Consider the following 46,429-nt stretch of genomic DNA (forward strand, 5'->3'; position numbering starts at 1 on the left):
GACATCCTTGTCCTCGCCGCCGCGAACTTGGCGGTATGACGATTCGTCAGTCGCTAGGCTCGGAGATGACACCCGCGCCGGCTCCCGGCGCCGGGCCGCTTCGAGGGGACCTTCGTGACCGCTTCCACCCGTACCTGGCCGCACCTGCTCGCCACCCTGCTGCGCGGCGAGGACCTGACGGCGGACGACACCAGGTGGGCGATGCGCACGGTCATGGACGACGACCACGAGCCCGTCGCCCTCGCCGGGTTCCTCGTCGCCCTGCGCGCCAAGGGCGAGAGCCCCGCCGAGCTCAGCGGCCTGCTCGACGCCCTGATGGAACGGGTCGTGCCCCTGCCCGTCGACGGCGCCGGTGTGATCGACATCGTCGGCACCGGCGGCGACGGCGCGCACACCGTCAACATCTCCACCATGGCCGCGATCGTCACCGCCGCCGCCGGCGTGCCGGTGGTCAAGAACGGCGGCCGCTCCGTCTCCAGCAAGAGCGGCTCCGCCGACGTCCTGGAACAGCTCGGCGTGCCCCTTACCCTCGGCCCCGAGCAGGTCGCCCGCTGCGTCACCGAGGTCGGCATCGGCTTCACCTTCGCCCCGGCCTTCCACCGGGGCCTGCGCCACGCCTCCCCCGTGCGCCGCATCCTGGGCGTGCCCACCGCCGTCAACTACATCGCGCCGCTGACGAACCCGGCCCACCCCGGGGCCGCCCTGGTCGGCTGCTCCAACCTCCAGCTCGCCCCCGTCCTGGCCGCCGTGCTCGCCGGCCGCGGCACCCGGGCCCTGGTCGTCCGCGGCCACGACGGCCTGGACGAGATCACCACCGCCGACGTCACCGACGTGTGGAGCGCCGATGAGACCGGCGTGCGCAAGTCCACCTTCGACACCGCCCGCTTCGGCCTGACCCGTCCCGGCCCGGACGCACTGCGCGGCGGGGACGCCGCCTACAACGCCGACGCCGTCCACACCGTGCTCTCCGGCGCTCCGGGGGCCGCCCGCGACGCCGTCCTCGCCAACTCCGCCGGAGCCCTCGCCGCCCACAACACCACCGCCGGACTCGAGGAAGCCTTCGCCGACGGCCTGGACCGGGCCCGCACCGCCATCGACAGCGGAGCCGCCGGCGACCTGCTCTCCCGCTGGACCAAGCTCGCCGCCGAGCTCGCCGCGCCGCACTGACCCCCTCACCGCGGTCACCGCCGGGCCCCGCCGGTCAGCAGCGGGACCAGCCGCGACCAGCGCGAGACCGCCTCCCACCGCGGCCCCATGCCCGCAGCGGCGATGTCGCGCAACAACTCCGCGAACGCCTCCCCCCGCCTGGGCGGCACCCGGCCCCCGCCGGCACCCGGCGCGGCCCGCCCGGGCTCCGGCGGGTAGGACGCCACCACCGCGGCCAGCGCTGCCTCCACGGCCGGGCCCGACCCTTCCGGGCCGGCCACGTGGGCGGACGCCACCAGCGCCGCCCGCTCCCGCCAGGACAGGAACACCGCCAACTCCCGTACGACATCCAGCGGATCGTCGCTGGTGTGCACCATCGTCAGAAGACGGTTGGGGCTGCCCGCCACCTCGCGCAGCGAGTCGGCCTCGCGCCGCCCGGGCGCGTTGCCGCCCTTCAAGCGGGTCAGGCGCCGCGCGGCATCACCGTCCCGGTGCCGGTACAACACCAGCAGCCCCGGCCCCAGCCCCACCACCGCGTCCAGGAGCAGCAGCCGCTCCGCGGTCGCACGCCGCAGCTGCCACCACCACAGCGCCCTCACCCCGGCCCGCTCCAGCTGAACCATGCTCGCGCCCGCCGGCGTGAACCCGGCCGCCTCCACCCTCGCGAGGACGTCCACCGCGGCACCGGCCGCCACGACGTCCGGCCGCAGCCACAGCAGTGCCGTCTCCGTAGCGAACCGCTGCGCCTCCCCGGTTCCGAGGGCCCCGACCAGCGTCGCCCAGCCCTCCCGCACCAGCGGATCGACGGCGTACTGTCGGCGCTTCTCCGCATCCCGCGTCAGCCGCCCAAGGTCGGGGGTGGGCATGTCCGCCCACCCCTGGTCCGTGGCCGCCACCGGCCTCACGGATGTCCCCACCGCGATCCCCTCCCACTTCCACCGGCCGTGTTCCGCGACCAGCACACCGCGGGCGGCGGTCCGGACCCAGTGGGCAAGGGCGTGAAGACCGTGAACGCCCGATCGGTTGCGTGAATCCGCGTGAAACCGGAGCTTGCCCGCCACAGTGCCGGCCCGCTTGGCGCTGCAGACGCTGCCCACGAGGCAGGCACTGCCACCGAACTGACGGTCGCCCGCGCAGGCGTCAAGGCCAAGGGGAAAGGCCGCGGATGGTCGCTGCTGCGCATGACGCCGCAGTCCGCGATCTCATCGTCGGCCCGAGATACTTCGCCAAGGCCGCCGTGAACCTCCACACCGTGCTGCACCACGACCGGATGCCGAGGTCGGCGCTCTAAGCGACCCCCGCGCCGGACTGCCGGACACCGGCGGCCCCGATCGCGCACCTCCCGCCCTCGGCTCGCAGGAAGCCTCTGTAGGCGGTACCCGGCTTCCGGGCGCAGCATCCCGGGTCCGGGGTAACCGGATCTGGTGACACCCGTGCCCGGATGCTTGCACTGCGACCACTGCCAGCGGCACAGTGTGCGGCAGGCCCGGCGGGGGCCCTTCTCCGAGCGCCGGCCGGCCCGCAGGCGCATGCCGGGAACAGAGCTGTCGTCCGCGTCCCGCCGCTCCACTCCTCTTCTCGCACCTCCACGGTGGCGCCCTGGCCGGTTGTCGCCCTCCCGCAGGCCGGCCGGAAGCGGCGACGGATCGGACCTGTCGCATGCCCACCCCTCCCTTCTCCCGCAGGGACGCCCGCCTCTACCGGCACTACACTGGCAACCCCCTGGCCTACCTCAAGAATCTCAGCGAGCGACGGCCGCTGCCGCTGTCCGCAGTCCCCGACGGGGCCAGGAGGTGCTGGAGCACCGGGTGCTGATGGGCCCCTGCGTGGCGGCGATCTGCTCACCGCTCACCCCCTGTCGATCGTCTGGACCCGAGCCCTGCCCGACCGCACCCTGGTACGCCTGGATTCCACCGGCACCGCCGCGGGCGCAGACTTCGACAGCGCCGCCCGGGTCGTGAAGGTCCTGCTGCCCTATGCCCGGCCGCGCGAGAGCCCCGACGAGACGGTTCACAACACCCCCGGCCTGCGCGCCGCTGTTGCCGCCAAGGGCCTGCACGTCACCTTGGTGGAGCATCCGCTCCGTCCACCCTGCAGCCGACCACCTGGCCGTCGAGGTCGAGGCTCTACCCGTCGTCGCCCGGTAGTGGACCGCCCTCCTACCTGCCCATTCCCTTCCCACGGCGGGCGGCCCGATTCCCGGGCTGCGGTACGAACTTCGCCGCGACGGCCTCCATCTCACGCGCACCGACTTCGACGGCAACCCAGGACGCGTCCTGGTCACCGGCCTTTCCGCCGGCGCGTGGCAGCAGGCTCTCGCCGCGCACCCCGGCCCGGCGGCCGCGCCGGACGTCTACTGGAGCGGGCCGGAGGTGAGGCGCTTCTTGGACGCGCCGCCCGGCGGCATCGGCTACTGGACGGGCAGCGGCCCGCTGCGGATGATCCCAGCCACCGCCGGACCCGCAGCCTCCTCCGCCCGGCTGCACCTGAACGCCGCCGACGAGTTCGGCCCCTGGAAGTGGGAACTCGAACTCAGCCACGACCCGGACCACGACACCCTGCTGGACCTGCTCACCGAGACCCACCTCGCCCTCGGCGCCGAGCTCATCGAGCGGACCTGCGCCTGCGCCTCGGGCGCGAGCGGCGACTGCACCATGCTGCTGGGCCGATTCGGCCACACGCTGCGGCTGCGCGACCCTCGTTCAGCAGGGTCGCCTCCCTCAGCGCCTTCGTCTCCGCGTTCGGCATCCACTGCCGATACGCCGCGTCGCCCGCCCGGACGGTGGCTAGCGATAGGGCCGTTACCGCGGCCGCCGCCGCGCCGATCGCCGCCCGCGCCCGGACTGAAAACCGCCCCAGCTCTCCACCGAGCCAGGATAGGGACCCGCCGCCGTAGCCGAGGGAGCGGCCGCCCGTCGGGTGCGGGAGCTGGCCAGGCGGCAGGCCGGGCACCCGCCCGCTGTCGGCGGCACGGCCGGGCGGCGGGCGGGTGCCCGGCGGAGTCCCACTGCGTACCCGTCGGCTACCGCATGAGGTCCCGGACCGGCTCCGCCCTCGCGAACCCGTCACTGCTTCGAGAACGCCGAGGTGGGCGGAGGCACAGAACAGGGTGCCGCAAGCGGGGGCAGCACCACTAGCCTGTCGTGCGAACGGCGGTTCGGGCTCGGGGAAGGCGCGGGGATGCAGGCGCTCTATGTGACGGATTTCGACGTATATGCGACGAGTGCGTCGTCGGACCCGTACGCGCTCTTGCTGGACCACTGCGCCAGATGGCTTGTACCCGGGGACGACCGTGCCCGCGGGAGCCAGTGGCTGCGCAAGTCGGGGGCCATGGAACTGCCGCCGCGCTTCGACGGCTCCGGGGCGAGGTCGGTGATGTGGGAGGTCGAGGGCGACGGCGTCCAGGATGCGGTGCGCATCGAGATGACCCAGCCGCTGAAGGACCAGCCTGCGGCCCGGTTCGTCACCAGGATCACCGTCTCCCGCGGCCCGCTGAAGGCCGGCCTGAGGGTGGCGATGGGCAGGGAGGTGCTGGACGGCTGGCTAACGGGTCCGGCGGAGGTGAAGAGGCTCGCCCAGCCTGGCCTGGTGGGAAGCGTCCTGCGGGATCCAGCGCTGGAGCTGACAGTGCTGGGGCAGAAGGCAGACGGACGGTACGAGCGGATCCAGGACGACGCGGCCGCGCGCGTGCTGGTGGACGCGCTCGCCGAGCGCACCCGACTGCCGATCGCGATCGTGTGGCCGCAGGCCGACCAGGGCTGGCAGGCCGCGTCCCGGCTGGCTGGACATCTCGCGGGCCTGGCCCAGGTCGTCACGGTCAACTCCCTCGTGGCCGGCATCGTCCGGCGCGGCGCGCCGGAGGTCGTCGTGCCCAGCGGTGGCGCGGCGCTGATCTGGCCGAGCTTGGCAGGAGCCCCGCTGTCCTGCTCGCGCGAGGAACTCGAGGAAGGCCGAGGCGAGAAGGTCCGAGCCCAGTGGGTGGAGTTGCTGGGCGACGTGTCCGTCACCGCCCGCGGAACCGATGCGGGTTGGGCCCGCGCTCGCCGGGCCACCCAGCAGGCCGCCGCGCTGCGGGCGGAGGCGGCTTTGATCCGCGCTCGACAAAGCGGGGACAAGCAGCAGGAGATCGAGGCCCTCGCCACCACCATCGAGGGGCTGCGCGAGGAAGTCGCGCTGTGGGTTGGCGAGTTCGAGCAGGTGGAGATCGAACGGGACAAGTACAAGGAGGAGGCAGCCGACGCCGCCCAGGCGCTCCAGGAGGCGCGTTACTGGCGCGAGATGTACGAGAAGGCCAGGTCATCGACGGTCGCCGAGGCCGACCCGTGGGAGCGGGTTCCCCCTCTCCGGGCGCGGGACGCCGCCGCGACCTACCGGGCGCTCGAGGCCGCGGCCGAACAGCGGGTCGTATTCACCGAGGCCGCAGCACGGACCTGGAAGAACTCCCATTACCCCTACCTGCAGGAGATGACCGACTACTTGGTGCGGTTGGCCCGAGCGGCGGTAGACCTCTACAGCGGGGAGCCCGGGCGCTCCCTGCCCCAACTGGACGACTGGTTCGCCGAAGAACACGGGCTCACTGTCGCCATGAGCGACCAGTACCTCAAGACCCGTCGGGCACTGCGCGAATTCAAGTTCGACGGCAAGACCCACGACAGCACCCCCCACGTGAAGGTGCGTGACGCGACCTCGCCCAACGAAGTCGGGCGGATCTACTTCGCGCTGGACGCGAGCGTTGGTCGGCTCATCATCGACCACGTCGGAGCCAAGAAGTACTGAAAGCGACCGTACCGCCGAATTGCCGGTGCCCGAGGACCGGCCGGTGGGCAGTCAGCTGCCCGATCCGCTGCTGCCGTCCGGTCTTCTCGGGGCCGTCCAGGCCACCCGCGACGACCGTGTCCGGGAGACAGGCACCGCCCGCAGCCTGGTCCGGCGCGAGTACGCCGGACCGGCGAGAGCACAGCGCCTGGACTCGTGCGGCTGTGGATTCGAGGCCGCCGGGCATGGGATTCGGCCACGGACAGGGTACCGACCGGCCCGGTGTCTGCGAACCCGCCTCCGTCGTGGAGTCTGCCTGCCATCCTGTCCCGCATGATGAACGGCAACGGCGCGGCGCCACCTCATGGCGGCGATGTGGTCCACCGGCTCCTCCTCACCCTTGTCGGCGCAGCCGCCTCGGCGGGCTACCTCTCCTGCGTGGCTGGGGCGGCCTGGTACGTGGGGCAGCGCTACGACGGCGGCAATCCTCTGTGGTGGCTGCTGCCGCCGGTGCTGGTCGCTGGGAACGTGGCCGCGGCCGCGAGGTTAGGGTCGAGCGCGTTCGCCGGCTGGGGTGTGCGGGTGCTGTTCGCCATGCTGGCGGCAGGGGTGTTCTTCCTCTACCTGCACGCGCATCGCGACGCTCTGGTGCAGCCGGCGCTCCAGTGGGTCGCGCCGCCCTGCGGGGCGTTCGCGGGCCTCTACGGCCTGCAGATCGGCAGGCTGGGCGCAGCTCGCCTGTTCTGGAGACGCACGGGCGGCAAGGGCTGAAGAGTGCCGCGAACCGGTGGCACGGCACCGCCGGTTCGCGGTCAGGGTGTCACCGCGCGCGGCCGGGTCCGGGGCGGTGTGAGGGCGGGTCAGACGCCAGACCTGTTCCTCTCGGCTCTCTGCGGGGCCAGCATTCGGCGGGGCGGCGTTCGTGCGGGACGGAGCCGAGGCGTGCCGCTGCCGCGCCGCTGGGGCGGTTGGCCGGGTCGTGGACGATCTCGACGTGGTCGACGCCGGGCAGGCGGAACGACTCCTGGGCCAGGGCGCACGCGGCCCGGGTCGCGATGACCGGAGGAGCGCCGATGCAGAAGTAGTGGGCCGCGCCGGGGTTTCGGGAGCCGGGCTCCGCAGCGGGCGAGCCCCTGGCCCGCCCCGCTCGATCGGGTGGGCTCCGGCCTTATGTGTTGTCCGGGCGGGCTGCCGCCGGCAGCAGCCCTCGGCACCGGCAGGGTTGTCGGGGCCGCCGGAGGCCGTGTAGGCCTTCGGCTCTCATCGGCCGGTGCGGGCAGGGTGTTCGGTGACGAGGGCGCGCCAGTCGCCGATGTCGATGCCGAGCCGGTGGGCGGGGTCGAGGGACACGCCAGGCCTGGTGGCGGTGATGTGGACGGCGTGGTCGAGGGGGGTTTCGGGGACCGGGGCGCCGGCGAGCAGGAGTCGGGCCCGGTCGGCCGCGGCGTCGACGATCTCCTGAAGGGCGGCCTGGGTCGGGAGTCCTGCGGGGGTCGGGGGCAGGTCCTGCGCGTCGAGCCGGGCTCCGGCGGCAACCTCACTGCTCTGCGCCGCGGTGTCGGGGCGGGTGTTCCAGCGTTGCAGGGCTGCGGTGAACGTCGTCCAGGACGCGGGTTCCTGTGGCGTGGGGGCCGCGGCCGGGCGCGGGCGGGGGACGGAGGCGGCCGGGACGGTCATACCAGGGCTCCCAGGGACACGAGTTCGTGGAGCTCGTCGTTGCTGAGCTGCGCGGGATCGAAGGAGGTCTGCGGGTCGAGCGCGTCGAGCAGCGCGCTCTTGCGGGTGAGGAGAGCTTCGATCTTCTCCTCGATGGTGCCCACGGTCTGCAGGGGGTGGATGTGCACGGTGCGGCGCTGCCCTGGTCGGTGGAGACGGTCGACGGCCTGGGCGGCGAGGGCGGGGTTGAAGGGGCGGTCGACGAGGATCGCGTGGCTGGCCTCGACCAGGTCCAGGCCGGTTCCGCCCGATCCGTAGGTCACGATCAGCAGGCGGTTGCGCCGCCGGCGAAACGCGCTCAAGGCGGCGTCGCGGGCGGATGCGGTCATCGAACCGACGTACAGCAGGGGGCGCAAGCCCCAGACGGCGGTGGCGTGGCGGCGCAGGAGCATCGCCATGGTGGCGAACTCGGTGAAGATGACCGCGGATTCGGGTCCGTCGTCGAGGATGGAGGGCACGAGGTCGTCCAGGGCGGCGAGTTTGCTGGACTGCCGGCTCTCACGGTCGGGATCGTAGCCCGCGAGGAGGGCCTCCAGGCGGCCGGAGTCGGCGGAGCCGATGCGCTGGTGCAGCGGGGAGTTGCAGATCTGCCGTAGTTGGGTGATCAGCCGCAGGACCGCGCCTTTGCGTTCCCGGGGCGCAGTGGAGCGGATCGCCTCCATCGCGATGCGGGTGGTGCGGGTGTACAGGCCGCTCTGGGCGTCGGTCAGGGCGAGTGTCCGCACGGTGGTGATCTTGTCGGGCAGGTCGAGTGCGACCGCCGGGTCGTCCTTGCGGCGGCGCAGCATCACGGCGCCGGTGACGCGGTTCAGGGCTGCTTGCTTATGCGGGTCGGGGGCGCGGTCGAGGGATCCGAAGGCGGTGGTGAACGTCTTCAGGTCGAACAGGTGCTGGTTGGAGAAGTTGAGGAGGGTGCCCAGGTCGCGCAGTCGGTTCTCCACGGGGGTGCCGGTCAGGGCGATTCGGGCGAGGGCCTGGATGGCGGCGATGGCCTTGGTGCGCTGGGTGGTGGCGTTCTTGATGAACTGCGCTTCATCGGCGACCAGCAGCGAGTACCTCTGTGCGGCCATGGCCGTTCGGTCTTCGAGCAGGGTGGCGTAGCTGGTGACGACGACCTCGTCGGCGCCCAGGTGTTCCAGGGTCCGGTCGCTGCCGTGGTAGGCGCGTACCGGCAGCGTGGGGGCGAACTCCTGCACCCGGCGGACCCAGGTGAGCACCATCGACGCCGGGGCGACCACCAGGGTCGGCAGGCCCTGCGAGAGACCGGTCTCCGCGCGGTGCAGGATCAGGGCGATCGTCTGGATGGTCTTGCCCAGCCCCATCTCGTCGCAGAGCAGGGCCCCGAAGTGGCGGGTGACGTTCGCCAGCCAGCTCAGGCCCACGGCCTGGTAGGGCCACAAGGTGCCCGCCAGGCCTTCGGGCTGCGGCACGGGGGTGTGGGCGGTGCCGGTCAGTACCGCGGCGAGGGTGGCGAGGTCGCCGTCGGCGACCAGGTCCGCGCTCTCGCCGTCATCGAGTTCGACCGTGCCGACGAGCACCGCCGACAGGGCCTCGCCCGCCGGCACGCCGCCGCGGACCCGTCCGCCGCGGGCGCGCTCTGCGGTGGCCTGGTCGACCAGCACCCACCGGTTGCGCAGCCACATCAGCGTTCCGGCCGCCTCGGCGATGCGCTCGCACTCCTGCGCGCTCAGCGCGCTGCCGTCCAGGCGCACCTGCCAGCGGTAGTCCACCAACTGCTCCAGCGACAAGCCGCCGCCCGCGGGCGTGGAGGCCACCACCGTCGGGCGCAGCCGCTGCGCCCACTGCTCGGGCCACAGCACCTCCACCCCGGCCCGACGCAGGACCCGTCCCAGGTGCCCGAGCAGCAGCGCCGCCTGCCCCGGTTCGACACGCACCCGATCCTGGTCCTCGGCGCCCGCGAGGACGGGCCACAGCCGTGCGGCCTTGCGCAACGCCCGAAGGGCCCGCAGCACCGCCGGGTGCTCCGCGCCCAGGCGCTCGCGCAGATCCGGCAACGCCACCAGGGCCTTATCCCGGCCGGACGGGCGCAGCCGGACGGTGACCTGCAGGGAGGAGGCGGTGGCCTGGCGGCGCGAAGGCGGCATCACCTGCAGCACCAAGTCGGGGGCCGGCGTGGTGTCGGCGATCTCCTCGACCTCGTCCAGCCATCGCGCCACCGCGCCGCTCACCGGCTGGGCGGTGCGGGCGGTCAGCGGGCTGGCGCCCCACACCGCGGCGGCACCGGGGCCGCGCACCAGGGCGTCGGCGAGTTCGCCCAACACCAGGGCGGCCGCCGCCGGGGCCGTTGGCATCGCCTCGCGCCGGCCGGGCAGGACCTGGCTATGTGCCCAGGGCGGCAACGCGGTGGTGAGCTGCTCGAATCGGGCGTGCTGCTCGTCGCCGAGCGTGCCGAGCCTCCACAGCGCGCGGCCGTCCGCCCGAAGACCAGGCCGCACCTGGCCCTGGGCCACGGTCTGGCATCCGAAGCGCAGCACGGCACGCCACGCGGTGGCGGAGATGTCCCAGCCCTCGTCCGGTTCGGCGGCCAGCAGGTGCCGCGCGGCGTCGGCCACCGCCACCGCCGGGCCCGGCACGGCCAGAGCTCCGCGCTCCGACCACACCCGCCATGCGCCGTCCTCACCGCCACGTTTGGCCTTGCGCGCGGTGCCGGGATCGACCGTCACGAAGCCGGCCTCGCTGCCGTCGTCCGTTCCTACCGCGCACAGGCGCGCCCCGGTGCGGACCGCCGCCAGCAGTACCTCACCGGTGCCCGGCTCTTGAAGGGGAGGCGGCTGCTGCCGGGGCAGCCAGTGCGGCTGGGGCAGCCCGCACTCCGCCGCCCAGGCATCCGTGGGCGATGCGAGGTGACAGCGCGCCGCCGCCAGCAGATTTGCGGCCGCGGTGGTCCGGTCCGGGCCGGCCGCCCACAGATCCCGGTCACCGCAGGCCGCGGACACCACGACGGCCTCCGCGCCGCCGGGGCCGTCCGCGAACACGGGCACGGTGAGGACTCCCTGCTCGTGCAGGGCCGCCAGGGCCTGATGCGGCTCCTGCTCAAGAGCCGCAGCCGGCAACGTGGTGGCGATCTCCTGCGCCAGCAGCCAGTTGGCCGCCAGGTCGGCGAAGGCCTCCTTCTCGGAGACGGTCGCAACCCGCACGCTCCGCTCCGCGATCCGGCATGACAGCTCCACCCGCCGAGAGCGGCTGCTCGTCTTCTCCAGACGCCGCTCGCGGTCGTTCAGCCACGGCTCGTCGAAGAACGCGCCCAGCCGCTCACGAGCGTGCTGCGCGGACCAGTCCAACAGCCCGAATCCGCCCTCCCCCGTCAGGGCGCCGAGCAGGCGCCGGGCGGCCTGCTCGACGGCGTCCTCCTCCGAATGCCCCACGGCCCGCACGCCCACCGGCCCCCGGGTGGAGCCGGCGGCCAACTCCACAACGACCCCGCCGTCCCCGCCAGCCGTCTCCACCGTCTTCGTGAAACCGGGCAGCACTCCCGCCTTCACCAGTTCCGCCACACACGGCCACGCCTGCTGCGGGGCCAGCATGTGCCACACCTGGAGCGAAGCGGAGGCCGTCGTGCACTCCGGCAGGCCCGCCTCGCGCCGGGCGACGACCGCAGCCGCGCACAGGGCAGCGTCCTCGGTCAGTTGCACGGGCCCCTCGACCACCAGGTCTTCGCCGCCGGCCGCCCCGGCCCACCGGATCCTTCCCACCCATAAGGTCTGGCCGTCGGCGGTTGCGACCTGCCGCGCGGTACCGTCGACACCGCTTTCGTCCGACGCGAGCTCCGCCCGCGTGCAAGTCCACTCCCCGGCCCACCGCTCGGCGGGATGGTGCTGCGGGCGACCGGTCCATTTCACGATGTGGGCGTGCAGTTCTTCGTCGCTGGGAGGTGCATTGCCCGCCTCCTCGGCGGCCTTGAACAGATGGTCGGCCTCGGCTGCGATCTGTTTTACCAGGGCGAGTTGCCGATCGTTGTGCTCCTTCTCGGTCTTGGCATCGTCCACCTCCTGCTGGAGTCGGAGGACTTCCCGGTCCATCGCGGCGATCTTCTTTCCGAGCCGACCGCCCGTACGCCGGCTGGAGCCCCGGAGCCCCGAGGCGGCGGCGACACGGACAGCCGGTTCGATGGCCCAGTCCACCAGTCCCGTCGCCTCCGACCAACCCGCCCAGTGCGGCATCGCGCTGCGCGGATCGTCCTTCCCCAGTTCCTCCAGCAGCGTCAGCGCCGCACGGTGGAGGGCAGATCGGGCACTGTCCCCCACCGCCACCGCGCCGACCACGCCCTGCCCGCTCCCGCGAAGCGCCAACTGGCAGACCTCGAGCCCCGGTCCCAGGCGGGCACTGCGGCGCACCAGCGGCATCCCGACGACCCAGGCCACGTCCTCCAGCGCCGTCCACGCCGCCCCCAGATCGGCCCGCAACACCTTCCACACCAGCGCGAGCGACCGCGGCAGCGCCAGGGAGCAGCACGCCACCACCAGCAGATCCACCGGCCTCGGCTTCTCCAGTGACGCCAGCACCCGCGCGTCGAGCCGAGACAGGTCCGTGTGCAGCCCGGCCTCTGCCCCGGTCGCCAGGAGACGGGACATCCCCGAGGTACGGACCCACGGAAGCACGTCATCGGCCACGACCGCCGCCAGCAGACCCTGGCGCCAACTGCCCGGCTCCACCCGTGAGGCCCACGGATCATCAGCCGCACCGTCCCCTGCCGGCAGGAGTGGCGCGTCCGCGATCGGGACGACCCGCGCCGGTCCCTCTCCGGCGGCGACGTGCATCTGAGCGGCAATGTCGGGCGCGAACGCATCCCGCAGGGCAGGCAGGATGTCCTGCGGGAACAGCAGGACCAAGTCCCCGGAAGCGTCCAGGTCGTTGAACACCGCGCGGTCCTCGGCCAGGTACACGGTGTCGGCCGGCAACTCGTCCGTGGCCTGCACCACGACCGTGCGCCCGGTGGCGGTGGCGCCGACAGCACTCAGCGCCTTCCTCGCCACGGCTGTGCAGCGCCCGGGAGCGAACAGGGAGACGAGACTCGCATCGGAGTGCCGGGCGACCGCGATCAGCAGCCGATCGTCGCGAAGGCGGACCGTCAGATGATGATCCGGGGCGTCGTCCACGCCCGTGTGCGAGGCGACCTCGACGCTCTTCCAGGGGCCCCGCAGGCGGGTCTCGCCGCGGATACTGGCCGCCGCGGCGAACGCACTGCTCCCGAGGAACTCCACTTCCGCTGCCGCCACGGTGGCGTCCGACGAGTGCTGGCACACCAAGCACAGGAACGGCCCCTTGCGGGGGTCCCCGTCCCACAACTCCCGGTCGCCGGTTTCGCGGTAGCTGCGGCCGCAGCCTGAACAACGCAGGTCGGAGAGGAAGGACTGGGACAGCATGGTGACCATCTTGCCGAACTGGCGGGCGACAGACCGGACTTTCCCGGAAAAGCGAAACCGACTCCACCAAGGACGGTGCGGTGCGCAGGGAAGACAAGTGCGAGCTACTGCGCAGGTTAGCCCCGTCCGGCCGGGTCACCCCCGGCAGCGCCGCTCGCCAGACCTTCACCCGGTTGAGCCGAGCACGCGATGGACAACGGATGCGGCGTGTTGCGGAACTCGGTCCGGTGCAAGGGTTCGCCCGCGCCCCGGTGCCGCGCCACCCGGCCCAGGTCCGATCTGAGGCGCCTCGACAGCGCCCCGTTTCACTGGCTTCGGCTGTCCGGGCAGTTCCGGTCGGCGGTACACGATGGTCAGGGCCGGCGGTCACGGCAGCCTGAGCCGGAACCGAAGTCTCGACCGGCCCCGGGACAGCGGTGATCGACAGGGCGGGGCCGGGGCGGCGACCCCGGCGAGCACGTCCCGCTCCCGTGCCGGGCCAAGCCCGGATACCCGGCGTCCACTAGCTGGCTTCGGGTGCCGTCCGTGATTCGGCCGCCTCGCCCTTGGCCACCAGCACCGCGCCGGTCTTCCCTCGCGGGCGTCGGCCAGCGCCGCCCAGTGGGCCGCCTCGCCCCGCACTGGGCGGGCCGGGAGGCCGGGGACGGCAGGAACTGACGGGCTCCGCCGGTGCGGGGTTCCAGCGGGCAGGAGTCACCACCCGAACGAGTGAACTCCGGCGTCCCGGACTTGTCCCGACGTGCTGTGGTCAGTGAAGATCTCCTCCGGGCTTCGGCAGGAGTCCGTTTCTCCGGGTGCCGGCCGGCCTTGCAGGCACCGAAGGAGTCGAAGCCGCCCGACCGCAGCCTGCCGCAGCACCCCTCTTTCCTTTCGCGTGTCCGCGGTGATCTCTTGCCCCGTCCGTCGCGCACCCCTTGGCCGGCCGGGAGGCGCGACCGATCGGATGAGCACCCGTGACCCCCGAACACCGTCGCGCCCTCGAAGCGAAGACCTTCCGCCGCTACACCGGCGTGCCCAGCGGCGCCCGCATCCCCGACCCCCGCCCCGAACTGCTGCACGCCGCCCACCCGGGCCAGGAACTCCTCGAACACCAGGTGTTCCTCCACCTACGCGGCAACGGCGGCCTGTCCACCGGCCACCTCCTGGGCATCGCCTGGACCCTGCCGCTGCCCGACCGGACCGTGGTGCGCCTGGACCCCGTCGCCCTGGACACCCGCGATCACCGCTACAGCAACACCTTCCTCGCCCTCCAGCGGCTCCTGCCCTACCAAGGCCCCGAGGGCCCGACCACCCACCACTTCCCCGGTGTTCCGGGCCTGCGGGTGCGCGACATCGACAACGCCGGCCTGCACCTCACCCTCACCCACCACCCCAACTCCCACCTCGTCCTCACAGGCCCCAGCCCCAAGGGCTGGCACACCCGCCTGGCCCAGCACGAGGCCGACCTCGCCGACAGCGGCTGCCAGCCCCTGTGGAGTAGGACCGACCTCGCCCCGGCCGAAATCCACTGGCAGCAGCACTACCCGGTGCGCCCCTGGACCTGGGTGGGCTCCGGCCTGCTGCGTCGGGTGGGCCTGCTCACCGCCGCCACCAACGCCCACACCGCCCACTTCCAAGACCGCAGCGACGAGGTGTGCATCTCGCTGGAGCACCTGCACCCCGCCCTGCCCGCCCACGACCGCCACGGCGGCCGCACCACGGACCGCCTTGTCGAACACCTCCTGGACACCGGCTGGGGGATGCCGGTCCGTGTCGAGACGCAGCACTGCGACTGCCGGCACACCCGCCCCGACCGCCCCCACACCCACGACGACACCTACGACCGCCACTGCCGCACGATCCTGGCCCACCGCGACGGCCGTCCCGGCCGCATCCAACTGCGCTTCCTGTCCACCGAGGCCCGCGCCCCCTTCCCCGCCGGACTCAGCCTCGCCGAGGCCCGCGACGAACTCGCCGGCGCCGGCGCCCCCGCCAAGTGGATCCGCCGGATCCTGCCCGACCCGGCCGCCCCCACCAGGCCCCTGCCGTCCCTGCCCGCCCGCCGCGCCGCCTGCACCGGCGAGAGCCTCGCCGAGGCCATCGCCGCGATCACCAAGAACCGCTGCCACGCCTTCCCCGACTACACCTTCCCGCAGATGCGCCTGGAGAGCGACATCGCCGAGGCCCTCGACAACCTGCGGGACCGCACCCGCAACCCCTTCGGCATCCGCGCACTGCGCCCCGCGCCCGACCACCTCGTCGTCCGCCTCGACCACGGCGTCACGCCCGCCCGCCACTGGGCCAGGCTCCTGTTCCGCGTCCCCGGCCTGCGCCAGCAGATCCACCCCGACGGCGTCCACCTACTGCGCGAGACCGATGAAGGCACCGCCCGCATCGTCCTGGCCGGGATGGACGCCACCCTGTGGGGGCTCACCCTGGCCGGCGGCCCGCGCCCCGCGCAGAGCCCGCAGTGGAGCGCTGCCGAAACCGCCCGCTACCAGGCCGCCACCGACCCCGCCAAGGAGCACCATGTCGGCAGCGCCCTGCTGCGGATGGCCGGCGCTCTTCGCGGGACAGCCCAGAAGACCTCGGCCCGGCTGAGCTCCGGACCCTACACCGACAACCGCGGCCGACGGCACTGGCAGTGGCAGCTCGACCTGACGGGGGCACCGGACCACGACGTCCTGCTGGACTACCTCACCGACACCTCGCTCGCCCTCGGATTCGAACTGCGCGAACACGCCTGCCGGCCAGGGAAATCGGAGGGCGAACGCTGCACGATGACCCTGCACGACGGCATCGGCCAGATCCTCGTCGTCCGCGACCACCACAACCCCGACGACGATCCCGCGCCCGCGGGCGCAGCCGGGCGGCCGTGAACCGCACCGTCCACCGACCAGGCGGGCCCGCCCGGCGCCTACCGCTTCGTCCCACGCCGGGCCGACAGGGCGGGCACCAGGTCGGCGAAGCCCGGTGCCAGCTCGGTGACGACGGACAGAGGCGGCCGGTCTTCGACGTGGCGGCCAAAGACCACGAGGCCGGGCAGTCCGTCTCCCAAGCCCTCCGTCCGGCCGTCGGCGAGGACCCGCCGCGGCGGGGCCGTGTCGGCGGGGTCGTACACGCTGACCAGTAGCCCGTCGCGGCCGTCCTCGAACCAGGTGAGCCGCCGCCCACCCGTCCCCTCCACCGTCCGGAACGGCGAGTAGGACGTCCTCGCCTCGGCCCGAGGGTCGACCCGCGGCCGCCCGGCCGCCGCCTGCGCCCCGGTGAGATCGGTGACCGAGCCGTCCGCGGCCAACCGCAGCACCCGGTCGGGGACGCGCAGTTCATCGGGTGTCCTCGGGCGCGCCGTCCACAACCAGAGCTCGGAGCCGGCCTCGGCTACGAGCAGGCCGTAGCGCGCCGGAAGTTCGGGCGCCGCGGGCACCTGGAACATGTGCACCTCGGCGCGCCCGCCCAGGCCGCGGCGGTCGACGAACCGGCGGGCGAGGTCGTGCATCCAGCTCTCGGCCACCGCGGCGTTCGGCAGATCGATCAGCTGCCGGGCCTCCACCTCGCGCCATCCCTGCTGCTGTTCGGCGGACAGCCAGGCCTCGGTGTTCCACAGGCCGAAGAGGCGGGGGCCGGGCTGCGCCCGGTGCCGGCACAGCGGGCAGGGGGCCGGGTGGATCTCGACCTCGCGCCGGGAGCCGGGGTCGATCAGGCCGAACACCCCACGCAGGTCGTGGTGGAGGCCCTTGAGCAGCAGTTGCGTCAGGATGTTTTCCTGTGGGCTGCCGGGGAGGAGTTGGATGGTGCCCCAGGGCTCGTCGGTGCTCCTGCGGGCGCGGATCTCGGTGACCGTGATCCGCATCGGGCAGTCGGCGGTCGTGGGCTGGCGGTCGTCGGCGGTACTGGTGGTCACGGCGGTTCTCTCCAGGCAGGGGCGGCCCGCGCATGGCGGGGCCGTCGGCAGGGGTCAGTTTCGCCCCTCTCGGGGCGTCACTTCCGTCCGGTGCTGCACGTGTTGGAATCCTCGGCCCCGCTCGGTGCCGCCACCGCGGGGCTGGGCCCGCTCGGCTCAGCGTAGCGCCCGGGGCGGACGCTCCGGGGCCCGATGGTGCCGCCCGGTCAGGGCCTGTGCCGCCCCGCCGCAGCCCGCCGCCCGGGACCAGGGCTCGGCGTGCCGGGCGGGGCTGGTCATCTCCAGGCGTAGGTCCGGTCGTCCATGGCCGGCAGCCGCACGGCCCGGGCGGGGACGGTGCCGGCGGCGAGGGCAGTGAGCGCTGGTGCGACGGCCGAGTACAGGTGCAGCCGGGCGGCCTGGCGCAGGGGGATCCACCTGGTGCGGGTGGTGTCGTCGGCGTCCTGCTCGCGGTCGGCGCGGGCGGCATCGGGCAGGTGCAGGAGGTGGATGAGATGCCGGCGGCGCAGCAGGTCGCCGCCGGGCCGGGTGGTGGCTTGGTCCTGGATCCAGCGCAGCACCGGCGCGTTGGGGAGGGCGGTGGCGTCGAGAAGTAGCTCCTCGGCGAGTTCGCGGGCCAGGGCGCTCCAGGTGCTCTCTGCGAGTTCGGTCAGGCCGCCGGGCAGCGTGTGCTGGTCGAGGCCACCCGGGCGGCGGCGGTGGATCAGCAGCACCTGGCCGTGGTGGAGCAGGAGAACGCCGACGCGGATCCGGACGGACGGGGTGCCGTTCACCGGCTGGCCTCGGGTGCGGCCGTGATGGCGTGGTCGCTGGCGAGGGTGGCCAGGAGGCGGGTGTTGGCGTCATGGCTGTGGCCGAGGTCGACGGCGCGGGCGGGCAGGGCGGCGAGGTAGGCGAGGACGGCTTCGCGGTACTCGGCGTGCCGGTGGGCGCCGGGGAGGGTGAGGCCGAGCAGGTCGGGGTAGCGCTCGGGGCCGTCGGAGACCGCGAACGGGGAGTGGGTGATGCGGGCGTCGCAGCCGGTGTCGGCGCGGGCGGTGGCGCCGGGGGTGATGCGGGGCAGGAGCACCGCGGTAGCGACCGCTTCAGTGGCGGGGGTGAGACCGAACCAGCGGGTGAGCTGGTCGGGCCAGATGTGGGCCTTGCGCTCGCGGCCGACGGGGGTGTGCGGCGGCGCGGCGCCTTCGGTCAGCAGGGCGGCGGTGACGTCAGGGTGCTGGGTGGGGTGGGGGTGCTCGCCGCCGCTCAGGCGGGCGCGGGCGATGCTGCTCCAGCCGAGTGCGTGCAGCAGGCCAAGTCCGATGGTGGCCGCGGACGGCCACGGCAGCAGGTCGAGCCGGCCGCCGGGGGTAGGGCGGGCGAAGGCGCAGTCGGTGGCGAGGAGGCGGGCGCCGGGGAAGCTGGCGAGGGTTAGAGCGGTGGTGGTCTTGCCCGCGCCGGAGTCGCCGAGGGCGAGCAGGGCGGTGCCGTCGTCGAGGACGGCGGCGGCGGCGTGCAGCAGGACCCAGCCGTCGTCGAGGAGTTGGGCGCGCATCAGCTCGCGGGTGAAGCGGGTGGTGGCAGTGGCCAGACGGCTCGGCCGCCCGGGCGGCGCGGGGGCGGGCGGGGTTTCGGCGGTGATGGCCAGATGCCCCTCGGCGGGGGTGTAGCGGTAGCGCAGGTGCGGGACGGCGGTGGTGCGGGCGTCGACGGTGCCGTCGCAGTGGCGGGTGTAGCCGATGGCCTCGCGGGCGTAGTGCGTCTGGTGCTCGAAGGCGGCCGGTGCCGGGCCGGGCGGGCCGGCGGGGTGGGCGGTGGCGGTGACGGCCGGGCCTTCGGCGTGTCGGCCGGGGGTGGTGGGCCAGGCGGTGGCGAAGTAGCAGCCAGCCCAGTCGGTGACGGAGGCGGTGTCGGAGCGCACGGTGACGTGGTGGCGGCCGGCGCGGACGGTGAGGGTGTGCACGGCGGTCCTTCCGATCGGGCCCCGGTCCTCGGATACCGCGAGCCGGCGCCCGGGGCGGGGCGGGCTACGCGTCGGCGGCGCGCTGCTGGGCCGGGTGCGGGGAGCGCCGACGCAGGGCGTCGGCGAGGTGAGCGATGCGGCGCAGCGGGGCGAGGTCGGGCGGGGACAGCGGGGTGTCGGCGAGCAGGGCGCGGACGGCGTGCCGGACGGAGGTGTCCAGGGGCGAGTCGTGGAGGACCTGGTCGTGCAGGAGCTCGCCGCGGCGGGTGGCGGTGAGGCGGTGGTGGTTGCGCTCCAGCTGCCAGTGGCCGGGGGCGGTGACGGGGTCGAGGTGGAGGGTGAAGCGGGTGGCTCCGGCGTGGACGGTGATGTGCCGGTGGCGGTCGTCGACGGGCCGAAGGCCCTGCCGCCAGGGCCCGCCGACTACGGGCGGAACACCGTGGTCAGCGGGTGCGGGGCCGAGGATGGAGGAGGTCAGGGTGAGGCGCAGTGGCGCGCCGCCGGGCCCGTGGAGGGTGGTGCGTTCGGTGAGGGCGGCGACGAACAACTGCTCGTGCCAGGTGGGGGTGAGGTCGGCGCGGGCAGGGTCGGTGGCGAGGTAGGCGTTCCAGGCGGTGGGCGGCAGGATGCCGCGCACGACGGCCATTTGGTGCAGCCACTCGTAGCCCAGGACGCCGTAGGTGCGGTCGACGAACCGGCCTGCGGCGGCGTCGGGTCCGCGGTCCTTGGTGAAGGCGACGTCGACGGCGTCGATCGGCGTGCCGGGTTCGAGGCGCGCGATGAGGTCGGCGAACGCGGCCACGGCCGCCGAGTGCCGGTACTGGTCGTTGACGATCACGCGGGCGGCGGGGTGGCGGGCCAGCAGGTCGGTGAACTCCTGGATCTCGTGGCCCTGGCAGGCGGGTTTCTCCAGCAGGATCCGCGCGGCGGGGTTGCGGGCCAGGACAGCGGCCAGGACGGGGAGGTGGTCGGCGGTGGGGCAGCAGATCGACCACACGTCGATGCCGGCGGCGACCCGGGCGGGCAGGTCGGCCACCTGGCGGTGGAAGGTTCCCGGTGCGGCGGGCAGGTCCTGGTGCTTGGGGTCGATGACTGCGATCGTCGCGCCGAGACCGGTGAGGAGGGCGGCGTGCAGGCGTCCGGCCACGCCGTAGCCCACGACGGCCGCCCGGCCGAGCACGGCGGCCGCCGGCGCGTCTGGAGCCGGTGCGGGGATGGCTGGGGGCGGGGGTGCGGGGGCGAGGTGCAGGTCGTAGTAGGCGTCCAGCAGGCCGGCGGCCGCGATCGCCTCGTCGGCGGGGGCGGTGTGCAGGCCGGGCGGGAAACGGGAGGGGTCCGCGCACAGCGCGGCGGCGGCGATCAGGGTGCCGGCGCGGTAGGCGTCGTAGCCCTCGTTGGGGATGGAGTCGGCCTCGAACAGGTTCATCGAGCGGCCGTCGCCGAGAAGGCTCGCGCCGCGGCCGCCGGGCAGGGGCAGGTGCAGCCCAATGCCGGGGATCTCCTGCGCGACCCGGCCGCGGGGGCCTTCGGTGAGCAGGGAGAAGTCCCGGGTGGCGAACGGCGCGAGGAGCACTCCGTCGGGCAGCAGCGCCAGGTCGTCCTCGGCCAGGGCGGCTTCGCCGGTGGTGCCGGCCACCAGGAAGGGTGGGTCGGTGGCCAGCACCTGGCGGGCGCTGCGGTGGGTGGCGAAGCCGGCTTCGGCGGCCTGGATCAGCGCGAGGATGTCGGTGTCGACGACGGTCACGCGGCAGCCGAGGGCGCGCAGCGCCGGGGCGAGGCGGGAGCCGAGGGTGCCGTAGCCGAGCAGCAGGACGGGGCGGCCGCGGAACTTGCGGTCGGGAACCAGGTCACGCAGGCGCCGCAGGCAGGAGTCGGCGATCTCCGGGTAGCCCAGGTGTGTCTTCACCAGGGAGCGGGCCAGGTTCAGCACGGGGATGGCGAGCGGCCCGGCGGCGGTGATGCGCTTGATGCCGCTCACCGTCAGCTCCAGCGCCGCGTCCGCCCGCCGCCTGGCGTCGGTGCGGCCGTAGCCGCGGGCCAGCAGGCCACCGTCGTCGACGACCAGGACCCGGAGCCCGGCGGCGTGGGCGCGCTCCATAAAGTCGTCGACCAGCGTGGCGGCGCGCTCCAGGTCGGCGGCGTGCGAGGCGGGGGCATTGATCGCGGTGTTGTCCAGGATCCCGGTGGTGTAGCCGCGGGCGAGGAAGGTGGCGCGGACGCGGTCGCGGCCCCGGGTGCGGTCGCCCTTGTCGAGCGCGAGGATCCAGCGGGCGGGGATGCCGGCGCGCTCCATCGCCAGCACGAACCCCACGGAGTGTTCGAGGAAGTGGTCGCGGAAGACCAGCGCCCACCCGTCGAAGGCCAGGTTCGGGGCGCTGTAGTGCTCCAGCAGCGGCATGGAGGCGCGGATGCCTTCCAGCTCGACGGCCGCGTACGGCAGGGTGAGCGCGCACAGGCACTGGTGCAGCTCACCGGGCAGCTCGGCGCTGGCGTCGGGTGCCGGGTCGATCAGTACCTCGACCGCCGGGGGTGCCGGGCGCTGGAAGCCGAGGGTGCGCGGCGCCTGCGCGGGCAGGGACCGCCAGCGCACTGCGGCCAGTACCGCCCTCGAGCCGGGGTCTGTGAGGAGCAGCGCGCCGTCGCCGTGCGGGGTGCAGGTGAGGCGGTGGCGCTCGGCGAGCGCGCGGACGGCGGCGCGTATCGCGACCGGGTCGGCGGGGCCGCGCACCGCGGTCCACGACGCGCCGGGCAGGGGGTGTGCGGTGATCACGGCTCCCGTGGGTCGGCCCGCCCCGGGCCGGAGTCCGGGGCGGGGAGGCGGGTCAGTGGGCGGCGGCCTCCTTCTCCAGGGCGGCCTCCACCTCCTCCAATCCGTTCAGCAGGCGCTGCGCGGCCTCGTGCCGCAGCAGCCAGAACGCGTCCAGGTCGCCCTGCAGCAGCCCCGGCCGGACATAGTGCTGCTTCACGCCGTACAGGCTGGTCACTAGCTGCAGCAGCGCCGCCCGGGCGCACGCGCGCACGTCCGCGGCCGGCAGGTGGGGGTTGGCCTCCAGGTAGGCGCCGACCAGTCGGGTCCCGGAAGTGATCCAGTCCTCGTGCAGCGCCACCGCCCTCGGGTCGAACGCGATCCGGCCCAGCTCGTAGGCGACCACGAACGGCGCGGGCGGCAGGAAGTCGAGGACGGCCGCCAGCCGGCCACCGTCGAACAGGAGGTTGACCGCGGAGTAGTCGCCGTGCAGGACCTGCGTCGTCAGCTCCGGCAGGCCCGCGATCAGCTCCGGCACCCGGTGCAGCACCTCGCGGCGCTCCCAGAGCGTCCGCGCCGCCTGCTCGTCGAAGTCGTCGCGCTCGCCCTTGCCGGCGATGGCGGCCAGGAGCCTGTCCACGTCCGCGCCGAGCTTGGCCAGGTCCGGATTCAGCCACTTGTCGAGCTTGGCGGACGGCGCGGCCGACAGCGGGTGGTCGGCGAAGGCCCGGTGGATGGTGCCCAGCGCGCGGCCGGCGGCGTGCTGCTGCGCCGCATCCAGGCCCTCTTCGACGGTTTGGCCCTCGACCCACTCCCACACCGAGACGGCCGTTCCGGTGTGCCCGGTGATGCTCGTGCCGTCCCGGGCGGGGCGCAGGGCGGCCACGGGCACGCCGTGCTCGCCCGCGCGGCGGCTCTGAGCGATCGCGGCCCGCTCGCCGGCCAGGTCGGCGCCGTCCTGGTAGTGCTTGACGAACAGGACCGTGCCGTCTGGCAGTTGGGCGCGGTAGTTGACGGTCACCTGTCCGATCGGCAGGCGCTCCAGGTCGGCAGCGGGAAGGCCGTAGGCACCGTCCAGGGCGGCGACAACGGCGGTGTCGGGGGTGGCGGGCATCGCGCTCCTTCCTGACTACGTTTCGTGAGGAAGTGCACACTCTAAGGTCTTCCGGTCGAGCGGTGGGCCCGATCCCAGAAGTCGACGGCCTGCTGATGGAGCGTCAGGAAGCGTGCGGGGGTACGGGGCTGCCCGGTCCACTCCAGCGCGACCTCCACCGTCCGCCCCCCGGCGGCCAGCGCGGCCGCCGCCTCGGCAACCACCCGCCGTCCCGGGGAGCCGTCCAGGCCGCTGCCGTCGTCCGACAGGTGCACCACCCGCACCCACTCCATCACCCGCTCCAACCGGCCGCCCGCGCCTGCTCCGGCCGCATCCACGGCTGCGCCGAGCTGCAGCGTGTCGGCCAGCAGCCGCAGGTGCGGCGTCCGCCCCAGCAGGCCCTCCAACGCGGCCAGCCGGCCAGGGTCGAGCCAGCCGGGGTGGTGCAGCTCGGCCAGCAGCGGCACCGCGAACTCCGGCACCTCCGCCGCCGCGAAGCCGCCCGCACCGGGCGGGCGGCGGGCCAGCAGCCGCACCCAGGACGCCCCCAGCTCGCCCGCCGCCTCCGCGAGCACCGCCACCTCGCCCGTCGCCCGCCGTCGCACCGCCGTATCGGGCGAGAGCAGGTCGGCCAGATCGGTGTCCGCCGTCACCCCCGTCACCACCACACCCGCCGCCTGGGCGCAGGCCCGCCACGCCCGCAGCGTCGTGACCTCCCGGCGGGCCAGGTCCGCGCCGCGCGGCCCACCGCGCAGGTGCACCACCGCAAGCCCCTGCCGGGCGCACCACGCCAGCAGCTCCGGCATCGGCAGGCCGGGCACCGAGATGCTGTACACGCCGATGCCGCCCGGCGCCGTACCGCTCACTGCGGCCGCCAGTCGAGGATCAGCACCGGCTCCGCCGGCCGCGACGGCGCACCCAGCAGCCCGTACAGCTCCACCGCCCGCTCCCCGGGCACGATCCTGCACCAGGCGGCCGGCAGCGCCCCGTCCACCCGCTCGGACAGGTACGCCGCCGCGACCCGGTAGGCGTCCTGGTAGGCGGCCGCATCGCGGTTGGCGAGCTCGTGCATCCCCACCACCGTCCACCCCGCCCGGTGCACCTGCGCCGCGCCCAGCTCCGTGTTCTCCTCGGGGGTGCCCAGCAGGCCCAGCACCCCGCCCGGTGCGACCAGCGCCGCCGCCCGCACCACGTCGCCGGCCGCGTCCAGGACCAGCCGAGCGGGGCGCGCCTGGCCGGGCGCGACGACCTCCACCCCCGGCACCGTGCCGATCGGGGCGTGCCGGCGCTCCGTCGCCACCCGTACCCCGCGAGCGCCCCGGCGCGCCAGCTCCAGCGCGCACCCGAGCGCGACGGGCCCCGAGCCGACGACCACCGCCCCGTCCAGGCCGGTGCCCGGCAGCCGGTCCAGGCCGAGCAGGGCCATCATCTGAAACCTCGCCAGCGCCGCCTCCCGCAGCCCCGTGCCGGGCGGGGCGTGCACCGCGCCGGGGTGCCCGGGGTGGAACGCTGCGCCGTGCGGCACCGGCGCCAGCACCCACGCGCCGCGGGTGCGGCCCAGCGCCATGTAGCCGGCCTCCCGGTTCGGCCCGGCCAGGTGGCGGCGCTCGGTGCCGGGGCTCAGCACGCTGAACTCGCACTCCACCGCACCCTCCAGGGCTGTCGCCGGGGCGGGCAGCAGGCGGGCGTGGCCCGCGCCGACGCGCACCCGGGCCCCGATGTGGGTCCGCGGGTCGGGCATCCGAGCGGTCATCAGCTACTCCCGGTCGAAGAGGCGGTGGACTGGTTGATCGCTTCGATCCGGGCCGCCATCTCCTGGGGCGGCCCGAACGCGGTGTGCAGCGGCACTCGGGAGGCCAGGGTCCGCACCAACGCCAGGCGCCGGGCCGCCAGGCGGGCGTCCTCCAACGTGCGCAGGACCCGGTCGTCGCCGTCCAGCAGCCGATCCAGCAGGTGCCCGCTGGCGCGCCACCACACGGTGGCGGCGGTGTGCGGGTCCACCAGGCCCCCTTCGGCGGCCGGGCCGCTGTCCACGTCCACCAGCACCGCCGCCACGACCGGCGCAGGCGCGCCACCGTCGGAACTGGCCAGGGTCTCGGCGAGGTCGAGCCGCTCCGGCCCGGCCGGCAGCCCACGGTCCGGGAACCAGCGCCGGACCGGCGACCGGCGCACCACGAACGCGAACGTCCCGCCCAGCACCACCGCCCGCTCCCCGGGCCCGGCGGGGACGTGCAGGACCGTCACGTCTCCGGCCAGCACCCGCCATCCGTGCGCGGCCAGCGCCAGCGCAGTCAGCGACTTGCCCGCACCGTGCCCGCCCAGCAGCAGCACCGCCCCGCCGCCGGGGTGCCGCACCGCCACCGCGTGCACGCACAGCGCGCCGTGGGCCAGGTGCAGCAGGTGCAGGTGCGCGTTCACCCACCGCCGCACGTCGCCCTCCCCGAAGGCGCCCGGCACCACCACGACCGGACCCCGCCCCGGCGGGACGGGGACGACGGTCCCGGGGGCGACACCGGGCAGGTACGGCGCTATCCGCGCCCACCCCTCCGCCGGCACCCCCGGTGCCCGCACCTCCAGCGCCCGGCCGGCACTGGCAACCCGCACCCGGCCCGTCACCGGCCACCGACCAACGGCAGCAGCTCCTCCAGCGCCGGCCACACTCCGGCCACCGCCAACTCCCCTACCGGCGTGACCAACTGGGCGACCGGCACCCCGTCCAGCAGCCCCGCCACCGACCCTGCCCCCGCGGCCTGCTCGGCCAGCCGCGGCCCGCCCATCAACCCCAGCGCGTCGCTCACGTACAGCACCTGCTGCGGCACCCGCGCCGCCTCCTCCAGTGCCTCTCGCACCCGCCGCACCGACGGCCGCACCGCCCGCACCGGCCCTCGCCCGGCACCGTCCACCAGAACGGCCGCGCCCAGCGGCACCGGCGCCGAGTACGCCACTCCCAGCGCCGCCCGGTGCTCGGGCGGTGTGAACAGCACCCGCTGCCGCGGTACCCCGCCCACCACCGAGCTCTCCTCGCGGCCCACCGCGACCGGCCCGCCGAGGACTTCGCGCGGCACCGCGACCCGGGTCGGCCAACCCACCACCAGACCGTCCGGGCCGACGAGCACCAGGTCGTCCGCCATGAACAGCGCACCCCGCTCCCGCGCCGCCCGGTGCGCCAGCGTCGACTTCCCGCCCCGCCGCCCCGCCAGGAACACCAGCGCCCGCCCGTCCAGTTCCACCGCCGAGGCGTGCAGTACCCGCCAGCCCGACGCCAGCAGCCGCGACGCGAAGAAGACCCGCGCCAGCCAGTCCGCCCATCGCAGCCCCACCCCGTCTCCCGGAGTAACCACCAGCCGCGTCCGGCCCGCGGCCGTGTCCACCTCCAGCAGCACCGGCGCCGCGCCCGGCCGGTAGCACGCCGCCAGCCGCAACACCCCTCCCTCCATGCCCAGCACCGCCAGCCGGCGCCCGCCGTACGGGAGCGCGAGCGTCAACCGTCCTTCGCGGAACACGTCTTCGTGGACGTCGGGCTGCGCGGTGTCCACGACCAGTGCCCAGTCCGGCTGGCCGGCTGCCGCCTCGTCGAAGCCGCAGGCCGGAGTGAGGACCTCCGACACCGCGGCCAGGTCTCTCCGGGCGGGCGCTACGACGCGCAGCCGCAGCCCTGCCAACAGCAGGTCGCCGTGAACGGCATCGGTCGGTCCGCTGGCCGTCGATGCGGACTCCTGCATCTGCTTGCGCTTCGCTCCTCTGCTGGATCTCGAACAGGCAAGCGCCGCAGGATGCCAGCCTGCGGCGCCTCAGGGCCCTACTGTCCGTCCGCCATGTCCCTACCCGGTAGGGCACCTGTTCAGCCCGCGCCGAAGTGCGCCGTCCCGCGGCGTGGCATCGGGCCCGGCAGTCGGCTCAGGGCGACGGGCGCCGTGGACCGCAGCCTGCAGGAACAGGTCGAAAGGTTCTGCAGCCTGATCTGGCACGGCGGGGATTCCGGCCCCGACCAGGAGGAAAGTGGCTCGGGTCAGGTCCGTTCGTTGTGCCAGGTGCAACGAAGCGCAGCGCCCGAGAAGCCGGGGCCGACGCCGACGAGGACGCCTTGGGCTCCGTGGGCGGGCGGGCTGTCGAAGGTCCGGCGGAGGACGTCGATCACGCTGCCTCCTCCGATGTTCCCGAGCGTGCGGAGGCTTTCCCACGACCGGTCGAGGTAGTGGGCCGGGACATCCAGGACGTCTGCGAAGCTGTTCAGGATGGCGGGTCCTCCGCTGTGTGCGACGGCGAACTCGAGGGGCCAGGGGGTCTTGTCCAGCCAGCGTTTGAGTCCTGCGCCGATCTCGGGGACTGCGCTGGTGGCTTCCTTCGTCGAGTAGAAGTGGGCTCGAGAGGGGCTGAGGTCCTTGCGGTAGCGCTGGGTGCTGTGGGGCAGGACGGCTTCCCATGTCTGGGGTTCGAGAGCCAGGCAGGAGGCTTGGAGGGGTGTACTGCTGACAACGAACGCGCTGGCTGAGTCCCCGAACAGGGTGTTGAAGATGTGGCCTTCGATGTTCTGGGTATGGGGATCGTAGATGGTGCTGAGAGCTTCGCCGAGAACGACGAGTACGTGCTGGCCGGGGTAGAGCCGGGCCTGCTCGAGCGCGCGGATCATGGCGTGGGCGCCACCGACACAGCCGAGCTGTGTCATCGGGATCCGGCGTACGTCCTCGGGGAGTTCAAGGGCGTTGACGAGGTGGACGTCGAGCCCGGGCAGTACGTCGCCAGTGGAGTGGCTCGTGATGACGGCGGAGATGTCAGCCGGCCGCAGCCCGGCGTGAGACAGGGCCTCACGTGCTGCCCGCTCGGCCAGGGCCTGTATGTGGGTCCACGCCACGGCGTTGCGTTCGTGATACTTCCGGTCGGGGTCGACCGTGCTCTCGAAGGGCTCGACGAACCAGCGGTTCTTGACCCCCGTGTTACCCATGACCCGCTCAATAAAAGCCCATTTAGGGTGATTCGGATTTCTGCGCCTGGTATCGGCGATGATGGCTTCGAGGGAGACCTGGTAGCGCGGGAGCGCGACCGCTGGCCGGGTCGCGAATGCTGCTGGGGGCATGTCAGCCGTTCCTCATGAGGCGATGTGGCGGATGTGAGCGAACAAGGTGAGTGGATCGTAGAGCAAGGGAGTCGATTACCAAGAGAAGGTAATGAAATTCTTGCCCTCGCTCTCGCCGTTCCCTCCCCGCCGATCCTCAGTAGGGATCGAACAGGAGCATGAACAGGCGCACGTCGGGATGGCCGACCGGTTGGGATGCGCAGATCGTGAGATCGCCCCACTGACCGGCCCCCGCGTGCCAGAACGGCCGCACCATCCCGTCGGGGTGTTCGTACGCGGCCGTCGCCTCGGCATAGGCCGCGCCCGCGGTCGGGTCGGCGGAAATCTGGCGGACCAAGGCGTTCAGAGCCGCGTTGTGGGGGTGCTGCCCGGCTGAGAACCGAAGGTGAGCCAGTGCCGGCCCCAGCCAGTACCTTCGCCACTCCTGCTCATCCCTGCCTAGGTGCAGCTTCCGGGCCTGAGGGTCGAGGGTCATCCACTCCATGATGTTCGTGGGTATCGTTCCGGCGCCGAACAAAGCCTGGAATCCCGGGTTGAAGGTGATGATCCTCCAGGAGAGGTCGCAGATGTAGGCCGCGGCGGTCGTTCGGCCAACCAGGACCCGAAGTGCGGGCGAGATCAACTGCCCGTCAGCATCAGACATCGAAGGGCCGCCGCTCGCCTGCTGGGGGACTCCCCGCGGGCCGGGGGACGATGACGAAGACAAGTCGCGCTCCGGGAGGGGTGTACAGCTCGGCAACCGATATCGCAGCCACCACGTACTGTTGGCGGGCCGCATGCCAGAGCGGCCGGCATGCGCCGTCGGGAAGGCCTGGATCAGCCGGGTCGACGCCCTGGTAGATCGGTCCGGCGAGAGGGTCCCGGGCGACGCGCTCACCGAGCTCGCCGAGCTGTGGGTCCTGGGGCCGCTGGGAGATCGCGAGGCGCAGTTGGGCCGCCATCGGAGGGGCCCACACCTGCGCCCAGTCACCCAGGTAGGTCTTGGCCACAGGATCGAGCAGAGCCCACTCCATGATGTTCCTCGGTCTGTGGCCCGCTTCGAAGATCTCATCGAACATGTCATTCGAATCTCGGAGGTCCCAGTTCGCATCGCTCACGTATGCGGGCACTCCCACGCGCTCGAGGAAGCCGGTCCAAGGCTGCGTCGACGGCGTCGAGATGGGGTTCATGGATCTCCGTATCGCGATGCGTCCGCAGCTCGGCGAAGGGCGCTGATGCATCGTAGTCGTCCCGGTAGGTGCGTTCGGCAGGTGTCCGGACTTACGCGCCAGCGCCTGTGTCGAACAGGAGGCACATCAGCAGTTGGCCTGGGCTGACCTGTGGCATCGCGGCGCACAGGGTGACCTGCGTCCAGCCGAGCACGGGATGCCGGAAGGGTCTGGTGTGACCATCCGGGGTGTCGAGCGAATCGGGGCAGGAGCGGTAGAGGGGGCCGGCCTCCTCGTCGAGGAGCACGTCGTGTTCGAGCTTCTGGAGGGTCTCGTTGTCCGGGTGCCGCGCGACGGCCGCGCGCAGCTGGGGAAGGGCTGCCGTCGCCCAGCTCGCCGCCCAGTCCCCGAGGTACAGTTCCCGGGCCCGCGGGTCGAGGATCATCCAGCGCATCATGTTGGACGGCTCGTCACCGGGCAGGAAGAGGGCCTGGAACCCCGGGTTGGTCGCCAGGATGTTCCAGCCCGGGCAGCTGATGTAGCCGGGGACCCCCATGGCGCCGAGGACCTTGATCCAGTGCGGCACGACGATGTACGCGGTCTGGGGGTGCAGCGGGTACGGCGGCTCGCCGCCGAAGGAGTAGCTCCAGCCGTTGCGCCAGTCCTCTTCGGTGAACTCGAACAGCCGGGCCAGTTCCTCGAACCGCGGTGCCGTGAGTTCGAGGTCCCCGCGCTCGACCTTTCCGTAGGTGCCCTCGCTCCAGCCGAGGACCGCGCACGCCTCTCCCTGGGTCAGCCCGGCGACAAGGGTCCGCCCCCGGCCGCCCCGGCGGCGCGCGATGCCGAACTTGGCAGGGTCGAGCTGCTGCCGCTTCAGCATCAAGAGCTTCTGCAGAGCTTCTTTGTTGGCCACGTCCGCCGTTGCTCCTTGTGGCCTCCGTCACGTCACGGAGAGCTGTTCGTCGTCGGTCGAATTAGAGGTGATGGAAACACCGGGAAAAAAGTTCCCCTAGTGCCGTTCTGGCCGGGTGGTCATAATCGAGCCTCAGCAAGCGGACCGTTCGCGTCGTGACGATCCCGTCGACAGGCCGGACCCGCGTTCGCAGGGGCCTGGGGGCTCCGCGGAGAGAGGGGGTGGAGGATGAGTTCGAGCCACATGGCGGCCTCACCGGCGCTGCGCGGACGTCCCACCGTGCCCACCTCCCTTCCGCGTACCGGTCCTCGTGTGCAGGTCCCCGCCCACCCGGCCTCCGCCGGCGCGGGGGCAGGCGCGGAACTGCGCCGTGAGCGGCGCTCACCATACATTGGCCTGGATGCCTGTCCGGGGCTTCGGGTTCCCGAGCAGGCCCCGCTGCGGTCCGGCCGCCTGCGATGCTTGCCGCCTACACCGGCAGCGGCCGGCAGGTACGCAGGTGGTGCACCAACGACCCACCATGCTGCACTGGCGCAGCCCGCTTCGCGAGCCCTCGGCCCGCTTGCAGATCCCAGTCGGCCGGGTGCCGAGGTCTCGGTCTCGGCTTCTTTTTTTGGCGCCCGCTCCGTTACTCTGTGTGTCCACAGGAGTCTTTCCCTGCAATCGCCCGAGTTGACGGATGCTCAGGATGCTGGCAGGCAGGCCGCCTGCATGCATGGCGGCAAGGAGGTCCGGTGAGTCGCGTCATAGTCGTAACGGACGGTGGCCACGGGTTCGCCGACGCCGCAGCGCAGGTATTCGCCCTCCAGGGCGACCGCGTGGCATTCGTCAGCAGGAGTGGCGGCCTCCCGCAAGACCTGTCCGGGCTCGGGATCCTCGCAGTTGCGAGCGGGCTCGAATCCGAAGCCGAAGTGGGCGCCGCCTTCAGCACAATCGAGGGTGCATCCGGAGTCCCGCAGGTGGTGATCGCCGACCAGTGCGTGACTGATATCACATCAGCGCGTGGAAGAGAAGCGTTGCTTCCAGGCGGCCGTGGGCTGGTCGGGTTCGCCACTCATGCGGTCCAACGCATGGCTCAATACGACTACGGGCGTCTGGTCATCGTGAACGGCGGTGCTCCGCACCGACGGACCGGGGACGGCGTAGCCGAACTGGTGGAGGAACTCGCTCTCGGGGGAGCGAAGTACCGGGTCACGGTCAACGCTGTGGACGCGGGCTCCGAGTTGGTGGCTCCGCGTCCGACTCCTTACTACGGCGGGGTCTACCCACCGAGGGATTCCACCCCCGGTGGACCTGCCGACTTTGCCGATCTGGCATTCGCGGCCCGGTTCCTCGCCGGCCGCGGCGCCGACTACATCACAGGTGCCGTGATCCCCGTCGATGGGGGTGCGCGCTTGTGCAGAAGCCGCTGAACGACGCGGATCGCCTTTGGGGGGCACATGGTTGGGACCGGGAGATGGCCGCTGCTCGGAGAGCTGCGCCAGGCAGCGCGTCAGCGCCGGGGCCGGAGCCTGCAAAGGGACCTGTCGCGAGCCCTGGCTGACCTCCCGCTTCCGGAGGGCGAGTTCACCGTGGAGGGGCTGATCGCCAACATCGAGCGGGTACGCGGGCGGCGAATCTTCCTCGTCCCGATCGACGCCTGGGAACCCGACGTCACAACGGCGTGCGGCCTGCGCGTCTGGACGCCGGATGCCTCGTTTCTGTTCTTCCGCCCCCGGCCGACCGAGTACCAGACCCGGCACATCATTCTCCACGAGATCGTCCACGAGTGGCTCGAGCACGGGGAGTCGCTGGACACCCAGGAGTCGCAGGAGGTGCTGTCCGCGCAACTGCAGGCCTTCCTCGAACAGCAGGGGGTGGGACCGCTCGTCCAGGCCCGGACCTCCAGCTACGCGAACCTGCAGGAGCAGCAGGCTGAAGTGGGCGCCTCGTGGGTCAAGTACATGGCGCAGACGAGGTACCAGGAGGGCGAGGACCCCTACGGCCGCCTCGTCATGTCGCTATCCCGACCGATGGCTCCTCCCTTGCGCTTCCGAGGCTGAGAACTGACCGTGATGTCCTTCCTGTCGTACGCAGTTGCACTCCTGATGACCGCGGTGGCGGTGTCGCGGGCTCCGGCGATGGTCCATGGCGATCCGCACCGTCGGGCGCTGTTCGGGTGCTACGCCGGTTTCGCGGGCGCCCTGTGGCTGAAGACCCCGGTGGCTCAGGCAACGCTGAACGATTCGCGCATCACCGACCTGTCCGTCCTCCTCAAGCACTACGCCGCGGCCTTGGCGGTGCTCGCGATCCTGAGCTACATCGCCACGATCTTCGGCGGGGACGGGAGTGAGGAGAAACCTGAGCATCCCTTCGACAGTTGGCTGCACCGGGGCGGCGCTGCCAAGACCGCTCTCGCGGCGATGGTGCTGATGACCGCGCTGTTCTTCACCGTGGTCGACCGCTCCCGTCCGTCCGTGGAGTTCGTACCGGAGCACGTCGGCCAGCTGGGGGCGACCGCCTACATGAGCGTGTTCTACCTGTACCTCGGCAGTGCGACTGCCCTGTGCGGGTACCGGTGGGGCGCCGCTCTTCGGTGCGCGAAGTCAACCCTCATGCGGCTGGCGCTCGGGCTGATGACGATCGCGATGGCGATGGGCGTCCTCTATGCCGTCATCCGGATCTCGTTCATGTGGCTTGCGGTCTGCTTGTCCCCGCCGAGCGGTTCCTTCAGCCACTCGCTCGCCATGTGGACGGACGTTCTGCAGATGGCCCTGTTCGTCCTCTTCGCCGCCGGGGCGTGCCTTCCCTCCTCGCAGGTCGGGTACGAGCGCTTGCGGACGGCCCGGTCCCTGTGGGGCCTTCACCCGTTGTGGCGGGACCTGCGGCGGGCGTTCCCGGAGATGGAGCAGCCGTTCTTCCCGACGGTGGGACGGCTGCGGGCGCTGGCGCGGGTGTCCGTCCCCCTCGACGTCCGGCTCGACCGCGTGGTCCAGGACATCGCCGACGCCTTGGAGCAACTGCGGCATTTCGCGCCGCCGGACCTGCTGACGGCCGCGGGGGAGGCCGCCGAGGGGCAGGAGGCGGAGCAGGCTGCGACCGAGGCCTACTGGGTCCGGGCCGCAATGGCCGCCAAGTCGTGCGGTCTTCACTGGGAGGTGGCCTCGGCCGCGCTTCCCAGCAAGCCGATCAACAACAGCGTGAGCGAGGCATCGTGGCTGGGCCTCGTAGAGCAGCACTACAGGAGCGTCACGGTCGAGCAGGCCCACCGTGTCGTGGCGCGAGCCGTCGAGCTGGAGGCGGTGCAGTAGACCGCAGCAGCGGCTCCCCTCGGGATCGCCGCGGGGCGTCCCCGCCGACGCCGATCACCCGAAGGAACGCTCCGCGCGGCTCGGCACGTGCGGGGGTCCTCTGTGCTCGTTCCCGGAGGCCTGCCCGGACGGCGGGGCCAGCCTCACGGAGATCCGCGGTGCGGGGTTCGGCCGGCCGCCGTGGGGCTGCATCGACAGCGCGCTGGGCGTCGTCCGCGGGGGCGACGGCTGGCGAGGGCGCTGCGACGAGCCGGTCTAGGCCTTCCGCCTGGGCTGGCTGGTGACCGCCCTGAAAGCGGCTTTCATCATGGCTCGGCCCAGTGCTCGGCCCTCACCGCCTCGGGCGGCCAGGCGCACATCGCCCTTCTGCAGGGCGCTGAGTGCGAGAAGGGTGTCCTGGAGCTGCCGTTCGAGCTCGTCGCGCTGCTTGAAGACCGCTGGCGAGACGTCCAGCACCTGGCCGAGGACGTCGAAGAGGACCCCTGCGTCCGCTACGAGCAGGTGGGGAGTGATTTCACCGCTGCGCAGGCCGGCTACTCGACCCGCTGTCAGCGACGGGGACTTGGCCCGGGCGTTGAGCTTGTCGGCGACGAGGGAGTCGAGTTCGGCACCCGGTCTGCCGTCGGTGGCGTAGAGCTCGTTGAGGATGGAGCAGAAGCTCTGCTGCTCGGGCTCGGCCTGTCCGGCCTCTCCGAAGGAGCGGTCCTGAGCTGCGGCCAGTTCATCGGCGGTGACCTTGTACAGCTCTGCGAGCAGCGCGGCATCCCCGGCGGCGAGCCGACGCGTTCCCTGCTCGGCGCGGGCCACGGCGATGTGGGTGTTCATCCCGATCGCCTCGGCTGCGGTCTTCTGCGTGTGCCCGGCGTCGTTGCGCAGGTCGGCCAGGTCCGGCTCGCCGCTGCGAGGGAACGCCACGTCGAGGGGCTTGCCAAGGATCTTGGCGAGTGCCGGGAGCCGGTGGAGTTCAGGGAAGGCGCGTCCCTTCAGCCAGTTGCCCACCGTGGCTCTGGAGACGCCCACCTGGTCGGCGACGTTCTGCGGCGTCAAAGCCCGCTCCGAGCACACCGCTTGGAAGGCGGAGCCGTCGAATTGGCGTGCGGGCATGCAGAAACTCCCAGTCAGTTCACTGCAAATTTGGGAATCGGCTTGATCACCAAACTTACATCACGTAGCGTGCCTGTCGAGGATCTTGGCGTGACAGCCCCTAGGGGATCGCCATGCCTCTTTCCTACCCATGAACGCACCCGCGGGTGCGGATGACGCGGGACCGGGCCGCTTGACGGCCTAGGAACCTGACGGCCCGGTTCTGCGTCACCAACTGATGGAGCCGAGGATGAGTTTGCCACCCGCCACCGTCCCCCCGCAGCACCATGGAGTGGATCGACACCGGATCGTGCCATCTCGTCCGGCTTCATGGGAAATCACCCCGCTGCCGAGCGGAACCACCCTCCCCATCGCTCCTCCGTTGCCCGAGTCGCCCTGCTGCGGACTCGCCACCGCCTACGAGGCTTGGACAGCCCAGGCGGCCTGATCCGCATGCGGAGTGCGGCCGCCGTGCTGCCAGGGTCACGACCCTAGTACCCGCATCGCGCGTCCGGCACCCCTTCTGCTCGCGACTCCACAGACAAACTGACGCCGGCCCAGCGGGCGGGCGGGAGCACAGAGGAGCACCAGCGTGTCGGCCAACTCCACGTGGCCTCAGTTCAACTCCGACCGCGCCCACCGCGAACTCCGCGCCATCGAACTCCTGACCCAGGGCGTGTCCGAAACCCGGGTTCGCCAGCAGACCAAGCTCTCCGAACAGGACGTAAGGGAGCTCGCGACCATGTGCGCCGAAGAGGCCGCCAACCCGCAGAGCCCGCAGATCGTCTGCCGCGCCCCGCGGTTCCAGCCCCGGGCCACGGGAGCACGGCGCCGGCCGGCACGCGCGAGCGGCCATCAGCGCATCCCTCTGACCGAGCAGGAAGTCCACCGCCGACAGCCCCCCGAAGAGCTCTCCCTCTTCTGACGCTCCCCCACCTCCCCACCGGCCGTCGGCCATAGCGCTCGGACCCCCGGGTCCGAGCGCGGGTCCAACGCGCCCTTCGACAGGACGATCCGTGCCTCCCAATGCCGTTCCGCCGCCGCCGGTCACGGGCGAGCACCAGTGGCTCGAAGCGACCACAGGCCGCATCGCGCCGTCGGCCTACGCCTGGCTTCAAGCAGTCCACTGGATCGGGGACCTGAGCGGGTACGCGCCCTCACGGGGCCACGGCCCGCAGTTCGGGCCCACCACGCTGAGGATCGCCCGGCTCCTGGCCCACCTGACACCGTGCCGGCCCGGGGTGGCATTCCTCGCCCGGACGCTGGCCGTCTCCGAGCGCACGGTGCAGTACCACCTCGACATGCTGCGCGAGAGCGGGTTGATCGCGTACATCACCAAGGGCACACGCCGCCGCGGGGAAACCGCGATCGCCTCCGTGTTCGCCCGCCTCATCCCCGCCTCGTTCGACGCGGCCCTCGACCTGCGAACCACCCCGTCGACCACCCACATCCGTACCGTCACCGGCGCGGCCCCCGCCTCGCGCACCGTGCTTGCCCGCCTGGGCGCCAAAGCAGCCCGCACCCTCGCCGGACGGGCGCGCCGGCGCGGCCGCAAGGCGCCGCCCAAGCGCCGCCTGCGTTGCACCCCAATGGAGTCTGGTACCTGTTCTGTTCCCCGTGACGGATCCATAGGCCTTCCCTCCGAGAGCACGGCCGCACCGCACGGGCCCAGGGCCCTCAACGCGGTGGGGCGACGGCACCGTCTCGCCCAGAAACTTGTCCGGCAGGTGCCGTGGCTGCATCTGAGCGACCCTGCCCGGGTGGCGTGGGCGGTCCGGGACGTCTCCGACTCCGGATGGCGCTCGGAAGAGGTCCTCGCCGTCCTGGCCCAGCAGGCCGTCCCCGCCCTGGTGCACCGCCCCGTGGGCTTCCTCACCGGCCGGCTCGCCGGCGCGCACCTGCTCTACGACACCGCGGCCAAGCGGGACCGCGTCGTTGCCTGGTGGCGTGACTCCCCCACCGCCGAACACGAACGCCATGCCGCGTGGCAGGCAGAGCTGCCCGTCCCCCGCAGCATCGCCGTCCGCCGCATGGTGGCCCTGTCCCTCAGCACGCCGCAGACGACCGAAGCCGAAGCCGTCCCCTCACGCGAACAGCAGGCCCACGTCCGCCAGATGGCCTGGAGCCAGTACCTGGCAGGCCGACCCGACCTGGTGCTCTCGGCCGTGCGGATAGCCGGGCCGAGAACGGCAGCCGACCTCTACGGAGAGGATCTCGTCACCCGCGTCATGCGGCTGTCCACAACCGGCCGGTACCTGCGCACTGGGCCCGTTCGATGAGCAGCCACTCAGACGAGTCCTCGCGGGCGGACCTGGCCCGCCTCGCGCTGCGCCAGGCACGCGCCGCAGCCGCTTCGCGCCGCAGCGAGACGAGCGTCCAGCAGCCGCGCAAGCACGCCGTCAAGCGGGTCCGGGCCGACGGGCGCGAACCAACTGGTCTCCTCGGCGTCCTGACCCAGCTCGTCTCCGGAGAGGGCTGGCAGGAACCGCTGTCTGCCGGGGACGTCGGCGCACAGTGGCGCCAAGCGGTCGGCGAACTGTCCGACCACGTCGCGTTCCTGCGCTACGACCGCACGAAGGGCGAACTGCACTTGCGCGCCCTCTCGCCCGCCTACGCCACCCACGTGAAGCTCCTCGCCCCGCAGTTGCTCGCCACGCTCCGCTCCAGGCCCGGACTCCTCGGCATCACCGCCCTGCGGGTCCAGGGCGGTACCGCATCCCCCCTTTCCCCGTCCGGGGTGCCGCCGGCCCCGCGGCCCGAAGTGCCCGGCCCGCGACGGCCCCACCCGGCTGGCTACCTGGACGCCGTGGCCGCGGCACGCGCCGCACGCAGCTGCGCGCCGACCAACCATCTGATCGCAACAGCAGTCGAACGCCAGAACCGGGTGCACCGCAAGCCGTCCATGCGCGAACCGGAAGAGGACTTCGCCCGCTTTCTCGGCGCTGGCCGCACCGGCAACACCCGCGCTGGAGGTTCTGCCCGGCGCGCCTCCGGCCCCCGCCTCCTCGGCGACCCGAAACGCCCGACCACCACCGAAGGATGAGCTGTGAACTTTCTCGACCACCACGACCAGCAGGTGACTGCCGACATGCTGCCCTGCGCCGAAACCGACCCGGAGATGTTCCACAGCACCGACGCCAAGGACGAGGCCTTCGCCAAGGGAGTCTGTTCGACGTGCTTCCTGCAGGTGAGCTGCCGGCAGAGGGCCCGGGAGGAACGTCGGTGGGGCACCTGGGGAGGCGAGACGGAGGCCGAACGAGCCGAAGCCGGCTACGCCCCGAAGTACTGACCGGCAACAGCCGCCAGCTGCGGCCCGGCAGCCTCCCCCGCGGGCAAGTCGCGCTGGGGCAGGGCGGCAGCACGCCCGACGCTGCCGGACCTCCTGTCACCCGCGGCCCAGGGACCGCGCCGAACCGGCACCAGGCGCTCCGGCGTCCTTCCCATGGCTCCGGCAGGCTTGCCGCTGAGCCGACCCGACCCTCACCCCCAGGACAGCAGCGCATGAGCGACCACTCCCCGACGCACACGAACTCGCCGCTCCACGCCGCCCTTGGAGCGGCGGACCCCGTCACAGGTCGCGTGCGGGCCTCCCCTGCCGCCGTGGCTGCGCTGCTGAAGGCGGGCCTCGCCGCCAGGTACGGCAGACTCGGAGACGCCTACCTGACCCCGGCAGGCCTGGCAGCCCGCGCGGAGGCAGTCGCAGCAGCGTCCGACGTCACCCAGGACCGGCCCGCCACAGCACCACCCGCGCCCCTGCTCCGCGGGCCCGGCGCATGCTTCGGCAACCGGCCGGTGACTGCGGATCCCCTCCTGAGGAAAGAGGAACTGGCCCGTACCTGGGCTGCCGTTCTTGAGGTCCGACGCGTCCACGGCGCACCGGACCGTCCCGCTCCATGGGAACTGAACCAGCCTGCAGCGGCGATCGCCTTCGCACTCGAGGCAGAGGGGATCATCCCGAGTGCCGTCGACGAGACCGGTGCCTGCGTCCGGGAGGGATACCTCGTCATCGAACTTCCGGCCGGCTCTGTCCGTGTCCACTGGACGGGCCCACAGGGCCTCGGAGTTCGCTACCGGGCACAGGAGGCACTTGAGAAGTGCCGGGCAGTTCTCGGCCCGCTCGGATGGGGCTCGCTGCTCTACAACGGTGGACGCGGGGGCTTCTACCTGGAGGTCGACGTTCCGAGACCGGACTCACCGTGAGCCGCTACCGCATTCGGCTCCCCCGGCTGGATGGCTCGCCGGCGAGATGTCGGCCGCCGGGTTCAACAAGAGGGTCGCGTGAGTTTCATCAGCAGGATCCACACCCCGCACACCCCCGCCGTGACCGCCTGCCAGTGGGCAGGCTCGACGGCGACCTCGCCGATGACCGTGAGAGTCGGGTAGAGGACCTGGCCGAACGACGACCCGTGGGCCAGGCGCCGAGCCAGAATGAGCACCCCCAGCATCGCCCACGCGGTGATCGGGATGAGTGCGGCGGGAACGGAGCCGTCCGACACGAGGGCGAGCAGCTGACGTGCGGCGGTGAGGAGCAGTTCGGACATGGTCTTCTCCAGAGGGCAGGGGGTGGGGGGCGGGCAGGGCGGGGTCCCGGCCGCTTGTGCGCCAACTCCCTCGGCCGGGATCAGAACAGGTTCACGAGCCAATGGAGCGCGAGGTAGCCGGCGCAGATGACGAAGAGCCAGACCAGGTGGGCCGGGCTCTTCTGCGACTTCCTGGCCGGGCTGCCCGCGGCCTGCCGGCACCCGCACTCGGTGTGGGCCCGGCAGCAGGAACAGCAGTGGGAGGCGCAGCCCCGGTGCGTGGTTCCGGCCGGGTGCGGTCGGTCGTGCATCGTCACAGCCTCCGTACGTGCTGACAGGATCAGCCGACCGTAGCTCAACTACGTTTCAGAGACGCCGGATTCCGCCGTCCGGTTGCCCGGGTTCGCGGGCTCGTCGTGGACTGCGGGGACGGGCTGGGCGGCTTGGAGCGGCCGGCGCAGGCTTTCCGCCAGGTCCAAGTGGTGTACCCCTGCCCGTGTCGTCTTCTTCCCGTCGATGACGGCACCGAGCCCCTCGCGGACCGGTACACCCAGGGCGCGCAGGCGCTCGAGCAGGTGCTCCTTGGTGACGCTATGGCCTTGCTTCTCGAGCACGCTGACCATCTCGATGATCTGGAGACCGGTGCGTCCTCGCCGGAACGCGGCGACGATGGCCGCCTCGGTCCAGCGCAGCAGTGCCGCGTCGTCATCCACCGGGGAGGGTCCCCGCGGCGCCTTCGGCACAGGGGGCTTTCCCTGCTCCGCAGGGCGGGCTGCGGGCCGCAGGGGGCTGTTCGCGGTCGCAGCGACCGCCCACGCGAGCACGCACGTCGCCACGACGATCATCGCGATTCCGGATCGGGCGATGGCGCTCGCCAGGTGCACCATCGCGACGACGAGCGGGTAGCCGAGGAGCAGCACGCTGAATCCCGCCAGGCCGATGACGTCCCCGGCCCGTCGCTTGCGTCGGCCGGCAGGCCGGGCAGTTCCGTCCTTCACGTCCTTGGCGGGTTCCCCACCGTCCTCCGCCCCATTGACCGCGGTGCCGGCGTTCTTCACCGCTTCGCGCTTGGACAGCCGGGTCCGGATCCGGCGGACGAGAACCGGCGTGCCGGTGGCGGTCATGCGCAGCAGCAGTCCCACCCTCAGGTAGGGCCGCAGGGAATGTGGCTCGGGGCGCCTGATGGACGGCTTTCGGAACCACGCATGAGCGAGGTTCCGCAGGCTGCGGCACAGGCCGGTTGCGAGAGAGGCTGTGCGCTTGCCGGCACGGCGTATCCAGGCGGTGGCAGCCACTAGCCGACCCCCAGCATGTGCTGCAGGGCAGCGGCCAGGAGTCGGCCGGGAACGTCGATGGGACTGCCGGCGAGCGCGCACTGGGTGACCAGCGCCATGCCGAGGAAGACCTCCAGCCACGGGGGCAGCTTGTCGAACCCGTAGATCACGATGGCGATGCAGAGGGCGAGGGCACCCGGGAGGATCGTGCCGAGGCCCATGTCCTGGCTCGTGAACGTGTCGTTGAACGACCGGGTGAGTTCGGCCGGCGTCTGCCAGACCGTTCCGGCGGTGGTGAACAGCTGACCCGCGACGTAGCCGAGGACCGGCCGGGCGCCGGGGCGGATCTTGATGCGGCTGCCGCCCCAGAGTCCGGCGATGAGGTACACCGTGATGACGAGTGCGAAGCCGCCCGAGCCTATGGAGGCGCCCAGTTGCTTGCCGATTCCGGTGCTGCCTTCGGCGAGTGGGGTGAGGGCGAGGTGGGTCATGGCGAAGGGTCCTTGTTCCTTGGTCAGGCGTGGTCGAGGGGGGTCAGGAAGAGCACGACGACAGCAGTGGAGAGGGGGACCCGGATCAGGACCAGGTACAGCCAGCTGCCCGGCGTGTGGAAGTCCGAGGCGGGGCGGCCGAAGCGCAGGCCGTAGTCGAGGACGGACCCGGCGGCTGCGTAGGCCCAGGCGAGGAGCGCCCCGCCCGTCGGGTTGGTGTGGGCGACGGCGGTCATGCTGGCGGACAGGACCCGCCCCAGTTGTAGGGAGTAGCCGATGGAACTCCCGAGCAGGAAGGCGGCGAGCTTGCGGTACCTCGCCTTCCGCTCCTCGCTGATGCCCTCCGCCAGATCGTCGACTGCCGCGTCGTAGCGCGCCCGTGAGTCGGAGACGACGACGTGGATCGTCGTGTCCTGCTCGGTGTGGGCTTCGACGGTCTCCGGAGCGGGTGGCGGCGGATCGGGCCGCAGCCGCTTGAAGAGGGCGTGGCGCTTCGCGAGCGCGAACACTAGCGGTTCGACCGGGTCCTCCTCGTCCCGGCCGGCCTCCTTTGCTTCCTCCTCGGGGGCGGCCGGGGCTGTTTCCCTGCCGACCGGATTCTCCTGAGCGTTGTCGGCCTGCTGGCCGGAGTCACCAGTTGCCGCGGCGGGGGCAGGCGGCTCGGAAGGTGCCTCGCTCGCGGGAGACGGTGTGCCCTGGGGGACGGGGCCGCGGGTGCGGTCCCACATGTACGGCCTGCGGATCTTGGAGACTCGGGGTTTGGGCGTCCGGTCTTGTTGGGGCGTCTCAGCAGCGGTGTCAGCCGCAGGAGTCGCCGCCGGCTCCGTGCCGGTTGCGGATTCGTCCTCGGCCATGGTTCAACTCCTGTCCCTGATCGAGATGTCGTGTCGAAGTGCTCGGCGCTCTCGGTGGTCAGAGCCGCCTACTTGGTGGCGGCCCTGATCTGGTTGCGGACCCACTCCGGGTCCTCCTCGAACTCGCTGGCGATCGTCGAAGGGCTGGGCTTGCGCCTGGCGTCCAGGTCGGCCTGGATCCGGGCGCGGACCGCTGCGATGTGCTCCGGAGCCCGGAAGTGCCGTCCTCTCCCGGCAGGCCGGCCCCGGGGAGCCTGCGGGGCCGGCTGCTGCTGGCCGCGGGCGCCGGCCGTCGTGTGAAGCTTGGCCTTCGCCGGCACCGCAGGGGTCTGGGCGGCGCTGGGTTGGGGCGCGGGTGGGCGGCGCGGAGCGGACTGTTCAGGCATCGGGGGCTCGACAGGGAACTGGCGGGGCGTGGCTGCGGCGGTGCGGCCGGCGGGGAGTTGCTCCTTCGCTGTCTGCGGCAGCGGCCTCAGCAGGACGTGGACCCGCATCAGGACGATCGGCAGGATGCTGGGGACCGCCGCGATCAGCCACGCCTGCGTGTGGTGTTCGACGATGCCGTCCACCACGACCCGGTCGGTGGCGATCACGTTGGCACCGGCCAGATGGGAGACAGCCATCAGCGCGACCATGAGCATCACTGCGGCTCGGTCGTCGCGGTGCTTGCGGAAGGCCGCCACCACGTAGCTGTCGATGGCCACCGGGAAAGCCCATGCGAGCCACCACGGCCAGCCGACGAGCTTGGCGAGTTCGAACTCGCCGGTGGACGTGAGGATGATGATGGTCGCGAGAGCGAGACGCGGCAGGGCGCGGTCCGTACGCGCCTCACGCGCCGCGCTCCGCGCCTCGGCCTTCTCCGCCTCTGCGATTCGCCGCTCGGCCGTCCTGCGCGACTCGTCGGCGGCGTTGATGCGCTCATCTGCTCGAGCCCGCTCTGCAGCTGCGGTGTTCCTCTTGGCCTCGGCATCTTGCGCGATCTTCTCGGCCTGGACTTGGGCCGCCGCGGCCAGGGCCGCCGCATCGGCCTCGGCGGCCCTGGCCGCGGCGGCTGTGACCCGCTCCGCGTCCGCGTGCGCCGCCGCCCTGATGGCGGCGGCGCTCTCCTCCGCGCTTCGGAGGAACGTTTCTGCTGCCGCAGCCTCTTCTCTGGCACCAGCGAGCAGTTCGGATGCCCGGTCGGCGAACGCCTGGAGTTGCTCGGCGATGTGGGCTCCGAGCGTCTCGACCTGTCCGTGCAGGGCTTCCCGGTGTTCGACCAGGAGGCCCTCGGCAGCCATAGCCCAGTCACCGGCTGCCGCCCCTTGGGCCGCGTCTGCCTGCACTCCCCCCGCCCCAAGGCGCATCGGCCCGGTCTCGGCGTGAGGCTGCACAGGCAGAAGGAGGGCCCTGGTGGCGTCAGGGACCTGCATGCGGGCATCCGTGGTGGTCATGAGGTGGCTCCGAGGTGACGCCCTTGGCTCCCGCCCTGGCGTGCTGTCAGGCAGGCACCGCGGAGGCAGTCGGGGAAGGGATGGCTAGTGCGGGCGCGGGGTTCTAGCGGCGACCGGTCCCCGCCAGAAGGCCGAGGTCCGCGTACCGCTGGGCGGTGGCGCGGGCGGTACCGAGGACGTCGCGCATCGTTGCGCGAGTGAGATGCGCAGGCACCGCGACCGCACGAGCGGGCAGGCCAGTGCTGCTGCTTGCCGCGGCAACCGGTTCGAACATGGCGACCTCTCAGGTGGATGGGGCCGGGCGCCCGTTGCGGTCCGGCATGCCGGCTTGGAGCGATCGGCCGTTGGGCAGCCCGTGGGTAGTTGGCGGCGGGGCCGGCACGGCGGGAGCACCGAGACTGCGGTGCGGATTCATCAACAAGGCGCTGCTGATGCGAAGTTGCCGCGCCAGGACACCTCACTCGGCGCAGAGAGACTACATGGAATTTTCGGAACTTTCAACAGTTTCGACAATTTCAGCAGTTTCGGCAGTTTCCATACTCTCGTCACTTTCTGTGTTCACGCGATTTTCGCTGCTTTCGGCAGCTCCGTACGATGCACGGCATGGAGATGCACCCCGCCAACGCGGTCCGGAACGCCTGGGCAGCAACAATCGAGTACGTGTTCTTCGGTGGCCGGGCTGTCGGAGTGACCCGCCGCAGCGCCACGCCCCATGTCGTACTCGTTCCGCCGAACTGGTACGAGCAGGCGTGTGCGGCAGTGAACGACTGGCCGTTGGTCACCTGGCCGGTCTCCGAATCGCTCACCTCGAACGATGCGAAGAACTCCATCTCTGCGGTCATCAGCATGGCCAGAGGCGGCTCTCGTGCGACCGGCATCACCTACCACGGCACCCTGCGCGCGGTCGCAGTGCCGCTCGGGTGGTACCGACAGGCGGCCGACGCAATCGGCGCCCCCGGCGGGGCCGAGCCCGCCCAGTAGGATCCGTCCCGGAGCCGATCGTGCGCCGCGGAGCCCGGTACGACACGCGAGGCCCAACCGGCCCTCCACCTCGCGGCAGCGGTATGCACCAGCAACCGCCGACGCAGCCCGAGGCGATCCTGGCCCCAGCTCGACCGAAGACGGCAGTCACTGTCCACAGGCCGCCGGCTGCATGATTCTTCTCGTCCCAGTACCGACGAGAGCGGGCTGCAGCGCATGTTCCCCACCAACCCCCTGCGGCGGCGCCGGCCGCGCGCCGCCGCCTTCCGGCCACGGCCCCGTGTCCTGCCCGTCACGTCTCGGCAGGCTCACGCCTGCTCGCTCCCCGCGCACGGTGCTCGCCGCCGGAGGGACCGAACCGCACTTCGACTGGAGGCTCCCGTTCCGTGAACCCGCTGATCTTCGCCACCGCGGCCGAACCCGCTGTCCTGCCCGCCCAGTTGCGCGCCGGAGACCTCTTCACCTTCCCCGGGGAGAAGAACCCGAGACTGTGCAGGGTCGAACAGATCACCTCCCTCGGCGACGGGACGCTGTTCCGGCTGTTCGTGGCCGGCGTGGGCGAGCCCCACTACCTCGCTTCGGCGCGCCTTCTCACGGCCATGCAGATGCGGCGTCTTCTCCACCTGACCTGCCTGGTGTGCGAAGCAGAAGTCTCCTTCGAGTCGGACATCTCGCAAATCGTCGTCGAGAAGGTGCTGTGCGGCATCTGCGTCTCGGTGATCGTGGAAGTCGCAGCGGCATGAATCTCCGGCGGCGCGCCGCCCAGCACGCGCGAGCACACCGGTCTGAGCACCTCGCATACCTCCACCAGGCAGAACTCCGCCGCTGAGCGCCGCAGTCGGCACCTGCCCATCCACCGACTCCTTCGCCCACGGCCGTCCTCGCCAACGGAGTGCCGCTCGCAACCCACCAGGGCGGCACCGGCCACGACCGCCCCGGCCCCGGGCTGCTTCGAACCCAGCCCCCGGCACGCACACGGCAGGCCGCCCGCAGGGTCCCCCTCATGCGGTCGACCGTTCAAGCGCCCTGCCGCGGACCGCCCTCTACACACTGGACCTGTGACATGCCTTCCTTGAGCCGCCCTGCTGACGCCCCGACCCGCCCCTCTTCCACCACGGCCTCCGACGACAGCCCCCGTTCGGGGCTCGCGGCCACAAGCCGCCACCGGTGGCTGCGAGCCCTCGGCGGAACATCCGTCCTGCTGGGCCTCGTGATCGTGGCCTACCTCGTTCACCTGCTGTGGTGGACCAACGTCGAGGCCGAAGCCTCCGCCGAGCACACCCTGGTCGAACTCCAGCAGCAGTGGCGCGACCCGTCCCCCGGTACCAGCCTCAGGTCCTCGTTCTCCCCCGGCGAGGGCTTCGCGATCCTTCACGTGCCCAGCATCGGCATCACCTACCCGATTGCCGAGGGCACCGGGAAGAAGGACGTCCTGGACCGCGGACTCGTCGGCCACTACGGCGGCACGGCCCTGCCTGCCGACCCGGCCGGCAACTTCGCCGTGGCAGCGCACCGCACCACCCACGGCGAGCCGTTCCGTCAACTGGGGAAGCTCAAGGCCGGCGACCTGGTCGTCGTCGAGACAGCGGAGACCTACTTCACCTACCAGGTCGCCGGGTCCATTCCGGAAACCGACCCCGACGACGTCTCCGTTCTCGAACCGGTGCCGCATGGCTCACCGTTCACCACCTCCGGCCGGTACCTCACGATGACTACGTGCACCCCAGAATTCAGCGCCCGCGGGCGCCTCGTCGTCTTCGGGGCCCTGGTCGCCCAACAGCCGCGCGCCCAGGGCGAGCCCCCTGCACTCGCCGGCCGGTAGACCCCCTCCCGACAGGCCCCGCCCGGAAACGGCAAAGCCGGCCCCCACCCGTCTGCCGCCAACGGCGCGCCGGCCCTCGTCGGTACACTCATACGAACTTCGTGAAGGGCTGACATGGAACCCACCGCAACCGACGGTATGAGCCTCCCCGAGATCACCAAGTATCTCGGCGTCTCCCCGGCCACGGCCGCTCGTTGGGACAAGGCCGGTATCCTGCAGCAGTACGGAGCCCCGCTCCACCGGACCCGGCCGAAGATCTACCCCAAGCCCGGGATCATTGCTTTCGGGAAAGCCGTCGGCTGCCTGGACCACAGCGGCCAGCCCACCGACGCCGCCATGGACCGGACCGGCACGCCGGTCGAGCACCGCCTGAAGCGGTGGCTCCCCCTGAACCCCACGATCGACCCGACCGGCGACTACCGCTTCTACCTCCCGCACGTGGCCATCGCCTTCGCCGTCAAGTACGAAACGGTCAATACCTGGCACTCCGGCAAAGATCGCGCGCAAGACATCCCGGTGCTCTACGCCTACAGGACAGGTTCGGGCCTCGACGAGCTCGGTCGGGCCTTCTACCTCTGCGGTTCGCTCGCCCAGTTCGCCAAGGAAACCAAGAGGGCGTTCAACCCGGAGAAACTCGTCTGACCGGAAACATCCCAAGACCGGATCCGATAACTTCACACCGCATCTGAACTGCGAAAACGAGCCAAGTGTGGTACACTTATATAAGAATTCGGGTGGTGGGCTCCCATCCTCGGGAAACGGTTGGTGGGGGCCCCCCCCCGGGGGGCGGCCCCCCCCCCCCCCCCCCACCCCCACCCCACCCCCCCCCCCCCCCCCCCCCCCCCCCCCCCCCCCCCCCCCCCCCACCCCCCCCCCCCCGT

At 72.3% G+C, this 46,429-nt stretch carries 39 protein-coding genes; 16 read left to right on the top strand and 23 right to left on the bottom strand.

Translation table 11 applies throughout. The features are described 5' to 3' along the window. Positions 1 to 114 precede the first annotated feature (114 nt). A complete protein-coding gene (trpD, locus tag ACIP60_RS24745; RefSeq protein WP_400687841.1) occupies positions 115 to 1,167 on the top strand; it encodes an anthranilate phosphoribosyltransferase in 1,053 nt (350 codons plus the stop codon). A 14-nt stretch (positions 1,168 to 1,181) separates the two neighbouring features. Here trpD and ACIP60_RS24750 read toward each other — a convergent pair whose 3' ends face one another. Continuing rightward, a complete protein-coding gene (locus ACIP60_RS24750) occupies positions 1,182 to 2,012 on the bottom strand; it encodes a nucleoside-diphosphate kinase (protein ID WP_400687843.1) in 831 nt (276 codons plus the stop codon). A 2,314-nt stretch (positions 2,013 to 4,326) separates the two neighbouring features. Here ACIP60_RS24750 and ACIP60_RS24755 point away from each other — a divergent pair. Both ACIP60_RS24755 and ACIP60_RS24760 read left to right on the top strand, forming a co-directional pair. Then, on the top strand, positions 4,327 to 5,922 hold the full coding sequence (locus ACIP60_RS24755) for a hypothetical protein (protein WP_400687845.1): 1,596 nt from the start codon (positions 4,327 to 4,329) through the stop codon (positions 5,920 to 5,922). A 312-nt stretch (positions 5,923 to 6,234) separates the two neighbouring features. Beyond that, positions 6,235 to 6,672, top strand: coding sequence for a hypothetical protein (locus ACIP60_RS24760; protein ID WP_400687847.1), 438 nt, complete (start codon positions 6,235 to 6,237; stop codon positions 6,670 to 6,672). A gap of 489 nt (positions 6,673 to 7,161) precedes the next feature. Here ACIP60_RS24760 and ACIP60_RS24765 read toward each other — a convergent pair whose 3' ends face one another. Together ACIP60_RS24765 and ACIP60_RS24770 are read right to left on the bottom strand one after the other, a co-directional pair. Next, the gene (locus tag ACIP60_RS24765; RefSeq protein ID WP_400687849.1) at positions 7,162 to 7,578 is read right to left on the bottom strand and encodes a hypothetical protein; all 417 of its coding nucleotides are present in this window, start codon (positions 7,576 to 7,578) and stop codon (positions 7,162 to 7,164) included. After that, complete coding sequence (locus tag ACIP60_RS24770; protein WP_400687851.1) at positions 7,575 to 13,001, bottom strand: SNF2-related protein; 5,427 nt, start codon at positions 12,999 to 13,001, stop codon at positions 7,575 to 7,577. Before ACIP60_RS24770 ends, ACIP60_RS24765 begins: the two co-directional genes overlap by 4 nt. Positions 13,002 to 13,954: 953 nt before the next feature. Between ACIP60_RS24770 and ACIP60_RS24775 the strand changes: the two genes are divergently transcribed. Further along, entirely contained in the window at positions 13,955 to 15,859 is a 1,905-nt protein-coding gene (locus tag ACIP60_RS24775; protein WP_400687854.1) for a hypothetical protein, read from the top strand. A gap of 38 nt (positions 15,860 to 15,897) precedes the next feature. Here ACIP60_RS24775 and ACIP60_RS24780 read toward each other — a convergent pair whose 3' ends face one another. The 13 genes from ACIP60_RS24780 to ACIP60_RS24840 form a co-directional block, all read right to left on the bottom strand. Further along, positions 15,898 to 16,884, bottom strand: coding sequence for a hypothetical protein (locus ACIP60_RS24780; RefSeq protein WP_400687856.1), 987 nt, complete (start codon positions 16,882 to 16,884; stop codon positions 15,898 to 15,900). Positions 16,885 to 17,159: 275 nt separating this feature from the next. Next, positions 17,160 to 17,657: an NUDIX hydrolase gene (locus ACIP60_RS24785; RefSeq protein WP_400687858.1), complete on the bottom strand. Its 498-nt coding sequence runs from the start codon at positions 17,655 to 17,657 to the stop codon at positions 17,160 to 17,162. Further along, complete coding sequence (locus tag ACIP60_RS24790; protein ID WP_400687860.1) at positions 17,654 to 18,826, bottom strand: hypothetical protein; 1,173 nt, start codon at positions 18,824 to 18,826, stop codon at positions 17,654 to 17,656. Before ACIP60_RS24790 ends, ACIP60_RS24785 begins: the two co-directional genes overlap by 4 nt. Positions 18,827 to 18,890: 64 nt before the next feature. After that, on the bottom strand, positions 18,891 to 21,596 hold the full coding sequence (locus tag ACIP60_RS24795; RefSeq protein WP_400687862.1) for a Gfo/Idh/MocA family oxidoreductase: 2,706 nt from the start codon (positions 21,594 to 21,596) through the stop codon (positions 18,891 to 18,893). 52 nt (positions 21,597 to 21,648) lie between these two features. Next, positions 21,649 to 22,686 (bottom strand): phosphotransferase enzyme family protein, encoded by a 1,038-nt coding sequence (locus ACIP60_RS24800; protein WP_400687864.1) that lies wholly within the window; start codon positions 22,684 to 22,686, stop codon positions 21,649 to 21,651. 41 nt (positions 22,687 to 22,727) lie between these two features. Further along, positions 22,728 to 23,531 carry a sugar phosphate isomerase/epimerase family protein gene (locus ACIP60_RS24805; protein ID WP_400687866.1) on the bottom strand — a complete coding sequence of 268 codons (804 nt, stop codon included), beginning with the start codon at positions 23,529 to 23,531 and terminating at the stop codon, positions 22,728 to 22,730. Next, positions 23,528 to 24,418 carry a hypothetical protein gene (locus tag ACIP60_RS24810; RefSeq protein ID WP_400687868.1) on the bottom strand — a complete coding sequence of 297 codons (891 nt, stop codon included), beginning with the start codon at positions 24,416 to 24,418 and terminating at the stop codon, positions 23,528 to 23,530. The genes ACIP60_RS24805 and ACIP60_RS24810 overlap by 4 nt, the downstream gene beginning before the upstream one ends. Then, positions 24,418 to 25,269: a hypothetical protein gene (locus ACIP60_RS24815; protein ID WP_400687870.1), complete on the bottom strand. Its 852-nt coding sequence runs from the start codon at positions 25,267 to 25,269 to the stop codon at positions 24,418 to 24,420. Before ACIP60_RS24815 ends, ACIP60_RS24810 begins: the two co-directional genes overlap by 1 nt. Before the next feature lie 8 nt (positions 25,270 to 25,277). After that, positions 25,278 to 26,387 (bottom strand): hypothetical protein, encoded by a 1,110-nt coding sequence (locus tag ACIP60_RS24820; RefSeq protein WP_400687872.1) that lies wholly within the window; start codon positions 26,385 to 26,387, stop codon positions 25,278 to 25,280. 287 nt (positions 26,388 to 26,674) lie between these two features. Beyond that, complete coding sequence (locus ACIP60_RS24825) at positions 26,675 to 27,739, bottom strand: PhlD (protein ID WP_400687874.1); 1,065 nt, start codon at positions 27,737 to 27,739, stop codon at positions 26,675 to 26,677. 136 nt (positions 27,740 to 27,875) lie between these two features. Next, positions 27,876 to 28,382: a hypothetical protein gene (locus tag ACIP60_RS24830; protein WP_400687876.1), complete on the bottom strand. Its 507-nt coding sequence runs from the start codon at positions 28,380 to 28,382 to the stop codon at positions 27,876 to 27,878. Next, positions 28,375 to 28,908 carry a hypothetical protein gene (locus ACIP60_RS24835; protein WP_400687878.1) on the bottom strand — a complete coding sequence of 178 codons (534 nt, stop codon included), beginning with the start codon at positions 28,906 to 28,908 and terminating at the stop codon, positions 28,375 to 28,377. The genes ACIP60_RS24830 and ACIP60_RS24835 overlap by 8 nt, the downstream gene beginning before the upstream one ends. A 91-nt stretch (positions 28,909 to 28,999) precedes the next feature. Next, positions 29,000 to 29,800 (bottom strand): helix-turn-helix transcriptional regulator, encoded by an 801-nt coding sequence (locus tag ACIP60_RS24840; RefSeq protein WP_400687880.1) that lies wholly within the window; start codon positions 29,798 to 29,800, stop codon positions 29,000 to 29,002. Positions 29,801 to 30,534: 734 nt separating this feature from the next. Between ACIP60_RS24840 and ACIP60_RS24845 the strand changes: the two genes are divergently transcribed. The 3 genes from ACIP60_RS24845 to ACIP60_RS24855 all read left to right on the top strand — a co-directional run bounded on the left by ACIP60_RS24845 (position 30,535) and on the right by ACIP60_RS24855 (position 33,090). Next, positions 30,535 to 31,212, top strand: coding sequence for a hypothetical protein (locus ACIP60_RS24845; RefSeq protein ID WP_400687882.1), 678 nt, complete (start codon positions 30,535 to 30,537; stop codon positions 31,210 to 31,212). 159 nt (positions 31,213 to 31,371) lie between these two features. After that, positions 31,372 to 31,842 carry a toxin gene (locus tag ACIP60_RS24850; protein WP_400687884.1) on the top strand — a complete coding sequence of 157 codons (471 nt, stop codon included), beginning with the start codon at positions 31,372 to 31,374 and terminating at the stop codon, positions 31,840 to 31,842. Positions 31,843 to 31,854: 12 nt separating this feature from the next. Next, on the top strand, positions 31,855 to 33,090 hold the full coding sequence (locus ACIP60_RS24855; protein WP_400687886.1) for an MAB_1171c family putative transporter: 1,236 nt from the start codon (positions 31,855 to 31,857) through the stop codon (positions 33,088 to 33,090). Positions 33,091 to 33,345: 255 nt separating this feature from the next. Here the strand turns inward: ACIP60_RS24855 and ACIP60_RS24860 are convergent, their stop codons facing one another. Beyond that, complete coding sequence (locus tag ACIP60_RS24860; protein WP_400687888.1) at positions 33,346 to 34,194, bottom strand: helix-turn-helix transcriptional regulator; 849 nt, start codon at positions 34,192 to 34,194, stop codon at positions 33,346 to 33,348. A gap of 571 nt (positions 34,195 to 34,765) precedes the next feature. On the opposite strand from ACIP60_RS24860, the gene ACIP60_RS24865 reads away from it, so the two are divergent. From ACIP60_RS24865 to ACIP60_RS24885, 5 genes are all read left to right on the top strand, one after another. Continuing rightward, on the top strand, positions 34,766 to 35,098 hold the full coding sequence (locus tag ACIP60_RS24865) for a hypothetical protein (RefSeq protein WP_400687890.1): 333 nt from the start codon (positions 34,766 to 34,768) through the stop codon (positions 35,096 to 35,098). Positions 35,099 to 35,189: 91 nt separating this feature from the next. After that, entirely contained in the window at positions 35,190 to 36,452 is a 1,263-nt protein-coding gene (locus tag ACIP60_RS24870; protein ID WP_400687892.1) for a transcriptional regulator, read from the top strand. Further along, complete coding sequence (locus tag ACIP60_RS24875; protein ID WP_400687894.1) at positions 36,449 to 37,216, top strand: DciA family protein; 768 nt, start codon at positions 36,449 to 36,451, stop codon at positions 37,214 to 37,216. Before ACIP60_RS24870 ends, ACIP60_RS24875 begins: the two co-directional genes overlap by 4 nt. Positions 37,217 to 37,219: 3 nt before the next feature. Next, positions 37,220 to 37,462, top strand: coding sequence for a WhiB family transcriptional regulator (locus tag ACIP60_RS24880; protein WP_400687896.1), 243 nt, complete (start codon positions 37,220 to 37,222; stop codon positions 37,460 to 37,462). A gap of 212 nt (positions 37,463 to 37,674) precedes the next feature. Further along, positions 37,675 to 38,373 carry a hypothetical protein gene (locus ACIP60_RS24885; RefSeq protein ID WP_400687898.1) on the top strand — a complete coding sequence of 233 codons (699 nt, stop codon included), beginning with the start codon at positions 37,675 to 37,677 and terminating at the stop codon, positions 38,371 to 38,373. Between the two features lie 62 nt (positions 38,374 to 38,435). Here ACIP60_RS24885 and ACIP60_RS24890 read toward each other — a convergent pair whose 3' ends face one another. The 6 genes from ACIP60_RS24890 to ACIP60_RS24915 form a co-directional block, all read right to left on the bottom strand. Then, positions 38,436 to 38,714, bottom strand: a complete 279-nt coding sequence (locus tag ACIP60_RS24890) for a hypothetical protein (RefSeq protein WP_400687900.1) — start codon at positions 38,712 to 38,714, stop codon at positions 38,436 to 38,438. An 80-nt stretch (positions 38,715 to 38,794) separates the two neighbouring features. Next, the gene (locus tag ACIP60_RS24895) at positions 38,795 to 39,004 is read right to left on the bottom strand and encodes a hypothetical protein (protein WP_400687902.1); all 210 of its coding nucleotides are present in this window, start codon (positions 39,002 to 39,004) and stop codon (positions 38,795 to 38,797) included. Positions 39,005 to 39,052: 48 nt separating this feature from the next. After that, positions 39,053 to 39,835 (bottom strand): hypothetical protein, encoded by a 783-nt coding sequence (locus tag ACIP60_RS24900; protein WP_400687904.1) that lies wholly within the window; start codon positions 39,833 to 39,835, stop codon positions 39,053 to 39,055. 152 nt (positions 39,836 to 39,987) lie between these two features. Further along, the gene (locus ACIP60_RS24905) at positions 39,988 to 40,458 is read right to left on the bottom strand and encodes a hypothetical protein (protein ID WP_400687906.1); all 471 of its coding nucleotides are present in this window, start codon (positions 40,456 to 40,458) and stop codon (positions 39,988 to 39,990) included. A 23-nt stretch (positions 40,459 to 40,481) separates the two neighbouring features. After that, positions 40,482 to 41,186, bottom strand: a complete 705-nt coding sequence (locus ACIP60_RS24910; protein ID WP_400687908.1) for a hypothetical protein — start codon at positions 41,184 to 41,186, stop codon at positions 40,482 to 40,484. Positions 41,187 to 41,380: 194 nt separating this feature from the next. Next, positions 41,381 to 42,745 carry a hypothetical protein gene (locus ACIP60_RS24915; RefSeq protein WP_400687911.1) on the bottom strand — a complete coding sequence of 455 codons (1,365 nt, stop codon included), beginning with the start codon at positions 42,743 to 42,745 and terminating at the stop codon, positions 41,381 to 41,383. Positions 42,746 to 43,348: 603 nt separating this feature from the next. Here ACIP60_RS24915 and ACIP60_RS24920 point away from each other — a divergent pair. The 4 genes from ACIP60_RS24920 to ACIP60_RS24935 all read left to right on the top strand — a co-directional run bounded on the left by ACIP60_RS24920 (position 43,349) and on the right by ACIP60_RS24935 (position 46,190). Continuing rightward, positions 43,349 to 43,726, top strand: a complete 378-nt coding sequence (locus ACIP60_RS24920; protein WP_400687913.1) for a hypothetical protein — start codon at positions 43,349 to 43,351, stop codon at positions 43,724 to 43,726. A 386-nt stretch (positions 43,727 to 44,112) separates the two neighbouring features. After that, positions 44,113 to 44,469: a hypothetical protein gene (locus tag ACIP60_RS24925; protein ID WP_400687915.1), complete on the top strand. Its 357-nt coding sequence runs from the start codon at positions 44,113 to 44,115 to the stop codon at positions 44,467 to 44,469. A 329-nt stretch (positions 44,470 to 44,798) separates the two neighbouring features. Next, entirely contained in the window at positions 44,799 to 45,548 is a 750-nt protein-coding gene (locus ACIP60_RS24930; protein ID WP_400687917.1) for a class E sortase, read from the top strand. 114 nt (positions 45,549 to 45,662) lie between these two features. After that, positions 45,663 to 46,190 (top strand): hypothetical protein, encoded by a 528-nt coding sequence (locus ACIP60_RS24935; RefSeq protein WP_400687919.1) that lies wholly within the window; start codon positions 45,663 to 45,665, stop codon positions 46,188 to 46,190. Positions 46,191 to 46,429 lie beyond the last annotated feature (239 nt).

The organism is Kitasatospora sp. NPDC088783 (assembly GCF_044750705.1).
Lineage (GTDB): Bacteria > Actinomycetota > Actinomycetes > Streptomycetales > Streptomycetaceae > Kitasatospora > Kitasatospora fiedleri.

Coding starts and splice junctions, on each gene's coding strand:
- ACIP60_RS24920 (WP_400687913.1), top strand. CDS start 43,349: ATGGAGATGCACCCCGCCAACGCGGTCCGGAACGCCTGGGCAGCAACA.
- ACIP60_RS24830 (WP_400687876.1), bottom strand. CDS start 28,382: ATGTCTGATGCTGACGGGCAGTTGATCTCGCCCGCACTTCGGGTCCTG.
- ACIP60_RS24935 (WP_400687919.1), top strand. CDS start 45,663: ATGGAACCCACCGCAACCGACGGTATGAGCCTCCCCGAGATCACCAAG.
- ACIP60_RS24835 (WP_400687878.1), bottom strand. CDS start 28,908: ATGAACCCCATCTCGACGCCGTCGACGCAGCCTTGGACCGGCTTCCTC.
- ACIP60_RS24755 (WP_400687845.1), top strand. CDS start 4,327: ATGCAGGCGCTCTATGTGACGGATTTCGACGTATATGCGACGAGTGCG.
- ACIP60_RS24895 (WP_400687902.1), bottom strand. CDS start 39,004: ATGCACGACCGACCGCACCCGGCCGGAACCACGCACCGGGGCTGCGCC.
- ACIP60_RS24760 (WP_400687847.1), top strand. CDS start 6,235: ATGATGAACGGCAACGGCGCGGCGCCACCTCATGGCGGCGATGTGGTC.
- ACIP60_RS24800 (WP_400687864.1), bottom strand. CDS start 22,686: ATGCCCGCCACCCCCGACACCGCCGTTGTCGCCGCCCTGGACGGTGCC.
- ACIP60_RS24890 (WP_400687900.1), bottom strand. CDS start 38,714: ATGTCCGAACTGCTCCTCACCGCCGCACGTCAGCTGCTCGCCCTCGTG.
- ACIP60_RS24875 (WP_400687894.1), top strand. CDS start 36,449: ATGAGCAGCCACTCAGACGAGTCCTCGCGGGCGGACCTGGCCCGCCTC.
- ACIP60_RS24910 (WP_400687908.1), bottom strand. CDS start 41,186: ATGTGGGACCGCACCCGCGGCCCCGTCCCCCAGGGCACACCGTCTCCC.
- ACIP60_RS24915 (WP_400687911.1), bottom strand. CDS start 42,745: ATGACCACCACGGATGCCCGCATGCAGGTCCCTGACGCCACCAGGGCC.
- ACIP60_RS24905 (WP_400687906.1), bottom strand. CDS start 40,458: ATGACCCACCTCGCCCTCACCCCACTCGCCGAAGGCAGCACCGGAATC.
- ACIP60_RS24825 (WP_400687874.1), bottom strand. CDS start 27,739: ATGCCCCCAGCAGCATTCGCGACCCGGCCAGCGGTCGCGCTCCCGCGC.
- ACIP60_RS24855 (WP_400687886.1), top strand. CDS start 31,855: ATGTCCTTCCTGTCGTACGCAGTTGCACTCCTGATGACCGCGGTGGCG.
- ACIP60_RS24765 (WP_400687849.1), bottom strand. CDS start 7,578: ATGACCGTCCCGGCCGCCTCCGTCCCCCGCCCGCGCCCGGCCGCGGCC.
- ACIP60_RS24860 (WP_400687888.1), bottom strand. CDS start 34,194: ATGCCCGCACGCCAATTCGACGGCTCCGCCTTCCAAGCGGTGTGCTCG.
- ACIP60_RS24750 (WP_400687843.1), bottom strand. CDS start 2,012: ATGCCCACCCCCGACCTTGGGCGGCTGACGCGGGATGCGGAGAAGCGC.
- ACIP60_RS24820 (WP_400687872.1), bottom strand. CDS start 26,387: ATGCAGGAGTCCGCATCGACGGCCAGCGGACCGACCGATGCCGTTCAC.
- ACIP60_RS24885 (WP_400687898.1), top strand. CDS start 37,675: ATGAGCGACCACTCCCCGACGCACACGAACTCGCCGCTCCACGCCGCC.
- ACIP60_RS24810 (WP_400687868.1), bottom strand. CDS start 24,418: ATGACCGCTCGGATGCCCGACCCGCGGACCCACATCGGGGCCCGGGTG.
- ACIP60_RS24770 (WP_400687851.1), bottom strand. CDS start 13,001: ATGCTGTCCCAGTCCTTCCTCTCCGACCTGCGTTGTTCAGGCTGCGGC.